The sequence below is a fragment of the Ideonella lacteola genome, from assembly GCF_038066555.1.
In the GTDB taxonomy this organism is placed as follows: Bacteria; Pseudomonadota; Gammaproteobacteria; order Burkholderiales; family Burkholderiaceae_C; genus Ideonella; species Ideonella lacteola.
On record NZ_JBBUTG010000001.1, the window covers coordinates 343286 to 399245 of the forward strand.

The 55960-nt window shown below is 67.7% G+C and carries 53 protein-coding genes (1 of these 53 only partly in view); 24 read left to right on the plus strand and 29 right to left on the minus strand.

The window, feature by feature from the left end; genetic code table 11:
• On the plus strand, positions 1–1590 hold the 3' portion of the coding sequence (locus AACH06_RS01385) for an ATP-binding protein (protein WP_341423796.1). Its footprint begins 876 nt before the window's first position; the window shows 1590 of its 2466 coding nt (coding positions 877–2466); its start codon lies off the left edge, out of view; the stop codon is at positions 1588–1590.
• Positions 1591–1639: 49 nt separating this feature from the next.
• Here the strand turns inward: AACH06_RS01385 and AACH06_RS01390 are convergent, their stop codons facing one another.
• From AACH06_RS01390 to AACH06_RS01430, 9 genes are all read right to left on the minus strand, one after another.
• Positions 1640–3949 carry a hybrid sensor histidine kinase/response regulator gene (locus AACH06_RS01390; protein WP_341423797.1) on the minus strand — a complete coding sequence of 770 codons (2310 nt, stop codon included), beginning with the start codon at positions 3947–3949 and terminating at the stop codon, positions 1640–1642.
• Positions 3950–4039: 90 nt separating this feature from the next.
• Entirely contained in the window at positions 4040–4462 is a 423-nt protein-coding gene (locus AACH06_RS01395) for a response regulator (protein ID WP_341423798.1), read from the minus strand.
• The gene (locus AACH06_RS01400; RefSeq protein WP_341423799.1) at positions 4459–4968 is read right to left on the minus strand and encodes a hemerythrin domain-containing protein; all 510 of its coding nucleotides are present in this window, start codon (positions 4966–4968) and stop codon (positions 4459–4461) included. Before AACH06_RS01400 ends, AACH06_RS01395 begins: the two co-directional genes overlap by 4 nt.
• A gap of 200 nt (positions 4969–5168) precedes the next feature.
• Positions 5169–5411: a hypothetical protein gene (locus AACH06_RS01405; protein ID WP_341423800.1), complete on the minus strand. Its 243-nt coding sequence runs from the start codon at positions 5409–5411 to the stop codon at positions 5169–5171.
• 168 nt (positions 5412–5579) lie between these two features.
• On the minus strand, positions 5580–5939 hold the full coding sequence (locus tag AACH06_RS01410) for a hypothetical protein (RefSeq protein WP_341423801.1): 360 nt from the start codon (positions 5937–5939) through the stop codon (positions 5580–5582).
• On the minus strand, positions 5932–6306 hold the full coding sequence (locus AACH06_RS01415) for a DUF6463 family protein (protein ID WP_341423802.1): 375 nt from the start codon (positions 6304–6306) through the stop codon (positions 5932–5934). The genes AACH06_RS01410 and AACH06_RS01415 overlap by 8 nt, the downstream gene beginning before the upstream one ends.
• Entirely contained in the window at positions 6297–7595 is a 1299-nt protein-coding gene (locus AACH06_RS01420) for an ABC1 kinase family protein (protein WP_341423803.1), read from the minus strand. Before AACH06_RS01420 ends, AACH06_RS01415 begins: the two co-directional genes overlap by 10 nt.
• Positions 7592–8320, minus strand: coding sequence for a TetR/AcrR family transcriptional regulator (locus AACH06_RS01425; protein ID WP_341423804.1), 729 nt, complete (start codon positions 8318–8320; stop codon positions 7592–7594). Before AACH06_RS01425 ends, AACH06_RS01420 begins: the two co-directional genes overlap by 4 nt.
• A gap of 12 nt (positions 8321–8332) precedes the next feature.
• Positions 8333–8767 carry a hypothetical protein gene (locus AACH06_RS01430; protein WP_341423805.1) on the minus strand — a complete coding sequence of 145 codons (435 nt, stop codon included), beginning with the start codon at positions 8765–8767 and terminating at the stop codon, positions 8333–8335.
• Between the two features lie 235 nt (positions 8768–9002).
• On the opposite strand from AACH06_RS01430, the gene AACH06_RS01435 reads away from it, so the two are divergent.
• The 16 genes from AACH06_RS01435 to AACH06_RS01510 all read left to right on the plus strand — a co-directional run bounded on the left by AACH06_RS01435 (position 9003) and on the right by AACH06_RS01510 (position 24419).
• The gene (locus AACH06_RS01435; protein WP_341423806.1) at positions 9003–10052 is read left to right on the plus strand and encodes a glycoside hydrolase family 5 protein; all 1050 of its coding nucleotides are present in this window, start codon (positions 9003–9005) and stop codon (positions 10050–10052) included.
• A gap of 261 nt (positions 10053–10313) precedes the next feature.
• Positions 10314–10535: a hypothetical protein gene (locus AACH06_RS01440; protein ID WP_341423807.1), complete on the plus strand. Its 222-nt coding sequence runs from the start codon at positions 10314–10316 to the stop codon at positions 10533–10535.
• A 127-nt stretch (positions 10536–10662) separates the two neighbouring features.
• Positions 10663–10872, plus strand: a complete 210-nt coding sequence (locus tag AACH06_RS01445) for a DUF6496 domain-containing protein (RefSeq protein ID WP_341423808.1) — start codon at positions 10663–10665, stop codon at positions 10870–10872.
• A gap of 15 nt (positions 10873–10887) precedes the next feature.
• Positions 10888–12357, plus strand: coding sequence for a PQQ-dependent sugar dehydrogenase (locus AACH06_RS01450; protein WP_341423809.1), 1470 nt, complete (start codon positions 10888–10890; stop codon positions 12355–12357).
• A 433-nt stretch (positions 12358–12790) separates the two neighbouring features.
• Entirely contained in the window at positions 12791–14356 is a 1566-nt protein-coding gene (gene rpoN / locus AACH06_RS01455; RefSeq protein WP_341423810.1) for an RNA polymerase factor sigma-54, read from the plus strand.
• Positions 14357–14442: 86 nt separating this feature from the next.
• Complete coding sequence (locus AACH06_RS01460; protein ID WP_341423811.1) at positions 14443–14634, plus strand: hypothetical protein; 192 nt, start codon at positions 14443–14445, stop codon at positions 14632–14634.
• A 12-nt stretch (positions 14635–14646) separates the two neighbouring features.
• A complete protein-coding gene (locus tag AACH06_RS01465) occupies positions 14647–15963 on the plus strand; it encodes a cation:proton antiporter (protein ID WP_341423812.1) in 1317 nt (438 codons plus the stop codon).
• Between the two features lie 260 nt (positions 15964–16223).
• Positions 16224–16781, plus strand: coding sequence for a DUF4142 domain-containing protein (locus tag AACH06_RS01470; RefSeq protein WP_341423813.1), 558 nt, complete (start codon positions 16224–16226; stop codon positions 16779–16781).
• Between the two features lie 395 nt (positions 16782–17176).
• Complete coding sequence (locus tag AACH06_RS01475; RefSeq protein WP_341423814.1) at positions 17177–18250, plus strand: fumarylacetoacetate hydrolase family protein; 1074 nt, start codon at positions 17177–17179, stop codon at positions 18248–18250.
• Entirely contained in the window at positions 18247–18921 is a 675-nt protein-coding gene (locus tag AACH06_RS01480) for a TetR/AcrR family transcriptional regulator (protein ID WP_341423815.1), read from the plus strand. The genes AACH06_RS01475 and AACH06_RS01480 overlap by 4 nt, the downstream gene beginning before the upstream one ends.
• A 42-nt stretch (positions 18922–18963) precedes the next feature.
• On the plus strand, positions 18964–19929 hold the full coding sequence (locus AACH06_RS01485) for an ABC transporter substrate-binding protein (protein ID WP_341423816.1): 966 nt from the start codon (positions 18964–18966) through the stop codon (positions 19927–19929).
• A gap of 4 nt (positions 19930–19933) precedes the next feature.
• Complete coding sequence (locus AACH06_RS01490) at positions 19934–20767, plus strand: ABC transporter ATP-binding protein (RefSeq protein ID WP_341423817.1); 834 nt, start codon at positions 19934–19936, stop codon at positions 20765–20767.
• Positions 20754–21536, plus strand: coding sequence for an ABC transporter permease (locus tag AACH06_RS01495; protein ID WP_341423818.1), 783 nt, complete (start codon positions 20754–20756; stop codon positions 21534–21536). The genes AACH06_RS01490 and AACH06_RS01495 overlap by 14 nt, the downstream gene beginning before the upstream one ends.
• Positions 21533–22306 (plus strand): ABC transporter permease, encoded by a 774-nt coding sequence (locus AACH06_RS01500; RefSeq protein WP_341423819.1) that lies wholly within the window; start codon positions 21533–21535, stop codon positions 22304–22306. Before AACH06_RS01495 ends, AACH06_RS01500 begins: the two co-directional genes overlap by 4 nt.
• 17 nt (positions 22307–22323) lie before the next feature.
• A complete protein-coding gene (locus AACH06_RS01505; protein WP_341423820.1) occupies positions 22324–23124 on the plus strand; it encodes a cyclase family protein in 801 nt (266 codons plus the stop codon).
• A gap of 173 nt (positions 23125–23297) precedes the next feature.
• Positions 23298–24419, plus strand: a complete 1122-nt coding sequence (locus tag AACH06_RS01510) for a porin (RefSeq protein WP_341423821.1) — start codon at positions 23298–23300, stop codon at positions 24417–24419.
• Between the two features lie 103 nt (positions 24420–24522).
• Here the strand turns inward: AACH06_RS01510 and AACH06_RS01515 are convergent, their stop codons facing one another.
• A complete protein-coding gene (locus AACH06_RS01515) occupies positions 24523–24975 on the minus strand; it encodes a ferritin-like domain-containing protein (RefSeq protein ID WP_341423822.1) in 453 nt (150 codons plus the stop codon).
• 135 nt (positions 24976–25110) lie between these two features.
• Between AACH06_RS01515 and AACH06_RS01520 the strand changes: the two genes are divergently transcribed.
• The 4 genes from AACH06_RS01520 to AACH06_RS01535 all read left to right on the plus strand — a co-directional run bounded on the left by AACH06_RS01520 (position 25111) and on the right by AACH06_RS01535 (position 29637).
• A complete protein-coding gene (locus tag AACH06_RS01520) occupies positions 25111–27060 on the plus strand; it encodes a thiamine pyrophosphate-requiring protein (protein ID WP_341424218.1) in 1950 nt (649 codons plus the stop codon).
• Between the two features lie 181 nt (positions 27061–27241).
• Entirely contained in the window at positions 27242–27832 is a 591-nt protein-coding gene (locus AACH06_RS01525; RefSeq protein ID WP_341423823.1) for a hypothetical protein, read from the plus strand.
• A gap of 134 nt (positions 27833–27966) precedes the next feature.
• Positions 27967–28794, plus strand: a complete 828-nt coding sequence (locus AACH06_RS01530; protein ID WP_341423824.1) for a hypothetical protein — start codon at positions 27967–27969, stop codon at positions 28792–28794.
• A gap of 207 nt (positions 28795–29001) precedes the next feature.
• Positions 29002–29637, plus strand: coding sequence for a L,D-transpeptidase (locus tag AACH06_RS01535; protein WP_341423825.1), 636 nt, complete (start codon positions 29002–29004; stop codon positions 29635–29637).
• 232 nt (positions 29638–29869) lie between these two features.
• Here AACH06_RS01535 and AACH06_RS01540 read toward each other — a convergent pair whose 3' ends face one another.
• Positions 29870–30877: a hypothetical protein gene (locus AACH06_RS01540; RefSeq protein WP_341423826.1), complete on the minus strand. Its 1008-nt coding sequence runs from the start codon at positions 30875–30877 to the stop codon at positions 29870–29872.
• Positions 30878–31173: 296 nt separating this feature from the next.
• Here AACH06_RS01540 and AACH06_RS01545 point away from each other — a divergent pair, with 296 nt between their 5' ends.
• A complete protein-coding gene (locus AACH06_RS01545) occupies positions 31174–32328 on the plus strand; it encodes an FG-GAP repeat domain-containing protein (protein WP_341423827.1) in 1155 nt (384 codons plus the stop codon).
• Here the strand turns inward: AACH06_RS01545 and AACH06_RS01550 are convergent.
• Positions 32315–34057 carry an ATP-dependent DNA ligase gene (locus AACH06_RS01550; RefSeq protein ID WP_341423828.1) on the minus strand — a complete coding sequence of 581 codons (1743 nt, stop codon included), beginning with the start codon at positions 34055–34057 and terminating at the stop codon, positions 32315–32317. The genes AACH06_RS01545 and AACH06_RS01550 overlap by 14 nt on opposite strands.
• Positions 34054–35106 (minus strand): ligase-associated DNA damage response exonuclease, encoded by a 1053-nt coding sequence (locus tag AACH06_RS01555; RefSeq protein ID WP_341423829.1) that lies wholly within the window; start codon positions 35104–35106, stop codon positions 34054–34056. The genes AACH06_RS01550 and AACH06_RS01555 overlap by 4 nt, the downstream gene beginning before the upstream one ends.
• Before the next feature lie 159 nt (positions 35107–35265).
• Between AACH06_RS01555 and AACH06_RS01560 the strand changes: the two genes are divergently transcribed.
• Entirely contained in the window at positions 35266–37374 is a 2109-nt protein-coding gene (locus AACH06_RS01560; RefSeq protein ID WP_341423830.1) for a phosphocholine-specific phospholipase C, read from the plus strand.
• 423 nt (positions 37375–37797) lie between these two features.
• Here the strand turns inward: AACH06_RS01560 and AACH06_RS01565 are convergent, their stop codons facing one another.
• Together AACH06_RS01565 and AACH06_RS01570 are read right to left on the minus strand one after the other, a co-directional pair.
• A complete protein-coding gene (locus AACH06_RS01565) occupies positions 37798–39399 on the minus strand; it encodes a GGDEF domain-containing protein (RefSeq protein ID WP_341423831.1) in 1602 nt (533 codons plus the stop codon).
• 60 nt (positions 39400–39459) lie between these two features.
• Positions 39460–40377, minus strand: coding sequence for an MBL fold metallo-hydrolase (locus AACH06_RS01570; protein ID WP_341423832.1), 918 nt, complete (start codon positions 40375–40377; stop codon positions 39460–39462).
• A 124-nt stretch (positions 40378–40501) separates the two neighbouring features.
• On the opposite strand from AACH06_RS01570, the gene AACH06_RS01575 reads away from it, so the two are divergent.
• On the plus strand, positions 40502–40966 hold the full coding sequence (locus AACH06_RS01575; protein WP_341423833.1) for a heavy metal-responsive transcriptional regulator: 465 nt from the start codon (positions 40502–40504) through the stop codon (positions 40964–40966).
• Between the two features lie 56 nt (positions 40967–41022).
• Here the strand turns inward: AACH06_RS01575 and AACH06_RS01580 are convergent, their stop codons facing one another.
• From AACH06_RS01580 to AACH06_RS01645, 14 genes are all read right to left on the minus strand, one after another.
• Entirely contained in the window at positions 41023–41253 is a 231-nt protein-coding gene (locus tag AACH06_RS01580; RefSeq protein WP_341423834.1) for a hypothetical protein, read from the minus strand.
• 93 nt (positions 41254–41346) lie between these two features.
• Positions 41347–41799 carry an MSHA biogenesis protein MshP gene (locus AACH06_RS01585; protein ID WP_341423835.1) on the minus strand — a complete coding sequence of 151 codons (453 nt, stop codon included), beginning with the start codon at positions 41797–41799 and terminating at the stop codon, positions 41347–41349.
• The gene (locus AACH06_RS01590; protein WP_341423836.1) at positions 41796–42674 is read right to left on the minus strand and encodes a prepilin-type N-terminal cleavage/methylation domain-containing protein; all 879 of its coding nucleotides are present in this window, start codon (positions 42672–42674) and stop codon (positions 41796–41798) included. The genes AACH06_RS01585 and AACH06_RS01590 overlap by 4 nt, the downstream gene beginning before the upstream one ends.
• Positions 42671–43177 (minus strand): type IV pilus modification PilV family protein, encoded by a 507-nt coding sequence (locus AACH06_RS01595; protein WP_341423837.1) that lies wholly within the window; start codon positions 43175–43177, stop codon positions 42671–42673. The genes AACH06_RS01590 and AACH06_RS01595 overlap by 4 nt, the downstream gene beginning before the upstream one ends.
• Entirely contained in the window at positions 43161–43670 is a 510-nt protein-coding gene (locus tag AACH06_RS01600) for a prepilin-type N-terminal cleavage/methylation domain-containing protein (protein ID WP_341423838.1), read from the minus strand. The genes AACH06_RS01595 and AACH06_RS01600 overlap by 17 nt, the downstream gene beginning before the upstream one ends.
• A gap of 37 nt (positions 43671–43707) precedes the next feature.
• On the minus strand, positions 43708–47121 hold the full coding sequence (locus AACH06_RS01605) for a DUF6701 domain-containing protein (protein WP_341423839.1): 3414 nt from the start codon (positions 47119–47121) through the stop codon (positions 43708–43710).
• 37 nt (positions 47122–47158) lie between these two features.
• Entirely contained in the window at positions 47159–47524 is a 366-nt protein-coding gene (locus AACH06_RS01610) for a pilin (RefSeq protein ID WP_341423840.1), read from the minus strand.
• Between the two features lie 57 nt (positions 47525–47581).
• Complete coding sequence (locus AACH06_RS01615; RefSeq protein ID WP_341423841.1) at positions 47582–48031, minus strand: hypothetical protein; 450 nt, start codon at positions 48029–48031, stop codon at positions 47582–47584.
• A 111-nt stretch (positions 48032–48142) separates the two neighbouring features.
• Positions 48143–49396 (minus strand): type II secretion system F family protein, encoded by a 1254-nt coding sequence (locus AACH06_RS01620; protein ID WP_341423842.1) that lies wholly within the window; start codon positions 49394–49396, stop codon positions 48143–48145.
• Between the two features lie 85 nt (positions 49397–49481).
• A complete protein-coding gene (locus AACH06_RS01625) occupies positions 49482–51191 on the minus strand; it encodes a GspE/PulE family protein (RefSeq protein WP_341423843.1) in 1710 nt (569 codons plus the stop codon).
• A 19-nt stretch (positions 51192–51210) separates the two neighbouring features.
• Complete coding sequence (mshL, locus tag AACH06_RS01630) at positions 51211–52899, minus strand: pilus (MSHA type) biogenesis protein MshL (RefSeq protein WP_341423844.1); 1689 nt, start codon at positions 52897–52899, stop codon at positions 51211–51213.
• Positions 52896–53540 carry a hypothetical protein gene (locus AACH06_RS01635; RefSeq protein WP_341423845.1) on the minus strand — a complete coding sequence of 215 codons (645 nt, stop codon included), beginning with the start codon at positions 53538–53540 and terminating at the stop codon, positions 52896–52898. Before AACH06_RS01635 ends, mshL begins: the two co-directional genes overlap by 4 nt.
• A gap of 2 nt (positions 53541–53542) precedes the next feature.
• A complete protein-coding gene (locus AACH06_RS01640) occupies positions 53543–54376 on the minus strand; it encodes a hypothetical protein (protein WP_341423846.1) in 834 nt (277 codons plus the stop codon).
• Positions 54376–55947, minus strand: coding sequence for a PilN domain-containing protein (locus AACH06_RS01645; protein WP_341423847.1), 1572 nt, complete (start codon positions 55945–55947; stop codon positions 54376–54378). The genes AACH06_RS01640 and AACH06_RS01645 overlap by 1 nt, the downstream gene beginning before the upstream one ends.
• Positions 55948–55960 lie beyond the last annotated feature (13 nt).

Sequence of the window (55960 nt, forward strand, 5' to 3'; positions counted from 1 at the left end):
GCCGAGCGCGAGGCGCGCCGGGCGAGCCGCGCGTTGGAGCGCATCGCCGCCGAGGTGCCAGGGGTGATCTATGAGTTTCGCGTGTATCCGGATGGCCGCGCGGCGATGCCGTACGCGAGCGACAACCTGGCGACGCTGTATGAGCTGAGGCCAGAAGAAGTGCGCAACGACGCCTCGGCGATTCTTCAGCGCCTGCATCCCGACGATGCGGTGCGCGTGAGTGAGACCGTGGCCCGCGCTGCCGCCAGCCTCACGCGCTGGCGCGCCACATACCGCGTCCGCCTGCCCACACGAGGCGAGCGGGTGCTGTTCGCACAGGCCATGCCCGAACAACAGCCCGACGGCAGCGTGGCCTTCTACGGGGTGATCAGCGATGTGACCGACGAGGTGCGCGAGCGCGAGCAACTCGATGCGATGCGCATCGAGCGAGACACAGCGGCTCGCTCGGCCGAGGCCAGGGCCGAGCTGATGTCGCGGGTCAGCCATGAGTTGAGGACGCCGCTCAACGCGATCGTCGGCTTCTCGCAATTGCTTCGGCTGCGCTTTCCTGACACTGTCACTGAGCCCGGCCGATCGGCCCGGCACATTCACCACGCCGGCGAGCACCTGCTCGCTTTGATCAACGACATGCTCGACATCTCGGCCATCGAGGCCGGGCGCATCGAGATGCATCCGACCACCATCTCGGTGCGCTCCGCCATCGACCGTGCGATCGACATGGTGTTGCCGCAGGCCGCCGAGCGCCACATCAAGTTGTGCGTCGACGTGGCGCCGCAGGTGGAAGGGGTGATGGCGGACGAACGGGCCACGCGGCAGGTGCTGCTGAACCTGTTGGCCAATGCCATCAAGTTCGGCCCTCTTGATTCGACGGTCACCGTGAAGGCCCGGCGCCACGGCGATGATCAGGTCGATTTGCAAGTCTGGGACGAGGGCGCGGGTGTGCCCGTGGCACAGCGCTCCCGCCTGTTCGAGCCGTTTGTGCGGGTGGCTGCCGAAGACCGTCCCGCCGGCAGCGGCCTGGGGCTCACCATCAGCCGCAAGCTGGCGCGCTTGATGGGTGGGGATGTCACGCTGGACGATTCCGTGTCGAGGACCTGCTTCGTGCTGAGCCTGCCGGCGGCAACCCTGAAACCGATGGAGGTGGCAGACACCGACTTCCAGGGGTTGGAAGCCTTGCCCTCCTTGCGCTCGACGCGTCGGCTGCTCTATATCGAGGATGACCCCGTCAACGCCCTGGTGATGGAGGGCTTCATGCGGCTCATCCCCGGTGTTCAGATGGAGGTCGCCACCACGTGTGCCCAAGGGTTGATCGCGGCGCAATCGCTGCCCGATCTGATATTCCTCGACATGCACCTGCCCGATGGGACGGGGTTCACCGTCCTCGAAGCCTTGAAGGCCGATGAGCGCACCCGTGGGATTCCCGTCGTTGCGGTCAGTGCGGATGCCATGCCTGAGCAGATTGACGCGGCAATGCGCTCGGGGTTTGAGGGCTACCTGACCAAACCGATCGACCATCGCTCGCTGAACGAGACGCTGCTGCGGCAGTTCGAACGAGGCCTGCAGCGCCTGTTGGGCCCTGCCGAGGCCTGAGACGTTCGATCCCCGGCGGCCCGGCGGGGTCGGGCGGGCCGAGGGACGCTCAGTTATCGCCGCGCCCGTGGTCTTGGGGTGGGCCGCCTTGGCTAGATGGGCCTTCTCTCAGCCAATGCCGGACCACCGCATCGAGCTTGTCGAGTGTGCAGGGCTTGGTGAGGAAGTCATCCATGCCCGCGGCCCGGGTTTCTTCCAGGTTGCTGGCCAAGGCATTGGCGGTCAGGGCCACGATGGGCAACCGGCCCGAGCCTGCTTCGCGTTCGATCGCACGCCAACGCCGGGTGGCGTCGAAGCCCGAGATGCCGGGCAGCATGCAATCCATCAAGACCAGGTCGTATCGCTGCCCCGATCCCAGGCGCTGCAGCGCTTCTTCCCCGTCGATCGCCACATCGCACGAGCAGCCCAGCCTTTCAAGCTGCGCTTCGACGACCATCGCATTGATGGCGTTGTCTTCCACCACCAGCACATGGAACTCGGGTTCTCTCGGGACCGTGGGGTGGACGGGCGGCAGCGGCATCGCGCCGCTGTGGGCGAATGTCCACCCTGATTGCTCGAAGTGATTCGCCTCCTCGGGCAGCGGGCCCCGGTGTTCCGGCAGGGGCAGGTCGAGCCAGAACCGGGTGCCGCCTTCTTTGGGGCTGTCGAAGTCGATGCGCCCGTCCATCATCGACACGAGCCGGCGAGAGATGGCCAAGCCGAGCCCGGTGCCACCAAAGCGCCGCGAGATCGAGCCATCGGCCTGGCCAAAGGGTTGGAACAGCCGGGCGCGCGCCTCCTCAGGAATGCCTACGCCCTGGTCGCTCACTTCGACACGCAGGCCGGTGCCACCATCGGCCCCCTCGGTGCCGAGCCACCGCAATTCGACGCGCACCGCGCCGCGGTCCGAGAACTTGATGGCGTTGCTGACCAGGTTGCCCAGGATCTGCTTGACGCGCTGGGCGTCGCCCAGCAGCGCGGCGGGGACGGCCGGCTCCACATGCATCGACAGGCCGAGGCCTTTGCTCTCGGCATACGGTGCGAACAGGTTCAGCACGTCGTGCACCAGGCGGCGCGGCGAAAACGGTGCCACATCGAGGTGAAGCTCACCGGCCTCGATGCGTGACAGGTCGAGGATGTCGTTGATGATCGCCAACAGGTTGCGGCCCGAGGTCAACAGCGTGCCCGCCAGCTCCTGCTGCCGCGGCGCTAGACCGGAGCGCGCGAGCAGCTCGGCGGTGCCGAGAATGCCGTTGAGCGGTGTCCTGACCTCATGGCTCACCGTGGCGAGGAAATCGGTCTTGGCGCGGCTGGCGGCCTCGGCGGCGGCACGAAGCCGTTCGGCTTCCTGCAGGTAGCGCTCTCGTCGTCGCAGAACCCGTACCAGCACGACGAAGGTGCCACTCAACAACAGGATGGCTGAGGTGGCGAATGCCGCCGTTCCGGTCGCCTGGCTTCGCCACGGGGCCAGGTACAGGTCGTCTTTGACGGCGACGGCCGCTGTCAGCGGATAGCCGTCGACCGGATGCCATGCCATGACCAATCGACTTCGGTTTCCTGCTTTGGCATCCCAAGGGTTGAATGCAGGCTCCGACGACGCGATGGTGTTTCGCTCGGAGGGCAGGGCCGAGTAGGCGCCGGCTTCACCGATGCGCTTTCCAAGGCCCTCGCCCAATGGCGCCCGAGCGATCAGAACGTGGTCTGACCGCAGCAAGGTCATGGCGGTGAGGTCGGAAGCGGGCTGTGTGCGATCGAGCCGGAGCATGCGATAGAAGTCGCCAAAGTAGCTGGGCGACAGACCGATCAGCACGGCCCCGAAGAAGTGGCCATGCGCGTCATCGAGGCGACGGCTGAGGTAGAAGGTGGGCGTGCCGTCGAGCCAGTTGGGCGAAGGGCGACTGAGGCTGGTTGTCGCCGCACCGTCCCGCAACGCCGCGAATGCTTCATGAGTGGCCAGCAGGGTGGGTGGCGGCGGGTAGGCGATCGAGGTGCTGACGACCTGCCCGTCGATCCCGAGCACCGTCACTTCATGGATGGCGCCAAAGCTGCCGTGTCGGGAGCGCAGCCACTGGTGGTCGGCCTCGCTGGCAAATTCGCGTGCCATCTCGCCCGCAGTATGGAAGTGTCGTCGTTCCACGGCCCGCTGTACCGCGTCAGCCACGTAGTCGGCCGAGTCGATGGCCTGGCGTGCATGCACCGCCAGCGCAAACGCCAGGTCTTGGGCGAGTGCTTCGGCCGAGAGCCGGGCTTGTGAACGCGTCTGCCACATCGGCACGCTCACCATCACCGTGAGCAGCCCGACCACCAGAACGCCTAGCGCACCTGTGGCCCGGCTGGCGGCGTTGGGGCCTTTGAAAAACAGGACTCGGCTGTAGGGCACGATGACACACCGATCATCGTCGGTGGATATGCCAGAAGCCCTGCCACAGCAAGCCACGTTCCTGGCGCACTGGCAGGTTGACGCAACGCGTCAAGACATGGCGGTGGGGGGCGGCAGCGCATGGAGCAGTTGGATCAGCTCGTCCCAACCCACGGGTTTGACCAACTGGGCATCGAAGTGACCGGGCCCGATCTGCACCGCGCCCTGGTCCAGGCCGGTGAGTGCCACGATGGACATTGACGCGCCGGTCACACGGGCCCGGAGTCGCCGACAGGCCTCGATGCCGTCCATGCGGGGCATGCCGATATCCAGCAGCACCACCTGGGGATTGAAGTTCTCCGCACACCGCAGCGCGTCCTGGCCGTCGTGCGCCATGGCCGTGTCGTGCCCCATCAATTCCAGCAGCATGGCCAGGCTTTGCGCGGCATCACGGTTGTCGTCCACCACGAGCACCTGCCGGGCCGCGGTGGCTGGCACCGAGGTCGTCGGTGAAAGTGTGGGGCGCGAGCTCATGTGGGGCTGAACGGGGCGATCAAGCGTTGCCGCAAGGCATGGAGTTGGACCCCGAGTGCCTGCACGTCGAGGCGACGCCTGGCCACGGGAAACAGCTCCGACTCCTCCTCGGTCAGGTGGTGACGAAAGTGTTCGGCGAGCACCTTCATTCGGGCATCGAGCATCGGGTCTGTCGCGCGTGTGCTGCGGATACGCGTGACCAACGCGCGCGTGGCGCGGTGCTCGACCACCGCTTCGCCCACCAGCGTCTGATCGCGCATTTGCCGCGCGACGGCGGGATAGAACAGTCGCTCCTCCAGATCCATGTGAACCAGCAGGCCATGACAGACCTGTGCCGCCAGGTATTCGCGTTCGGGCGCGGGAGCGTGGCTCTGCAGTAAGCGATGGTAGGTGTCGAACTGGTCGAGGAAGCGGCGGTGTTCGTGCCAAAGAAGGGCCACGGCGTCAGGGGCGTCCGTGGCCCGGCGTCGTGGATGGGCGGTTCGGGTGTCGGTGTCGGTCGTCATGCAAGCAAGGCTCTGCGGCCAGCGGCGATGTCCATGGCGTGACACCGTATCAACCTGGGGCTGTGGCTGGAAGGGGCGGGGCAGGAAGTTGCGGCCCATCCGCACGCCGTGGCGGCGTTCAGTCCTACACGGCGCGGCTGGCTACGCGGCAGTGCCCGATGGCCCGAAGACCGCTCGCGGGCAGCGTGCGCGCGGCCCGCTCAAGCGCGGCGGCGCCGGATCCGATCGATCGCTTCCTGGGTGTCAATGGCGATGCGAAGCTCGTCGCTCAGCCGTTCGATGTCGCGCAAGAGCAGCAGCATCAAGGCCGGACCGCACTGTTGCCGCAAGGTTTCATCCAACGCCGCGCAGCGCACCCGCAAGGCATCGGCCAAACAGGAGGGGAGCGACGGGCCGCGCCGGCGGACGATCAGCAGCCGCGGGTTGACCACACCAATCTCCATCGGGGCAGGCGCATCGCAACGTCCTTTCTTGCCAAAGTGAGCGTCTTGGCGTGGACGGCGGCAAGGCACGTGCCGAGGCAGGAGGCGGCGTGGACGGTCTTCGAAGGCGCGCGATGGGGCTCGGGTTGCGCCGCTGCGCGTGGCGCGCTGCTGGGCGATGCAGCGCCCTCAGGCCCCGAGCACCAGCCCGCCGATCAGCAGGAAGACCAGCCACGACAGGTGCCGCCCGCGTGTGAACCAGAACGGCATCAGGGCCGACAGGCTGGCACTCGCGCCGATGGCGGTCAGCAGTTGGTCGCGGCTGGGATCGCTGTGGGCAAGCACCAGCAGCAGATAGGCCATGGTGCCCCAGGGAACGGCGATGAGGTGCCAGACGAATCGCAGCGTGCCCAGGGTGAAGGCGGTGCCGCCCAGCAGCGGGGGCAACTGTGCCTCGCGGCGAGCCAGCCGACTCAGGATGTAGCGTTCCCCCAGGTAGGCGTGGGCCACGCCCATGAGCGCCAAGAGGGCGGCTGCCAGTTCAAGCATGGCGACGCAGCAGGCCGATGGCCGGCGGAAAGGTGAGCCAAAAGCCCGAGGCCGGCATGAGCGCGACACCGGCCAGCCCCAGCACCAGCAGGCCCCAGCCCAGCTGGCGCAGCACGGGGCCGGCGTCGGCCTGGCGCTCAAGCGGCGCGATCGCGCGCGCCAGCAGGGCGAGCGGCACGCCGAACATCAAGAACCACACCACCGCACCGCGCAGCGGATCGGCCCCCACCGTGTTGAACACGCCGCCCTGCCAGAGTTGGCGGAGCACCGGCCCGAACACCACCGCGCCGAACAGCGTGTGCAGCGCGGCAACGCCGAGCAGCCAGGGCGCAACCCACGCCCGGGGAGGTGAAGGGTTCACAGGCATGGGAGTTCTCCTTGGGTGTGGACGCGGGCGCGCCATTGGCGCAGCAGTTGGGTCACGCCGATGAAGCTGCGATCGAAGAAGGGCATTTCCGCCGGCATGTGGTTCAGGTGGCGCATCGCGGCTTGTTGTTGCGATGGCGTCATCCTGGGCGGGAGGGGATAGGCGCCGAAATCGCAGACGGCTTCCCGCCAGGGCGTCAGCTGCCAGTCGATCAAGGGGCCGATGGCCGGCCACAGTTCGCTGCGAAAGCGCGCCAGCTCGAGCTCGGGCCGAATCAACCCTTGCTGCGCGTAGAGGGCGTGCAGGGCGGTCGCGTCGTCGGCGCGGCGAGCCACCCAGCCGCCGTGCAGCGTGGTGACGAACCGTTCGCCCAGCGCCAGCGTTCGGCCGAAATCCAGCAGCCCCAACTGGCCGGCGGGCAGGCACAGGAAGTTGCCCGGGTGCGGATCGGCCTGGATGCGGCGCAGGCGCAGCATGTCGATGAAGCCGTCCCACAGCAATTGGCCGAGTGCATCGCGCTCTGCTTGGCTGGGGTCGCGCGCCAGCCAGGCCTCGGGATGCTGGCCGTCCAGGTATTCCAGCGTGATGACCCGCTCGCTGCTCCATTCGGGCCAATGGGCCGGCAAGCGAAGGCCGGGGCGGAGCAGGTGCTTTCGAAACCAGGCCAGCTCGTCCGCTTCACGGCGATAGTCCAACTCTTCGGTGAGCTTGGTCTCGACGTCGGACAGCACCGCTTCGAGCACCGTGTCTCCCGGCAGGTGCAGCCCCGCGCTGGGCGCGAGTTGCTGAAGCAGGCGACGCAGCAGCCGCATGTCGCTGGCCACCACCGCGGCCATTCCCGGGTACTGCAGCTTTACCGCCAGTCGCTCGCTGCCGTGGCTTCGCGCCTCATGCACTTGCCCAAAGCTGGCTGCGGCGAAGGCCTGCGGGTTGAACTGGGCGAACAGTTGCTCGGGGCCGGCACCGAACTCACGGCGCAGCAGCTGCAGCACCAGGGCGCGGTTCAGCGGCCTGGCCTGGTAGTGCGCCTGGGCCAGCTGCTGTCGCATCGGCTCGGGCAGCCAGCCGAGCTCCAGGCTCAGCAGTTGTGCGGCCTTCAGGGCGGTGCCCTTGAGCTGGTTCAGGCCTTGAAACAAGATCCGCCCCAACTCGGCTTGCTGTGCCGAGAGGTCGGGCGTGCCCAGGGCGCTGTGCGCCTTGTGCAGCAGGCGCTTGGCGCCCAGCCGGGCGGCGGTGGCGCCGCCGATGGCGCCGCGGGCCAGCTTGCCGGTGGGCGGGCAACCGCTCATGCCGGGCCCACCGCCGCGCGCACGCCGCGCAACAGGTCGATCAACGCGGGGCCGCGTCGCATCCAGCGCCCCATCTGGGCCCGCAGCAGAAAGCCGCCGAGCGCGAGCACACGGTTGAGCAGCCCGGCGTGCAGCACCATCACCAGCAACTCCAGGCTGAGATCGACCAGTTCGGTCGTCTCACCTTCGTGCGGTGATTCGTCCTGCAACCAGAAGGCGATCACGCCGAAGAGATAGTCGATCCACAAGCCGCCGAGCGCTGCCTTGAAGCTGCAGGGCGCGATCTGCGCGGCCGCTTCGGCTTCGTCGAGCAGCCGCTCCAGCTCGCGCTGCATCACCGCCTTGCCGGGCAGATCGGCCCCCAGCACGGTGAGGGGCGCGCGCGTGAGCAGATCGCGCGCCAGCGCGACGAACGGGCGATCGGGCCTCAGGCGTTCCAGCACCGCGTCCACCAGGCACTGCAGCTTCTCCTGCAGGCTGAACTGGCCCAGCTCCGGCGTGGCGCGCCACTGCACGAGGGCGTCGTCGATGACCAGTTCGAAATAGCCTGTGAGCAGCCGCTCTTTGCTGGCGAAGTAGTTGTAGACGGTGGCATCTCCCACGCCCGCCTCGCGGGCCACGTCTTTCAAGGTGGTGGCGTCGTAGCCGCGCTCGCTCATCAGGCGCACGGCGGTCTCGATCAGGCGCCGCCGCGTCTGGGCCTGTTGGGCCTTGCTGGTTCTCATGGCAACAGGCCTTCAGAGTTCCGACCACCTCGACACCGTGCCCCAGGCATGCAACCCGCCAATCAGCAGGCAGATGGCCGAGGACACGAGCCAGAAGAGGTTCGAGTTGTCGGGGAAGTGCGGCTTCAGCCACGGGAACGCAACGCCGCGTACCAGGTAGATGGCGGAGATGAGGGGCAGGGCCAGCTTCATCCCAGGCCAGGGCGAACGGGGCGTCCACCAGCCGGCGCCCGCCCACGCGTAGAGCGCCCATACGGCCAACACCGCGGCGATGCACAGGGTGATAGCGGTCGGTTGCCAGCGGCCTGCTTCGGCGGCGCGGGCGAGGCCCTCACCCGCGCCCATCCAGCGGTAGGCCGGGCCGCCGATGGCGACGCAGGCCAGGTGGGCGAGGGCGGCCAGTGCGCTGAGGCAGCCACCCAGCGCCAGGGGCGTGATGTGGGGCATGAACGTCTTTTAGTGAAATGACTATGGATTAAGTGCAGTCTAGACCGATTTTTAATTGACTTCAATGGGTTATTTGGCCTTCGCGGCCCGCCTGCCTCCGCGATCGCGTCGAGAAGCAGCGCCGCGGGAAAGCCATGAGCCCGCCCGGGCGGTCGCTTCAGATAATCACTAAACAACGCCGTTTAGTTGAATGTTTATTTGACAAGACTGAGCGGCGGTCAGACGACCTTCGCCGATGGCAGGAGCACAAGATGTGGACTGGTATGAAACGTTGGGCGGCCTGGTGCTCCCTGGTGGGCGCACTCGTGGGGGTGGCATCGCCCGCCACGTCGGCGGCGCAGGACAGCGGCCCGGCGGCGACCGTGCCGCGGCGTGGCGTGGCGTCAACATCGTGGGTTATGACCCGATCTGGCAATCGCCGGATCAGGCGCGTTTCCAGCCTCGGCACTTCGCCGCCATCCGCGCCGCAGGGTTCGACCACGTGCGGCTGAACCTGCACGCCTTTGCCCACATGGACGCCCAGCAGCGCCTGTCGGCCGCGTGGTTTTCCACGCTGGACCGGTTGGTGGGCGAGGCGGTGAAGGCCGGCTTGCAGGTCATCATCGACGAGCACGATTTCATCGCGTGCTCGAAGGAGGTGCCGGCCTGTCGCAGCCGTCTGATGGCGTTCTGGCAGCAGGTGGCGCAGCGCTACCGCGAACAGCCCGATGCGGTGCTGTTCGAGATCCTCAATGAGCCTAACGGACAAATGGATGCGGTGTGGAACGAGGTGCTGGCCGAGAACCTGCGCATCATCCGCGCCACCAACCCGACGCGGCGGGTGATCGTGGGCCCCAAATTCTGGAACAACCAGGATCACCTGGAGAGCCTGCAGTTGCCTGAGGACGATCGGCGCCTGATCGTGACCTTCCACTACTACGCGCCGATGGAGTTCACCCACCAGGGCGCGTCGTGGGCGCCTGAGTACCAGAAGCTCTCGGGCGTGACCTGGGGCACCCCGGCGGATCTGGACCGGCTGAAAGGTGATTTCGACCGCGTCAGGGCCTGGTCGGACCGCCACCGGCGCCCCGTGCTGCTGGGCGAGTTCGGTGCGCTCGAAACGGGCGCTACGCCCATGCGGGTGGCATGGACGAGTGCGGTCGCACGCGCCGCGGAGGCACGCGGCTTCGGTTGGTCGTACTGGCAGTTCGATTCGGATTTCATCGTCTGGGACATGCGCTCTGACACCTGGGTGCAGCCCATCCTGGGCGCGTTGATTCCGGAGCGTTCGCAGGCGTCGCGCTGACACGCCGGTCTCGCCTGGGCATGGCCCCAAGGGCATCGGGGTCGGAGCGATCGCAACACGGGATCGACGGGCGTGACGCGTGGCGATCGGGCAACAAGCGGGGCCTGCTTCTTCATGTTCTTGTCACCGATCTGTCATCGACCGTGGCACGATGGCGCCCGACATGCCCCCACGTCACCGGCTCATCCGGGCCGATCACGATGCTGGAGGTGCTTGGGCGGGTCGCTGCGGCGTCGCCAGCCCCGATCGAAAGGATGCGAGATGCCCCTACGTCCTGCCGAACGAGTCCCTGGGCCCGATGCCAGCAACCTGTGCGACAGCGGTGCCCGAGCCCCCCATCCCTGGGGCAGCCCGGATTCCGCCTTCGGGCCTGACCTGCAGCCTTGGCACATCGACCCCTGGCAGACCATGGACGCGGATTACCGCACGTGGCAGCAGGCTCGCTACCGCCAACTGGCAGATGAGTTCCACCGGCCCGACTGAAGGCTGACAGCGCCTGCGGGCGCACCGATCGCTGGCCGCAAGCATTGGTGCTCGCCTGCTTGAAGCGGGCATTGGGATTGCCGGTTTCGCCCAGAGCGGCCCACGGTGGCGCCGCGAAGGAGCAGCCATGGCGAAATACGGCGAGAAGGCCCACGAAAAAGTGGAGAAGGCGGTCCATGAATTCAAGCAGGGCGAGCTGAAGAGCGGAAGCACCGGCAAAAAGGTCACGAGCCGAAAGCAGGCGGTGGCGATCGGGCTGTCCGAGGCGCGCCGCGAGGGTGGCAAGGTGCCGCCCGAGAAGTCGACCCGGCGCGATTCGCGCGGCCACCAGCACTGACCGGTGGTGCGCGCGATGTGGTTTCGATGGATCTTCGAATGGGCCGCCCTGGCGCGCCAACGGGTGGCCATGCTGGCCGCAATGGGCCTCGCCCTGAGTGTGTCCGCCGCGGCGGCAGGTGGCCCGAGCGGCACGCCGCCCGCCGGCGCATCTGCCGATCCGGGCTACGGGCCCTCGCCCCGCCTGCCAGCGCCAGAAAAACACTTCATTCCGACGGTGCTGGTGGCACCGGCGCGGCCCTGGCCAGCCGGCACATCGCCCGTGGCGGCGAACGGCTTGGCCGTGAAGGCCTTTGCGACGGGCCTGGTGCACCCCCGGTGGTTGTTGGTGTTGCCGCAGGGCGATGTGCTGGTGGCCGAGACGAATGCGCCACCCAAGCCCGATGACAACCCGGGCATCAAAGGCATGGTGATGAAGGCGAAGATGAAGGAGGCCGGCGCAGGCACGCCCAGCCCCAACCGCATCACCTTGCTGCGCGACACCGACGGCGATGGGGTGGCCGACGTGCGCAGCGTGTTGTTGGAGAACCTCCAGTCGCCCTTCGGCATGGCACTTGTGCCCGTCGTCGCGGCGGATCAACCAGCCTCTGCATCGGCTTCGTCATCGACACCCGCTGCGGGTGACCCGGCAACTGGCGCCACGTACCAGCTTTACGTGGCCTGCACCGACGCGGTCTGGCGCTTTCCCTACCGCAGCAGTGATCTGCGCATCACCGCCCCGGGGGAGCGCCTCACCGATCTGCCCGCCGGCCCCATCAACCACCACTGGACGAAAGGCCTGATTGCCAGCCGCGATGGGCGCTTGCTCTATGCCACCGTGGGCTCGAACAGCAACGTCGCCGAGCGTGGCCTTGAGGCAGAGCAGGGCCGCGCCGCCATCTGGGAGATCGACGTGGCCAGTGGGCGCAAGCGGATCTTCGCCAGCGGCCTGCGCAATGCCAACGGGCTGGCGTGGGAGCCGGGCAGCGGTGTGCTCTGGACGGTGGTCAACGAACGCGATGAACTGGGCGACAACCTCGTGCCCGACTACCTCACCTCGGTTCGAGACAGCGCCTTCTACGGCTGGCCTTGGAGCTACTACGGCCGCCATGTCGATGACCGCGTGCAGCCGACTCGGACGGACATGGTGGAGCGCGCGGTGGTGCCAGACTACGCCTTGGGCTCTCACACGGCGTCGCTCGGGCTGACATTCTCGGACGGCACCACACTGCCGGCCCGTTTCGCCCATGGCGCGTTCATCGGGCAGCATGGCTCGTGGAACCGCGAGCCGCGCAGTGGCTACAAGGTCGTGTTCGTGCCGTTCGACGGCGCCTTGCCGGCACGAGGCGCGATGCCGGAAGATGTGTTGACGGGCTTCCTCAGCCCCCGCGGCGAGGCGTACGGCCGGCCCGTGGGCGTGGTGTTGGACCGCAGCGGCGCCTTGCTGGTGGCCGACGACGTGGGCAACACCATCTGGCGCGTGAGCAACGCCACCGTGGCCCGTTGATCCTGCGCTTCGCTGCCACGCGGCGAAGCGGAGTCAACCGCGTGGCGACGACGCGCGCTTTCGCCGCGTCTCATCCGGGCGCGGCTCCTCAGGGCGCTCTCGTCCTGGCGCGTCTCGCCAGCCCGCCCAGCCCCCGACCCGTCAGGTGATCGGTAAGTCTGACCAGTTCCCGGAAATTTCGCGCAAACGGGCGTGACGCCTGGCGTCGCCCCAGCCTCTTGACGCGGGGCGAAAACGAAACATTCGTCTTCAAGTGCAGCACTTGTCGTGCCCATTCTTCCCCGCTGTTCACGAGGGAAAAAGGGTGCTTGGGCCGGTGTGAGCGAGGCGGGACGAACACTGCAACCGTGTCGTGATGAAACGACGCGGTCAGCCGGCATGAAGCGTGCATGAATGAAGGCGTTTCCGAGCCACGCAGAACGAGTTCAAGCCCATGCTTTCGATCCAACGACACGCAGAACACCGACAACAGCAAACCTTGTCGCCGCGGCTCCAGCGGGCCGTCTGGCTGTTGCAACTGTCTTCGACCGACTTCGCCCACGAGGTGCAATCGGTGATGGGGCGCAACCCGTTTTTGGAGGGTGAAGAAGGCGAGGGGGGCGATCCCGATCCCGCCTCCAAGGAGCCGGGCCTCGACGCCTCACATGACGCAGGCGACATGCCCGCCACGGATCGCGGTGCCGACCTCACGGTATCTGCGGACGGGTTCGACGCCACCGCAGACGATTTCACCGACGGGGCGCCTGCGATGCCGGCGAGCGAATCGGCCGAACACGATGGCGCCGAGGCCTCGAGCATGGATGGAGCGGAGGCCTATCTCGATGCCGTCAGCAACGACGCGTGGTCTGGCGATGGGCTGACGCGGCTTCGCCGTGCTGAGGACGGTGAGATCAGCGCCCTCGATCTGATGGCGGCCGAACCGACGTTGACGGCCGAGTTGCACGCCCAGCTCGACCTGCTTTCGCTGCCCGAGCGCGATGCGGCGCTCGCCCGCGCGATTGTCGAATCGCTGGACGACGATGGCTACTTGCGCACCGAGCTGGAGGAGTTGATCGACCTGACCGATCTGTCGCCGCCCGCCACGCCGCAGGAGCTGAAGATCGCACTGTGCCGCGTGCAATCGCTCGAGCCGGCTGGCGTGGCAGCTCGCAACGTGGCCGAATGCCTGACGCTGCAGTTGCAGGGCATCGAGTGCGAGAAAACGAGGGCGCTGGCCCGCGCGATCGTCAACGATCACATGGAGTCGCTGGCTCGCCACGATGTGGCCAAGCTCGCCCGTGTGCTGCACGAGTCGCCCGAGCAGATCGAGGCGGTCTGCGAGCGCATTCGCCGGCTGGACCCTCGCCCGGGTTGGCGGTGCGGCCCGGCGCAGGTGCAGTACGTGGTGCCCGATGTGATCGTGCGCAAAGTGCGGGGGCGTTGGACGGTGCAGCTGAACGGTGCGGTGGTGCCGCGTGTGCGGATGAACCGCGTCTATGCAGAGCTGTTCCAGCGGCATCGCCGGGCCGAAGACCAGGCACTGGCCGATCACCTCAAAGAGGCCCGTTGGACCTTGCGCAATGTCGAGCAGCGCTTCGCGACCATCGTGCAGGTCGCCGAGGCGATCGTGGCTCGCCAGCACCGTTTTCTGGAGCATGGGCAGATGGCCATGCGGCCGATGGGCTTGCGGGAAATCGCCGATGAGCTGGGCTTGCATGAATCGACGGTCTCGCGCGTCACCAACAACAAATTCATGATGACGCCGCTCGGCGTCTTTGAGCTCAAGTATTTCTTCTCCCGTGCGCTCACCACCGAGAGTGGCAAGACCTGCTCTGGCACGGCGCTGCGCAGTCTCATCAAGGACATGATCGAGGCCGAGTCACCCGACGCCCCGCTGTCCGATGCGGACATCGCAAAGCAGTTGGCCCGCCAGGGCGTGCGGCTGGCGCGGCGCACCGTCACCAAGTATCGGCAACTGCTGCGTATCGATCCGATCGAGCGTCGACGCGGCCGTGCCTGACGAGCGGCCCGGCTCGCGGGCGCTGGCTGGGGCGGTGGCGCGGGGATGGGCACATGGGTTGCTCATTTGCCGCACAGGATCCCCTGATGCATGCTCAGAGCCCCGCCATCGCCGCACTGTTGGAGCAACTTCGGCAGCACGCCCTTGACGACCTGCGCCGCGATGTGCAGCGGCTTCGGGCTTGGCGTCCAGATGGGGACGCGTCTGGCGATCGCCGCGATTGGAACTTCGTGGCGGCTCAGGTGCTGACGGTGGGCGAGCGGCGCTCGCTGCCCTGAAGGCGCGCGACCTTGGCCACCAGCTGGTTCGTCATCGTCGGCCTGCTGCTGATCCTGATCGGCTTGACCGATACCTGGCGACGCGAGCTGCCCGTGTCGGCATCGGCGCTGTATCTGCTGGCGGGCTATCTGCTCGGCCCCAGCGTGCTCGGATTCCTGCAGATCGATCTGCAGCGCGACGCTGTGCTGCTGGAGCGGCTCACCGAGGCCGCCGTGCTGGTCTCGATCTTCGCGGTGGGCCTGCGGCTGCGCGTGCCGCTGAGCGATCGGCTCTGGCGCGTGCCCCTGGTGATGGCCACGGTGACGATGCTGCTGACCATGGCCCTCATCTTCGGGGCGGGCGTGGCGTTGGGACTGGCCGTCGGGCCGGCGTTGCTGGCGGCGGCTGCGCTGTCCCCCACCGACCCGGTGCTGGCCTCGGACGTGCAGGTGGAGCACGAGCACGACCGGGATCGCCTGCGCTTCAGCCTCACGGCCGAGGCGGGCTTGAACGATGGCACGGCGGGGCCGTTCGTGATGCTGGCGCTGGGCATCATGGGCACGCATGCGCTGGGCCCGTGGGGCGCCCTGTGGTGGCAGCGTGATCTGCTGTGGCCCACGTCGGCCGGTTTGCTGCTGGGCTGGGTGATGGGTTTTTCGTTCAGCCGGTTGGTGGTGTGGTTGCGGCGCGAGCGCGAGCAGGCGCTGGGCATGGAGAGCTTTCTGACGCTGGGGCTGATCGCGCTCACGTACGGATTGGCGTTGCTGCTGGAGGTGTACGGGTTTCTGGCGGTCTTTGCGGCAGGCTTGGCGATGCGCCAGTTCGAACGGGTGGACAACGCGGCAGCGGCCACGGTGGTCGACCCGGTGACGGACCTCGGGCCCGAGGCGGCCGCGCACCCGAATCGGGCCAGTGCCTACATGGCCCGGGTGGTGATGGACTTCACCCTCGATCTGGAGAAGCTGGCTGAACTGGTGGTGATGGTGGTGATCGGCGCGCTGCTGACGGCAGCAGCCTTCACGCCGCAGAGCCTGGGCATCGCGGCCGCCACGTGCTTCGTGGCCCGACCCCTGGCCGTCCTGGCCACGACGCAGGGCATGGCGTTGACGACTTCGCAGCGCCGGCTGGCGGCCTGGTTCGGCATCCGAGGGGTTGGGTCGATGTATTACCTGGCCTTGGCGCTCACCCACGGCCTGAGCGGCCCCGCATGGCGGCCTGTTGCCGATGCAGTGCTGGTCACCGTGGCGCTGTCGGTGCTGATGCATGGCACGTCGGCCACGCCGGTGATGCGTCTGTACCGCAGGGCGCGTCGCTCCCCGCTGCCCTCGCCGCCGCCATCCCACCGCTGAGGAGATCGGCACGGCACTTGCCGAAAGCTTGATCATGCCCATCCCCATCACACCCCTGCCTGAGTCGCCGCAGCATCCGCCGATGCCGCCCGAGCCATCTCGCCGGCACATCGAAGATCCTGATCCATGGCTGCCGCCGGTCCCTGTTCAGGACCCTCCGAATCAGCCCGTTCCCGCGCAGATCCACGCCCCGTTGGGTGCTTGGGCCCTTCAGCGGGCGACGCGCGTCGGCACGCTGTTCGCCTGAGGGTGGGTGCACCATGTTCATGATCGTGCGATCGTTGAAGGCCTTGCTCTGTCTGGCCGTGTGCTGCCTGAGCCTGAGTGTCGGGGTGCTGGCGCAGGCGACGGGGCCTGAGCCTGGCGCGCAGCCCTTGAGCAATGCCGATCAAGTGGCGATGCGCCAGGCGATCGGCGAGTTGCGCGTGTCGATGGAGCTGGCTCGCCTCGCGCAGCAGCGCGGCGGCAGCGAGCCGATACGGCGCCTGGGCGAACGGGCCTTGCAAGACGGCGGCCGCTTGGTCGCCGAGCTGGAGCGCATCGGCGCGGCGCGGGGATGGCGGATGCCGTCTGGCCTCTGGCGCGTGGGGCGCGCCGTGGTGGATGTCATCGGCGGCCTGAATGGCTCGGCCTTCGATGTCGCCTATAGCAAGGAGGCGGCCGCGGGCACGGCGCGCCTCGTTGCCACATTCAACCAGATGTCCTTGACCGCCACGGACGCAGAGCTGAAAGCCAGGGCGACCGAATCGTTGCCGGCGCTGCGCGAACAGCTGCAGGCGGCACGGGCCCTGGATCGCAACGTCACACTCGGCCCTTGAGGCCGGCAGAAAGTTCTCACCATGACTTTGCCTCCCTCCAGCGGCCTGCGCGCGCACGTGGTTCCGCCGCCCCCTGACACCGTGCCACCGCCGCCTCCACCCGAAATGCCTGCACAACCGGGTGACCTGCCCATGGAGGTGCCCCAGCCGGAACCGGCGCCACCTGCGGGCGGCGCCACTCCGCTGATCAGTTTGACGTTGCGCTGACAGTGCTGGGGCCGAGCGCCGCGGGGCGTTTCGGTGCCGAGTGACCCGAAAAAGATGCGCGGGGTGGGTACCCGGTCTGCGCTGCACGTCTGCCGGCGCGCTCACGATGACGCCAGATTCGGGTTTGTACCCGGCACGTTTTGTACGGTCGTACAACAAAATTTGTACGATCGTTCAAACGTGCTCACATGAAACTCGCCACCTATCAAGTCCACGGCTCCACGGAGATCGGCGCGCTGCTGCCGGACGGCCAGCGCCTGGCTCGCCTGCAGGCTGCGGCCCAAGTGTTCGAAGGCCGACAGTCGCCGTGGTTCACCGACATGCTGGCGTTCCTGCGCGGCGACGTAGCGGCCCGCAACGCCGCCCAGCGCCTGCTTGAAAAGTTCGATCGCGATCCGCGGCCCGAATGCGGCGTGGCGCTGGCCGACGTGTGCCTGCTGGCACCCGTACCGGTGCCCGAATCGATCCGCGAGTTCATGAACTTCGAGCAGCACGTGATCAACTGCGCCCGCAAGTTCGGCATGCCCCGCTGGCGCCAGCGCATCGACCGCTTCATCGAGCGGCACGTGGGGCGGCAGCACACACTTGCCTATCGCAGCAGCCTGCCGTGGTACGAGCGTCCGGTGTACTACAAGGGCAATCGCTTCTCGGTGGTCGGGCCGGAAGCGCAGGTGCAGATCCCGCACTACAGCCAGGTGTTCGACTACGAGCTGGAGTTCGGTATCTTCCTGTCGCGCGGCGGGCGCAACATCCCGCGAGACCAGGCCCACCAGCACATCGGCGGCTACGTCATCTTCAACGATTTCTCGGCGCGAGACATCCAGAGCCGCGAGATGGGGGGGCGGCTCGGGCCCGCGAAGGGCAAGGACTTCGACACCGGCAACGCGATGGGCCCCTGGCTCGTCACCCCGGATGAGGTGCCCGATCCCTATAACCTGCTGATGCAGGCGCGCATCAACGGCGAGCGCGTATCCGTCGGGCGCAGCAGCGACATGCGCTTCCGTTTCGACGACGTGCTGCACTATGTGTCGCAGGCCGAGACCTTGTACCCCGGTGAGTTCTTCGGATCAGGCACCTGCTCGGGCGCAGACGGCGTGGGTTGCGGTGTGGAGCACGGCCGCTTCCTGCGCGCCGGTGATGTGATCGAGCTGGAAGTCGAAGGCCTGGGCGTGCTGCGCAACCGCGTCGTGCCCGCGGCTGCTGATTCGCGGGCGGCACCGATCCTGCGCCCGCTGCAACCCGCTCAGGTGGGGGCCCGATGATGGCTGCCGCTCGACGTGGTGCGCGCGCCGCCAAGGACACGCTGGCCGAGGCCGCGCCCGACCGGCGCCAGGCCATCTTGCTGGCGGCGGAGAAGTTGTTTGGCCTGCGTGGCTACCACGCGGTGTCCATCCGCGACATCGCTGGCGAGGCCGGTGTGCCGCTCGCCCTGGTGGGCTACTACTTCGGTGCCAAGCATGAGCTCTACCACGCGATCTTCGAATCGTGGCAGGGCTCGATCGATGAGCGTGTGGCGGCATTGAAAGCCGCGGCCAGCGATCTCAAGGCACCCGACGCGCTGGAGCGCGTGCTCTGCGCCTGGGTGGTGCCGCTGGTGGAGCTGTCGCGTCACCCCACTGGGCAGTACTACGCGCTGATGGCCGCGCGCGACCTGATGTCGCCCACACCGGAATCCGAGCGTGCGCAGGAAGAGTTCTTCAACCCGATGGCGCATGCGTACATCGACACCCTGCAGCAAATTTTTCCGCGTGCCACGCGGGGCCAGGTGGCCTGGTGCTACCAGTTCATGCTGGGCGCGGTGCTGCACTACCTCACCGACGTGCGGGTCGAGACGCTGTCGCGTGGTGAGAACCGCGCCACCGACGATCACGGCCAGCAGGCGCTGCTGCGCTTCCTCGCCGCCGGGTTCCGCGGCGCCCTGAAGAGCGGCTGAGCAACTGGCCTGCAGACCATCACATCACCGACGGAGACAACCATGCCTTTGAACTTCTCGAACACCCGAAGGGCGGCCCTGTTGCAGGGCGCCGCTGCGGCAGGCGCGCTGTGCCTGCCCGCACTGTCCGCGCGTGCCGCCACCAAGGTGGCTTTCGGCTACTCGGCCGTCTCCGATTTCGCGACCGTGTTCATCGCCACCGATGAGGGCATGTTCGCCAAGCGTGGCCTGGAGGTCGAGCTCAAGTTCATTCCGATCACCTCGACCATCCCGGCGGCCATCCAGTCGGGCTCGCTGCAGATGGGAGGGCCTACCCCTACCGGCTACCTGCAGGCGGTGCAGGGCGGGCTCGATCACGTGGTGCTGGGTGGTGGGGGTGTGCTCTCGAAGACCTACACCGAGCTGGGCCTCGTGGCGCGAGCCGGCGCAGGCATCAAGACACCGCAGGACTGCGCGGGCAAGAAGATCGGTGTGCCGGGCATTGGCGCGTTGCTGCATGTCGCCTTTTCACAGTGGTTGAAGGTCAATGGCGTGTCGGCGCAGAGCGTGACCTTCATCGAATCGCCGTTCCCCCAACATGCTGACATGGTCAAGGGCGGCACGGTCGACGCGGTGGTGACGGGCGGGCCGTTCATGACCCGCATCATTGACAGCGGCGCCGGCTATGTGGCGTCTTACTTCACCACCTTCCTGCCAGAGGGCTATCCGACGGTCATCCATGTCGCCCGGCGCGACTGGGTGGCAGCGAATCCCGCCGCCGTGAAGGCCTTTCGCGAAGGTTTGCAGGAGGCGACCGCCTTTCTTCTGCAGAGCAAGAACGACGCCCGGGTGCGGGAGTTGTTGGGCAAGTACCTCAAGCTCGCGCCGCCCGCCGTGGCCAAGATGCAGATATCGCCGCCCGGGCCGGTGGTGACAGCCAAGCAGCTGCAGTGGTGGGGCACGCTGCTGCGCGACCAGGGCTTGGTGACCTCGAACATGAACTACGCCGACCTGGTCCTGAAGGCCTGATGCCATGTTGCAAGCCCTGGCTACGCCGCGGCCGGCCCCCGAGGCACAGGCCCGATCCAAGCCCGATGATGTCGTGCTGCAGTTCGACGCGCTGAGCGTTCATCTGGGCGGGCGCGACATCCTCACCCCCACCAGCCTGTCCATCCGCCGCGGCGAGTTCGTGTGTGTCATCGGCCCGAGCGGTTGCGGCAAGACCACGCTGCTGCGCGCCGCCGCGGGTTTCGTCAAGCCGAGCAGCGGCGTAGTACGCCGCCATGGCCGGCCGGTGACAGGCCCGTGCCGCGAGGTGGCCTTCGTGTTCCAGGACTATGGGCGCGCTTTGCTGCCCTGGCGAACGGTGGCCGGCAACATCAGCCTGGCGCTGGAGGCGGCTGGCGTCGAAAGATCGCAGCGTCCCGCCCGCATCGAGCAGGTCTTGAAGACGGTGAACCTGCTCGAACACGCCGAGAAGTTCCCGGGTCAGCTGTCCGGTGGCATGCAGCAGCGTGTGCAGATCGCTCGTTGCCTGGCGCAGGACCCCGAGGTCATCATGATGGACGAGCCCTTCGGCGCCCTTGACGCGATGACGCGCGAGCGGCTGCAAGACGAGCTGGCCCAACTCGTTCGCGAGCGCGGCCTCACGGTGATGTTCGTGACCCACGATCTCGAAGAGGCCATCTACCTGGGCGACACGGTGCTCGCGCTGCGGGCCCGGCCGGGCGCCGACCGGCCCAGCCTGGCCCGCTCGATCGAGGTGGCCATTCCGCGCCCTCGCCACCAGTTGGCCACCCGCGAGCACCACGAGTTCCTGCGGCTTCGCCGTGAGTTGTATGCCTACCTCGACCATGGCCAAGCCTGACCGCGCGCCGCTCACCCGGCGCTGGCTTCGCGCTGTGGCCTTGCCCGCCGTGCTGCTGCTGGCGCTGGAGGTCTACGCCCGTGGCTGGGGCCAGGGCAGCGACTCGCTCGCCCCGCCCACCGCAGCCGCGGTGGCCTTCGGCCGGTTGGTGGCCGACGGCTCGTTGTGGGAGGCCACCAGCTTTACCCTGCGGGCGGCGCTGACAGGCCTGGCCTTGGGCAGCGTGCTGGGCGTGGCAGCTGGTGTGCTGCTCGGCTCGTCGCGCCGCGCCGCGGCGTGGAGCCTGCTCTCCGTCGAGCTGCTGCGCCCCATGCCCTCGGTCGCCCTGATCCCACTGGCATTGCTGGTGTTCGGCTTCGGTTTGACCATGGAGTCCAGCGTGGTCGCGTTCGCCACCTTCTGGCCCATGCTGGTGATGACCCAGGCGGCGGTTCGCCAGATCGAACCGCGCTGGCTGGAGGTGGCAGCGGCCCTGGGCCTGTCGCGCTGGCATCGCCTGCAGAAGATCGTGCTGCCCTCGGTGCTGGCCCGCTGGTTCGTGGCGCTCCGACTGGGGCTGGCGATCGCCCTGGTGGTGGCGGTCACGGTGGAGATTGCTGCCAACCCCAGTGGCATGGGCTATGCGTTGATCCTGGCCCAGCAAAGCCTCGATCCGGCGCAGATGTTGGCCTGGTTGGCGTGGATCGGCGCGTTGGGTTATGCACTCAATGCGCTTGCGGGTGTGGCCGAGGTCCGCCTCGCGCGCCGATTCGGCGAGGTGGCGACATGAACCGCCCGCTTCGCGAGACCTTGGCGGATGCCGCCGGCTCGGTGGCGATGCTCGGGGCGCTGGTGTTGGTGTGGTGGTTGGCCAGCCACTTGGGCTGGATCAGCCGCGCCTTCCTTCCCTCACCTGAGGCCACGGTGCAGAGCATCGTGCAAGGCTGGTCCCAGGGAGCGCTGGCGGGCTACACCGGTGCGACCGTGGGGCGCATGCTGGTGGGTTGGCTGCTGGCCTCGCTGATGGGCATCTCGCTGGGCGTATGGATCGGCAGCTCGGCGCTGGCCCGTGCGTGGCTGCAGCCCACGCTGGAGTTCTTCCGCCCCTTGCCTGCGTCGGCCGTGATGCCACCGGCGATCGCTGTCTTCGGTCTGTCCACCGGCATGGTGTTGTTCGTCGTCGCCTTCGGCGCGATGTGGCCGGTGCTGCTGGCCACGGCACATGGTGTGGCGAGTGTCCACCGTGGCTTGCGCGAGGTCTCGTCGGCGATGCAGCTGTCGCGATGGCAGTACCTGTGGAAGATCGCCTTGCCTCACACTGTGCCTGACATCCTCTCGGGGCTGCGCTTGTCGCTCACCGTGTCGCTGATCGTCTCGGTGGTCGGTGAAATGATGGCTTCGCAGACCGGCCTGGGGCAGGCAGTGCTGCTGGCGGCGCGCTCTTTCCGTGCCCCTGATCTGTTCGCTGGCGTGCTTTTGCTCGGCGCCATTGGTGTGGTCAGCAACCTGGCGCTCGCGGCTTTCGAGCAGCGTGCGCTGCGCTGGCAACGGTCTCATTGAATCAATCTCAACCGCTTATGAAACGCCGCTTCGTCGACCTGTCCATCTACCTCGAGAACGACGTGGCCTCCGACCCGCCCGGGCTGGAGCCGAAGATCACCTACTTCACCCACGAACACACCTTCGAGCAGATCGCTCCGTTCTTTCCAGGGCTGCGACGTGAAGACCTGCCCGATGGCGAGGGCTGGGCGGTCGAACTGGTGCAGCTGTCCACCCACAACGGCACTCACCTCGATGCGCCTTGGCACTTCCACAGCACCATGGATGCGCGCAGCGGTGAGAAGCGCCCCGCGATCTCGATCGATGACGTGCCGCTCGAATGGTGCTTTCAGCCGGGCGTGAAGCTGGACTTTCGCGATCGCCCTGACGGCCACGTGATCGGAGCCGACGAAGTCGAAGCCGAACTGGCCCGCATCGGCCACCGGCTGAAGCCACTGGAGATCGTGGTGGTGAACACGCGTGCCGGCTCGCGATATGGGCAAAGCGACTACGTCTCAGCCGGTGTGGGCATGGGCTACGACGCGACGATGTACCTCCTCGAGCGCGGCGTTCGACTCACCGGCACCGATGCCTGGAGCTGGGACGCGCCCTTTGTCCACACGGCCCGCAAGTATGGGCAGACGCATGATGCCTCGCTGATCTGGGAAGGCCACAAGGCGGGCCGTGACATCGGCTACTGCCACCTTGAAAAGCTGCACAACCTCGAATCGCTGCCGGCTGATGGCTTCTACATCAGTTGCTTCCCGCACAAGGTGCGTGGCGCTTCTGCGGGGTGGACCCGCGCCGTCGCGATCTTCGACGATGCCTTGATGACTTGACCCACCGGCGGCAGCAGGTGGGTGGCTTGTTCAAGGGCCGCCTGGCTGATGCCGAACCGACGAGGGCGCCGCAGATGCGCCCCGTACACAACGACCCGCTCTCCTCCTGCGATGGTGGACCGGCCCCTGGGCCGGTTGCCAGAAGCTGTTTCATCCACCCGACAGGAGACAACATGAAGTTCCCCCTCACCGCGGCCGGCCTGGCCGCCTGCAGTTGCCTGGGCGCGGCCTGGGCGCAGACACCGCCGACCAGCCAGGTCAGCGTCTACGGCACCCTCGATGTGGCCGTGGCCCAGCGGCAATTGGCCGCGCAAGACGCAGTCCGCAACGTCGACAGCGGCCTGATGGAGACGTCCCACCTGGGCTTTCGAGGCAGCGAGGACCTCGGGGGTGGTCTGAAGGCCCAGTTCGACGTTAGCACCTTCCTCCGTCCCGACACCGGTGAATCGACACGAGGCATTCCGGGCGAGGCCTTCTGGAGCCGCTCGGCGTGGGTCGGCCTGTCGGGTGACTGGGGTCAGGTGCGTCTGGGCCGCATGTCGACGCTGAACTTCGTCAACATGATGCGCTTCAGCCCGTTCGGCCCGGCTGCCGGCTTGAACCCGGTGTTCCTGCACACCTACATCGGGTCGGCCGCCCAGCCGCTGACCACCATCGCCGGGGCGACCGACTCGGGCTGGAACAACACGCTTGCCTACACGTCGCCCAACTGGGCCGGCCTCACCGTGGCGGCGCAAGCCGCGCCGTCGGAAGGAGGCCCGGCTGGCCGTCGCTGGGGCGGCAGCGTGGTGTATGCGCCGGCGGGGCAACCGCTGGCGATGGCGGTGGTGTACGACCGAACCGAGCGGGCGAGCCTCACCTTCCCGTTGGCGTTTCCCACGCTCGGCGGCGCGGTACCGCCTTTGACCGGCCAGCAGTTTTCGATGTGGCAACTGGCGGCGTCATGGGACTTCGGAGTCGCCAAGGTGTTCGGCCAGTGGTTCGACGGTCAAATCGACGGTACGCGTCCCGGGCCGCCACCGCCAGACAAGACCTTGAAATTGCGCACTTGGCAGCTCGGCGCGACCGTGCCCTGGGGCTCAGGTGCGCTGCTGGCTTCGGTGGCGCAATCCAGGCGCGATCTGTCGGCCGGGGGGAGCAGTGATGCCCAGGACGCGACGCGCACCACCGTATCGATGGGCTATGACTACAGCTTGTCCAAGCGAACCGATCTCTATGCGGTCGGCATGAGCGATAGGGTCACCCGTTTGGACGGCGGGACCACCTGGGCGCTCGGTGCCCGCCACCGCTTTTGAGCTCGGTGCCGCACCCAAGCTTTGAGCCGAGTTTTCGCTGAGGAGAGCGATTGGGCACCCCGCGCGGGGTGCCCTCTTTTTTAGGACGACGAATCGTTGGCCGTCAAGTCATGGCGCGCGCGGTGTCGCGCAAGCTTCGGATTTGCGCGTGGTTGCGCTTGACGCCTTCGTACTGGCGCTCGACCAAGGCACGCTCCAGCGGCTGCAGCGGCTTTTCGAGCGCCGAGCGGTAACGCTCCAGCGCAGCGTCTTCGCCACGCTCGCATTCTTCCAGCATGGCCAGGTCGCTGTAGCCTGCGATCGTGCCCTTGACGGCCACCCAGCCGCGGTGCATGGCACCGGTGGCTGTGCCGCCGTCATCCGGCTTGCCGCCGTGCTGCTGGATCAGCGATTGAAGCTCTGCCGCGGCCTGCCGGCACTCTTGAGCGCGCGCCAGGAACACGCTGCGCAGGTTCTCGCTTTTCACATGCTCGGCCGAGCTTTGAAACCCGAACTCGCCGTCTTTGCAGGTCGAGACGAGGTGGTTCAGGGTATCGATCAGGTCTGAGTTGTCCATGATGGCCTTTCTGTCGTGGGGCTTGTGAAGCCCGGTGGCGGTGAGTGGATCCAGATGCCGCGCGGCATCTGCCTCGTCGACAGGGCAGAAGGCATGCCCGATGCGCAAGGGCACGTGGATTGCCGCCCATCTTGCATGTCCGACACCGTGTCCGATCACCTGGTGCAGCGCCTGCGCGAATGGGGCGTGCGATTCGTCTATGGCTATCCGGGCGATGGCATCAACGGCGTGATCGGCGCGCTGCAACGTGCCGAGCCCGAGGGGCCGACCTACGTGCAGACCCGTCACGAGGAACTGGCCGCGTTCATGGCCTGCGCCCACGCCAAGTTCACGGGCGAGGTGTCCGTCTGCTTGGCCACGTCGGGGCCTGGGGCGATCCATCTGCTCAATGGGTTGTACGACGCTCGTCTGGACCACCAGCCGGTGGTGGCCATCGTGGGTCAACAGGCGCGTTCATCGCTGGGCGGCGACTACCAGCAGGAGGTCGATCTGCCCGCCTTGTTCGGCGATGTGGCCGAGTACGTGCAGACGGTGATGGTGCCGGCCCAACTGCGGCATGTGGTCGATCGGGCGATGCGTATGGCGATCCGCCAGCGCACGGTGACCTGCATCGTGCTTCCGTCTGACGTGCAGCGGTTGCCGGCGGTGGAGCAGCCGCCGCACCGCCACGGCACGCTGCACAGCGGCATCGGGCGCGAGGCGCGTGCCGTCGTTCCCCCGCAGGCGGATCTGGAGGCCGCCGCCCGGGTGCTGAATGCGGGCCAACGCGTCGCGATCCTGGTGGGGGCGGGGGCGCTGGGCGCGACCGACGAAGTGATCGAGCTGGCCGAAAGGCTGGGGGCCGGCGTGGCCAAGGCACTGCTTGGCAAAGCGGCGGTGCCGGACGATCTTCCTTTCGTGACGGGGGCCATCGGTCTGCTGGGCACGGATGCCAGCTGGGACCTGATGGCCCACTGCGACACGCTGTTGATGGTCGGCAGTCACTTCCCCTACGCGGAGTTTCTGCCGCAAGAAGGTCAGGCCCGCGGCGTTCAGATCGATTGGGAGGGGTGTCGCCTGGGCCTGCGCTACCCGATGGAGGTCAACCTCGAAGGCGACAGCGCCACAACGCTGAGGGCCCTGCTGCCGATGTTGCGGCAGCAGCCCGATCGGCGCTGGCGCGAGCGTGTCGAGAGCCAGGTGGCCCGGTGGTGGGCCGTGGTGGAAGGCCGAGCGATGGTCGCCGCCCATCCGATCAACCCGCAGCGTGTGTTCTGGGAGTTGTCGCCGCGCTTGCCGGACGATGTGGTGATCACCTGCGATTCAGGCAGCGCGACGTTCTGGTATGCCCGCGACCTGAAGATGCGGCGCGGCATGATGGGCTCACTGTCGGGCGGCCTGGCCAGCATGGGGCCGGCCTTGCCTTATGCGCTGGCTTCGAAGCGCGCCCATCCGTCGCGCCCGGTGGTGGCTCTCGTCGGCGATGGCGCGATGCAGATGAACGGCATCAACGCCTTGATCTCGGTGGCGCACGACTGGCCACAGTGGCGTGATCCAAGGCTGGTGGTGCTGGTGCTGCGCAACGATGACTTGAACATGGTCACCTGGGAGCAGCGCGCCACCGAAGGGGACCCGCGCGCCTCGATTTCACAGTTCGTTCCGCCGTTCCCGTATGCAGACTACGCGCGCCTTCTGGGCCTCGCCGCACGGACGGTGAGAGACCCCGAAGCCCTGGCCTCGGCGTGGGAAGAGGCGTTCAACGCCGACCGCCCGATGTTGCTGGAGGTGGTGGTCGATGCGAACGTGCCGCTCGTTCCATCGCACCTCACCGGTCAGCAGGTGTGGGCGTACGGTGCGGCGCTGCTGCAGGGCGATCGCGATGCCCTGGCGACGGTGCTGGCCTCGGCGCGGCAGTGGTGGGGCGGATGGTGTGCCGCGGCAGCGGAATCCTCGGCCATGCGCAGCGGCGGTGAGGCGCAGGTCGAATCGGTGGCTGAGAGCTCGCCGTCCGTGGCGCCTTCGGCAGCCGAACCGCTTGGGTCCGCCGTTGGCGAAGAAGACCCCGGCGCTGCGCTGGACAGTTGGTCTCGCGACAGATCGCCATAACAGTTGGGGGGCCCGCGGGATGCCACCGACGCGGACTTTTCCTACACGCAGATGCTCCGGTGGCGGACCTGGCGAACGAGGCTGGAGGCCTAGAGTGAACACACCGGGAAGTCGCCGGCCTTTCAACCGCTACGGCTTCAGCCCATCCGCCCCGTGCGGGCCACTCTTGAAGGAGATTTCCATGTCGAACAAGACCCTTGCTACCGCTGTCACCACCGCCGCGCTTGTCGCATCGATCGGCTTTGCCTACGCGCAAAGCAGCGACGAAGGCGCCGTGCCCAACGCCAACATCAACGGCTCCGTCGACAACAATGTGCCGAAGCATTGGGCTCGCGACAGCGTGAGCAATGATCCGTACGAAGCCGCCGCTCCGACGGCCGCTGGCGCCATGGCGCCGATGGCCAGCGACACGACCAACTCGACCGCCAGTTCCACCACCTCCACCGCCGCTGGCAGCACCGCGTCGACCACCGCCGCATCAACGGATGCCAACAGCCCGTGGGCTGCAGATTCGACGAGCCCGTCCGGGGCAACCACGGGCGCAGCGGGCGCCACCGGCGCGACCGGCACGACTGCCTATACCGAGGGCGGCACCGTGACGAACCCCGCCGCCGCTGGATCGACCTCCACGATGCCCAACACCGGCACCGCGACGTCGACGTCTCCGGCCGAGACGCACGTGGACCTGAACTCGCCCAACGACCCGATCTACAACATGGGCAACCGCAGCAGCAGCACCGACGAGCGCGCACCGCGCCCTGACCGCAACTGATGTTCACGAAGACACGAGCCTGAAGGAGCCGGCGGCGTGGAATCTCCACGCCACCGGCCGCCGGCCCGACGGAAGCGGACGCCCGCGTGCCGCCTTCTCTGTCGGGCCGGCACTGTGTGAGGAGCGCAATCAAGATGATGATCAGCAAAGACATCACACAGGGCCTCAAGCAAGGCCTCCTGATGGGGACGGTTATCCTCGCGGCGCTCCTGGCATTGCAGCCGCATCTGTGGCCGGGAGGCACGGCTCCCACGTCGAGTGGCCCCAAGCCGGGGGTGGTGGAAGCGCCGGTCCAGGCGGGCCACGCGCCGGGTGCTGTGCTCGGGAGATCGGCGGTGCCCACGGTCCAGCGACGTCTGGACTGGAACGGCGTCAGCCCTTCGGGTGATGTGCGTCGCTTGGCGCAATGGGTGGTGGATTCGGCGGACAACGGCACACAGCATTTCGTCATCCTCGACAAGCGGCGCGCGCGGGTCTATGTTTTTGAGCCCGGCGGCCGCCTCGCCGGCGACAGCCCGGTACTGCTGGGTTTTGCAGCCGGTGACGACACCGTTCCGGGCATTGGTGACAAACCCATCTCCGAGGTGAAGCCTCAAGAGAGAACCACCCCTGCAGGGCGGTTCGAGGCGGCCCGGGGTCGCAACGCCAACCAGGAGGACGTGGTATGGGTCGACTACGAGGCGGCCGTGTCCATGCACCGCGTGCGGGCCACCAATCCGAAAGAAAGGCGTCTCGAACGCTTGGCCACGCCGACCTCGGCCGACAACCGCATCAGCTACGGGTGCATCAATCTGCCCGTGGCCTTCTTCGAGCAGGTGGTTTGGCCTCCGTTCCAGTCCCGGCCTGGCATCGTCTATGTGCTGCCGGAGGTGCGGCCTCTGACAGATGTATTTCCTGGTGTGCAGACGCCTTATCACGTCGTCTCTGCGCCGTCTCTGAGCCACCCTTCAGATCACCTCTGATCGACGGACGTTTCGCTGCTCGGTAAAGCATTCCTTTCACGGCGCTGAAATTGCCCAAATGGCCGCGTTCTGGCGGCTGTTGTCGCGTTCGCTTACCCTGCTTGCGTTTAGCATTCCCACCGCATTGAGATTTGCCGATCACGCGGCAGATCGATCTGGGGTTTCAAGGGAAGCATTGGCGCGATGGGTGTGGCGGGATTCAAAGGCATGCGTGCGGCGTGCCTGGCGGTGTGGTGCGGCCTGCTCGCAGGTGCGGCCCAGGCGAGTGGGGCAATCGCTGATTCGGCGCCCTGGCGCCGTGTCGATTTTCTTGAGGAACCGGCTTCGGCAGAGGTGCGGGCGGTGGCCGTCCACGCCTTTGAGCGCGGCGATGCCCATGGGCGACCTATCGCCATCGTCGACAAGCAGAACGCCCGCATCTTTGTTTTTGGTGCGGACGGGGTGCTGCGCGGCACGACTCCGGTGCTGCTGGGCTTGGCCCGGGGCAACGAGAGTGCACCGGGCATAGGCAAGAAGGCCGGCGGCTACATTGCACCGGCCGAACGAACCACCCCGGCGGGCCGATTCAACTCCGAGCCGGGCCACAACGCCAAGGGTGAAGCGATTGTGTGGGTCGACTACGACGCTGCGTTCGCCATCCATCGTCTGCGTCCTGCCCCTGCCGCTGAGCGTCGTCCGGCGCGTTTGGCCTCGCCTTCGCCGGATGACAACCGCATTTCGCAAGGCTGCGTCATCGTCAGCGGAGCCTTTTACGACGAGGTGATTGCGCCCGTCCTGGGCCGGCAACGCGGCGTGGTGTACGTGCTGCCCGATCGGATCGAAACGTTGGCGAGCAACGGATAGCGCCACTCACGGCGCGCACTCTGGCCGGGCAGGCGGCGCAACCTCCATCAGATGCCCGTGCAGCAGGCCAGCCCCCCGGCAGGCTTGCCACACGGGCGACCCGCGAAGACGGCGTCAAGCGACGCCGCCAACTCGGGTTTACCACTTCGCCCCGGCACCCGTGACGCCCCATCCATGGACGGAGACTCCGAGAGGCACAAGCCTCCATCCGGGGGGGCGTCTGTTCAGGCCATTACTTGCGCGACGATCCCGTGCCGGTGGATGCCGACGTGCCTGACGTGCCCGACGAGCCGCTGGAAGCCGATGTACTGCCGGACGTGGTCGAGCCGCCGGTCGAGTCCGAGATGCCGCTCAAGCCGGCGCCGGCTTCGCTGCCCGTTGAGCCGGACATGCCGCCCGAAGCCCCTTGGACGCTGCTGCCGCTGCCCATGCCGCGGTTGCGGCTGGACCGCCATTGGTCGAACTCGTCGGAGAATTTCTTGTAGCGGTCCTGGCGCCAGCTTCGATAGTCTTCGTCGAGGCCGCGCAACTGTTCCGTGCGCCACTGGTGGTAGTCGGGGTCGAACTGCTCTTGATGGCCGCGGCCGAATGAACCCTGGCCGCCATGGCTGCCCATGGAGCCGCTCCCTTGGCCTTCACCGAACGTGCCTTGGTCACCGATCCAGGGGCTTGAACGCCCGCCACTCTGCCACTCGGATCCGCCGCCCCATCCGCCGCCGGACATGCTCCCCTGGCCGTACTCGCCGGACCGACCTTGGCCGCCGAACTGACCGCCGTACTGGCCGCCCCGCTGACCGCCCTGTTGTCCGCCAAAAGAGCCTGAACGGGAGTACTGGTCCTGTTGGCCGCCGCCGCTGGATGTGCCAGGGCTCCATTCGCGGCCGGAGTCGCGTTCGTAGTCCTGCCCGAACCCTCGTCCACCGCCCATCTCGCGGCTGCCCTGCCACGGTTCCCGACCACCGTAGGTTCCGCTGGAACCTCCGAATTGGCTGCCGCCTTGCTGGCGTCCGCTTCCGCCGTATTGCTGCTGCTGTCCGCCGCCGTACTGGCCGCCGTAGCCGCCCCGATCGTCGCCCCAATCCTGGTTGCGACCGCCGCTGTAGTGGCCCTGGCCGCCGAAGTCGCCGCCGCTCATGCCTTGCTGACCTTGCTGCTGCTGGTCTCGGGGTGAAGAGCCGCTGAACCGATCGTCATCCTGGTAGCCACCGCGTTGGCGGTTCGAATAGTCACGTTGTTGCATCTGCCGTCCTTGGGTTAATGAGGCCCGTATCACGCAGGGCCCCGGGACTTCCATTCGGGCAATCGCCATTCCCAAAGACGCTATTGGCGACGCTTGTTACAAACAGCGATGGGTACGGCAGGCGATGATCAGACGCCTTGCGCAGGGCGCTGCGTCAAGGCGTCTTGGTGGCGGGCTGAGAAATCTGCGTGAGCAGCATCGAAAACCTGATGTGGGCGAGCCGCGAGGCACGACACAATTCGCCAAGTCATTGCTGATCAGCAATGCACGTGTCACCCTTCTGTAAGGTTAGCTTCATGCATATTTCGGTTCGTTGGGCGGCTACCGCTTTGCTGGCGTCGGCATCGATGGTCGCGCAGGCGCAGTACAGGGCTGAGTTCCTGGAAGACTCCAAAGCCTGGGGTTCGGTCGTTGCCGACTTCAACAATGACGGTCACGACGACATCTTCGTTTGCGGCCACCACTCGGAAGACCGGGTCTGGTACTGGACGTCAACGGGGTACAAGCCCTCGGAGCAGATCCTGGAGTGGGTCGATCGCCACGATTGCGATGCCGCCGACGTCGACCACAACGGCCGCCTCGACTTGTATTGCGCCGTGGGCGCCGAGAAGGGCACGGGCGATGGCCCGAAGGAGCTGTGGCTGCAGGGCGAAGACGGCATCTTCACGCTGGCCCAGAACCACGGCGCCGAAGACCCGTATGGCCGGGGCCGTCTGCCGATCTTCATGGATTTCAACCATGACGGTTTCGCCGACATCTACCTGGCCAACCTGTCCACCACGCGCGACGATGGGCAGGCGAACATCAACCACATGTTCATCAACCAGGGCGATGGTCACTTCGTCGAGAAGCCCACGTTGGCGACCGGCGACCGTGGCGCGCAGTGCGTGGCCAAGGGCGACATCAACCGCGATGGCTGGGACGACCTCGTGGTGTGCCACGAGAAGGTGCAGGGCCATGTGTATGTGAACAACCAGGAAGGTGACTTCGAGGAGGTGCTTCCGCCGGCGCTGCGTGGTGAATGGACATTCGCCAAGCTGCGCGACATGAACGGCGACGGGCGCGACGACCTGCTGCTGATCCGCGACAAGACGGTGTTCGAGATCTGGTTCAACACCGGCCGCGCACCGTATTTCGAGAAGCTCAGCTTCACCGATAAATTGCCCGGTATCGGCACCTCGTTCACCGTCGGCGAGTTCACCGGCGACAGCCGGCCGGACGTCTACGTCACCCTGAAAGATGCCTCGTGTGACACGACGCTGGTCGACAAGGCGCCTGATGTGATCTACAAGAGCAAGCCCCGCGGCATCGGCTGGCAGCGTTCGGTGCTGACGCAGCAGAACTACGCCGGTTGTGGCCACCTGGCCGACACGGTGGACGGCACCAAGGTGCTGCTCGAAAACGGCCAGATCGACGATCGCGGCCCGAACTACGTCCTCAGCTTCCGCTGATCGGCAGCTCTGGCGCCAGGGGCGCTGGTGAATCCACGTTCATCAGCGCCTGCAGCGAGGCCAGCGTGTCGGCCTCGTGCAGCGGCTTGTCCTGGCGGATGCGCAGCATCCGCGGAAACCTCACCGCGATGCCACTCTTGTGGCGGGTGCTGCGGTTGATGCCTTCGAAGCCGAGTTCGAACACCAGCGTCGGCTTGACGCTGCGCACCGGCCCGAACTTCTCCAGCGTGGTGGCGCGGATGATGCGGTCCACCTCGCGGAACTCTTCGTCCGTCAGGCCCGAATAGGCCTTGGCAAACGCCACCAGCTGCAGCGCCCCTGGCTGGGCCGGCTCGCGCCGCGATATCGCATCGACCACCGCCTGAGCCTCGGCGGCGTCCTGAGGTGGTCGGCTCCACACGGCGAAGGTGTAGTCGGTGTAGACGCTCGCGCGGCGGCCATGCCCTGCCTGGGCGTAGATCAGCACCGCATCCACCGTCAGCGGCGCGATCTTCCACTTCCACCACGTGCCTTCGGCCTTGGTGCGGCCACTGCCGTAGCGTGCTTCCACGTGCTTGAGCATGAAGCCCTCCACGCCACGCTGCCGCGATTCCTCTCGCAGGGCGGCCAAGGCTGGCCAACTGTCGCGTTGCTCGATCGGCGACACCCACAGGGTCGATCCCTTCACTTGGGCGGCCAGGGCTTCAAGCATGGCGCGACGCTGCCGCTGGGGCTGTTCACGCTGGTCGATGCCGCCCCACTCGAGAAGGTCGTAGGCGATCAGGCTCACCGGCGCATCGGCCAGGATCTTGCGATTCAGCGTCTTGCGGCCAATGCGCTGCTGCAGCAGGTTGAAGGGTGCCGGGCGCCCGTCTTTCCAGACGACGATCTCTCCGTCGACCACCGTACCGTCGGGCCACTGGCCGGCGAGCATGACGATCTCGGGGAAGCGGTCGGTCACCAGCTCTTCACCGCGCGACCAGATCCAGATCTGTCCGGCTCGCCGCACGACCTGGGCGCGGATGCCGTCGTACTTCCATTCGATCTGCCAATTCGAGGGCGGGCCCAACCGCGCGTCGAATTCGTGCAGCGCGCCTTCGAGCGGATGGGCGAGGAAGAACGGATAGGGTTGGCCTGAATCGGCTGCCGAACGCTCGGACTCGGGTGCGATCAAGCCCTGGTAGGCGCGTGCGTCGGGGCGCGCGGTCTTGTCGGTGTAGCCCATCATCCGCTGGGCGACGAGCTTGGCGTCGACACCGGCGTGGGCCGCCAGCGCCCGCTGCACCAGCAGCTTGCTCACCCCGACACGAAAGCCGCCACCGATCAGCTTGGTCAGCAAGAAGCGGCCGGTTGAATCCAGCTCGGCCCAATAACTGGCAATGCGCTGGGCCTGTTGCTCGGGCGGCATCTCGCGCAGCGGCAGCAGGCGCTGCTCGACCCACTCGGCCAGCCCCAGCTCGCGGGTGGCGACCGCCGCGGGCAGCACGTGGGCGATGGTTTCAGCGAGGTCGCCCACGGCTTGATAGCACTCGTCGAACAGCCACGCGGCAATGCCGGCCTGCTGCCGGGCCAGCTCCGCCAGCACCCCCGTGGGCACCACCTGGCGGGGTTTGCCACCCGCCAGAAAGTAGACGGCCCAGGCGGCGTCGGCCGGCGGCGCCTCGTCGAAGTAGCGGCGCAGCGCATCGACCTTGGCGTTGGTGGCGGTGCTGTCGTCGAGCGCGTTGAACAGCTCCGAGAAGCGCTTCATGCCGCGCTCTCCGTTTCGGCCGCCGGGGCCGGGTCGCCAGGTGCGTCCGCCGTGGCCAATCTCTCGTCGTCGTACTCAGTCTGGAAGGCGCCGGCCTGCAGGCCTTGCTCTTCCAGCCACCGCACCATGATCGCTTCATAGCCGTGGGTCACGATCACCCGCTCGGCGCCGGTGGCAGCGATGGCGCGTTGCAGGCCGGGCCAGTCGGCATGGTCACTGAGCACGAAGCCACGGTCCACCGCGCGTCGGCGCCGGGCACCTCGCAACTGCATCCAGCCGCTCGCGAAGGCATCGCTGTAGTCGCCGAAGCGTTTTGTCCAGGCCGAGCCCTGCACCGACGGCGGCGCCACGATCAGCGCGCGGCCGATGGCGGCCTTGTCCAGCTCGGTGGCGTGCAGGGTGGCCGGCAGCGCCACGCCGGCTGCGCGGTAGGCGTGGTTCAACGGTTCGACGGCGCCATGCACCACGATCGGCCCGATGCTGGCATCGACACCGGCCAGGATGCGCTGGGCCTTGCCGAAGCTGTAGCCCATCAGCAGGCTCGCCCGGCCCGCCTGGGCATTGCGGCGCCACCATTGGTTGATGTCATCGAACACTGCCCGCTGCGGCGCCCAACGGTAGATGGGCAGGCCGAAGGTCGACTCGGTGATGAAGCAGTGGCAGCGGATGGGGTCGAAGGGCTCGCAGGTGTTGTTGCTGTCGTCTTCGCCCGAGACAAAGTAGTCGCCCGAAGCGACCCACACCTGGCCGCCATGCTCGACGCGAACCTGCGCCGACCCCAACACATGGCCGGCCGGATGCAGGCTGAGCCGAACGCCGTGATGATTGATGATCTCGCCGTAGGCCAGCGTCTGCAGCGTGATGTCGCCCAGGCGAGAACGCAGCACGCCTTCAGATGGGTGAGCTGCGAGGTAGTGCTGATGCCCTTGGCGCGCATGGTCGCTGTGCGCGTGGGTGATCACCGCGCGCGCCACGGGGCGCCAGGGGTCGATGTAGAAGTTGCCCGCAGGGCAGTACAGGCCCTCGGGCCGCTGCACGATCAAGTCCATGCGCCGCAGCCTATCGCAGGCATCGAGCTTTGGCTGCCAAGGGGCTTACGTGCTGACACTGTGCTGTCAACGATTGGCCGTAGTGTTCTGCCTTTCGACAATCGTCCCGGCCGATCGGGCCAGGAAGACGATGCTTGATAAACCCAGAGGAGATATCACATGACCACACCTTCCCGCCGCTCCTTCCTGCAGATGATGGGCGCTGGTGCCGCCGCCGGCGCGATGCCGCCGAGCATCGCCCGGGCGCTGTCCATCCCGGCCGACCGACGCACCGGCACGATCAAAGACGTGGAGCACGTCGTGATCCTGATGCAGGAGAACCGTTCGTTCGACCACTACTTCGGCACGCTGCGCGGCGTGCGTGGCTTCAACGATCCGCGCGTCATCAAGCTGCCCTCGGGCAAGAGCGTGTGGTACCAGCCGCGAGGCAATGACGAGCTGCTGCCGTTCCGCCCACCTGTCGAGAACCTGGGCCTGACCTTCCTGCCCGATCCGCCGCACGGCTGGAACGACACCCACGCTGCCTGGAACAAGGGTCGCCATGACCAGTGGGTGCCGAACAAGGGCCTGAGCGCGATGACCTACCACCTGCGCAGCGACATCCCCTACCACTTCGCGCTGGCCGATGCGTTCACCGTCTGCGACGACTACCACTGCTCGCTGATGGGGCCGACCGATCCGAACCGCTATCACCTGTTCAGCGGCTGGGTCGGCAACGACGGCAAGGGCGGCGGCCCGGTGATCACCAACGCCGAAGCCGGCTACGACTGGAGCACCTACCCTGAGCGCCTGGAGCGCAACGGCGTGTCCTGGAAGGTCTACCAGGACGAAGGCGAGGGCCTCGATGCCGCCCACTCGTGGGGCTGGACGGGCGATCCTTACATCGGCAACTATGGCGACAACGCGCTGCTGTACTTCCACCAGTACCAACGCGCGAAGCCGGGCGAGCCGCTGGCCGACAAGGGCAAGACCGGCACGCGGGTGAAGAACCAGGCCCGCGACCCCAACCACCTGCTCGATCAGTTCCGCCAGGACGTGTCCGGCGGCAAGCTGCCGCAGGTGAGCTGGGTGGTGGCGCCTGAGGCCTTCAGCGAGCACCCGAACTTCCCGGCCGACTACGGTGCCTGGTACATCTCCGAAGTGCTGGACGCGCTCACCGCCAACCCGGCGGTCTGGAGCAAGACCGTGCTGCTGATCATGTACGACGAAGAAGGCGGCTTCTTCGACCACATGCCGCCGCCGGTGCCGCCGCAGACGACGGCGCAGGGGGCGTCCACCGTCTCGACCATCAACGAGATCTACCCGGGCGATTCGTCGTACAAGGCGGCCCCGTATGGCCTGGGCATGCGGGTGCCGCTGCTGGTCGTCTCGCCGTGGAGCAAGGGCGGCTTCGTCAACTCGCAGGTGTTCGACCACACGTCGGTCATCAAATTCCTCGAAGCACGCTTCGGCCAGGGCAAGCCCGATCTCACCGAGAGCAACATCACGCCATGGCGGCGTGCGGTGACCGGTGACCTGACCACGGCCTTCGACTTCGCCAACCCGGACACCGCCATCGTTTCGCTACCCAGCACCGATGCCTACTTCCCGCCCGACCTGAACCGCCACGACAGCTACCAGGTCGTGGCCCCGCAAGACGACCTGGTGCCCCAGCAGGAGCCGGGGCTGCGCCGTGCCCGTGCCCTGCCATACGAATTGCACGCCCGCGGCCGGGTGATCGAATCAGACGGCAGCTACCGCATCCGCTTCAGCAACACGGGCGATGCCACCGCGGTGTTCCAGGTGCATTCGTCGCGCGAGGCCGATCTGCCCCGTTGCTACACCGTCGAGCCGGGCAAGAAGCTGTCGGGCGACTGGGCGGTGAAGGCCCAAGGGGCGACCACCTATGACCTGTCGGTGCGCGGCCCCAATGGCTTCTTCCGCAGCTACAAGGGCAGCGTTGAAGGAAGCACCATCGCCAACGTCGATGTGCGCGACATCTACAGCGCCGATGCGCTCGTGATCAAGCTGGAGCTGCACAACGTGGCCAAGCGCAAGGCGGTGCTTCGTGCCCTCGATCGCTACAGCGGGCAGAGCCAATCCATCACGCTGGGCGCTGGTGCGACCGAGACGCTGCAGTGGGACCTGAACGCCACCTTCGGCTGGTACGACCTGGTGCTGACGGTCGATGGCGATGCCGGCTTCGAGGTGCAACTGGGCGGACACATCGAAAACGGCAAACCGAGTTCGAGCGACCCCGCGCTGGGCAGCCTGCGCCTGCGCGGCTGATCTGCGCCTCAGCGGCTCAGAACAGATCCCACAGATCCGCCGGCAAGGTCTCGAACACCTCGTTGACCTGCAGCCCTTCGCGCAGGTCGAGCGAGGACAGAACCATGTCGTGCGGATCTTCTGGCCGCAGGACGTGCGGCAAGACTTGTCGTGCAGAGGGATGTGAAGGCTCCGGCCTGAACTGCGCCGTGTTCATGAGGGGGGACATGGACATGGGGGGCTCCGCTGTTCGTTGGGCCTTCTGGACGGTGGCAGTGATCGCCACGCCGTCGGGCCTCGGGCGTCATTAGACGAAAGCCCCCAGGAGCGGAACGGTGGAAAAGCTGGGGTGCTCCCCGGCATTTGACCGTGGCCGCGGTGGGGCTGTGCAGCAATGCACAGGTGGCTGTCGTGCCCGGCCCGGTGGCGCCGAGGCGAAGGCGCTCAGCCGCCGTCGTTGCAGACGACAACGCGGTTGCGGCCGGCGCGTTTGGCGCGGTAGAGCGCCAGATCGGCGGAGTGCGACAACGCCGCCAGATCGTAGGGCGGGGCGGTGGTGAGCCCCACGCTGAGCGTGACGACCACGCCGGGCGCCACATGAGTCCAGTCATGCGATTCGACCCGTTCACGCAGGCGTTCGCTGACCTCCTGGGCCGCGTGGATGTCGGTGTCGGTGAACACGATCAGGAACTCTTCGCCGCCCAGCCTCACCAGCAGGTCGGTTGCCCGCGTATGGGCACGCAGCAGATCGGCGATGACGGTGAGCACACGGTCGCCCGCCGCATGGCCATGGCGATCGTTGACATGCTTGAAGTGGTCCAGGTCGACCAATGCGACGCTGAGCGGGTGACCACTGGCGGCGGCTGCCGCCAGCAGCGGCGGCAAACGGCGCTCCAGATGGCGGCGATTGCCCAGGCCGGTGAGCTCATCGCGCTGGGCGTCGGCCTCGAACTCGGCGGCGCGCAGCCGTTCGACCTGCGCCTCCAGCCGGGCCCGTTCGGCCTCCACGCGCGTCACGAACAGGCGTGACTGGGCCTGCAGCTGCGCCACCACCCGTCGCCGCTCCAGCGCCTCGAAGCCTTCGAGGTGGGCGAGCGCGCGCGCATGGACGCCCAGCGCGCGCCAACTGCGGTAGAGCGCATCGTGCACGCGGGTGAGGGTGTTCGATTGCTCGCTGCCATCGAGGTCTTGCCACAGGGCCGAGAGCTCTCGGCTCGCGCCGGCCGCGTCGCCCCGTGCCAGCAGCAGCTCGCCGCGCGCATAGCGAAGGCGCCAACCGTGCGAGGTGTTGCCCTGCTCGTTCACGCGGCCCAGCGCGCGGTCCAGCAACTGCTCGGCTTCGTCGCATTGGCCCAGGTGCACGAGCGACTCCGCCAGGTTGCCTTCGATGATGGCGCTGAGGATGCCGTTGTTCGGCAGTTGCGCCATCAGCGGCAGCGCCTCGCGTGCGTGCCCCACCGCCTTCTCCAGAACCGCGCGTGCCTCGGCCGGGGCCGCGCCGTCGCGCAACAGGTAGAAGGCCCCCAGGTACGAGGCACAGAGGTTGTTCAGGATCATGCTCTGCGCATAGGGGCTGTTTTCACCTTGCAGCAGCACGCGGGCTTCTTCCACCAACCGGTGCGCCTGCCAGGGGTCGCCCATGCGCTCGATGCAGACGCCGAGCGCCATCAACGACAGGGCCAGGGGCACGCGCTCGCCGGCCGCCTCGGCCACGCGGCACGATTCGTTGGCGCTGGCCAAGGCGAGGTCGAAGCGGCCCAGCTCGCTGGCCGCGATCGTCACCCAGCGCAGCACCTCGACCTGGCGGACGATCGCGCCGATGCGGTGCAGCAGCGGGGAACTGGCCTCGCCGCTTTCCAGCACGGCAGGCCAGCGCCCCAGGCGAAACTGCGCCATGCACAGCAGGTAGCCGGCTTCCGCGCGGCCATGGTCATCGGCCTGGGCGGCGGCACGAAAGGCCGCACCGGCCAACAGCGAGGCCTGGTGCATGTTGCCGGCCTCGAGTGCCGCACGTGCGGCCTGCAGAGGCCCGATGTCAGAGGTCATGAACTCCAGTACGGCAACCGTCGACGCGACTTGATCGTCGCTGCGGAACATTTTTGATGACTATTCCACCCAGGCCGGAAAAAGACCAAGGGCAGCATGGACATTGGCGTCATGCGCCGGCACCACGATGAGCTGCGGGTCGCGCGCCATCGCAGCCCGGATGCGCTCGATGGCCACTTGCGTCTGATCGACGTCCTGGTCGACGAGCTGCCGGGCCAGCCAGTGCTTGGCCGCACCGTGCTTCAGTGCCCCCGCGTTCCACACCACGTCGCCGACGAAGAAGTATCGCCGGCCTGATTCCACGGTGAGAAACAGCCCCACCGAACCCGCGGTGTGGCCGGGCATGGGCACCAGCACCGCGCGGCCATCGCCATACAGATCGTGGCTGACCTCGAAACCCTCGTGGGCCGGGCCATCGAAGCGGATGTCCTTCCAGCGCGTCACGCCCGAGACCTGCGAGGGCCAGGCGCCGCCCACCCGCTGAGACGGCTGGTTCACCAGATCGTGCTCGCTTGGCGCCAGCCACACCTCGGCGTCGGGAAAGTCTGGCGCGCCGCTGAGATGGTCCCAATGGGCATGGCTGATGATGATTCGGCGGATGGGCCCGATGCCCGCGTTGTCGAGTTGCGCTTTCACCGGCTGCACCGGGGCGTCGTAGCGGAAGAAGAGCTGGCTCCAGCCTGGCATGTCGGCCTGGTATTGCGCGCCAACTTGAGCGCCGAGGCCCGTGTCGAACAAAAAGGAATCCTCGCCGTGCTGGATCAGAAAAGCCGAGAAGGCGGTTTCGGCGGCGGCGAAGCGACCACCGGAAAAAAGCAGCCATTCCTGTGTCTGCAGCGAGGCGGTTTTCACCACCGCAAAGCGCACGCGCGTGTCGGAGGGGGCAGGTGGCGGCGTTTCGCCTTGGGCGTTGGCGGCCCAGCCACCGGCGGCGAGGGTGGCCGCCAAGGCGAGGGCAGCGATCAGTGTTTTGAGCATGTTGGAAGAAGGCAGTACTCGGGATGCATGAGCCATCGAAGGCTAAAGCCTGGAGTAAGCTCCAAGGTCAAGCCCGCGGTGACGCGGGAACCCACGCGCTTTGCACCACCCCCCAACTTCCGCGATGAACATCGGCGCTTTGGCCCGGCTGACGGGCGTCTCGGCGGACACCCTGCGCTACTACGAACGCGAGCAGCTGCTCGCGCCCGCCGGCCGCGCGCCCAACGGCTACCGTGTCTACAGCGAGGTGGATGCGCAGCGCGTCCGCTTCGTTCGCAGCGCACAGGCCCTCGGCTTTTCGCTCGCCGAGATCCGCAACATCCTGCCCCGCCTCGATGGCGGCCAGGTGCAGCGGGCCGACATCGAGTTGCACCTGAACCGCAAGCTCGACGAGATCGATGGTCACATCGCGCAGCTCAAGGCCTTGCGCCGCGAAGTGGTGGGCACGCTCGCCGCGCTGACCTGCGAGCCGCAGCGCCCCGTGTCGGTGGCAGGTGCCACCGACCGCCAACGTGCGACGGGGCCGAGAGCCTCGACGTCGTTGTCGACTTCGGCTCGGGCGGCTCGACGTGGGCGTGCCACCGGCTGACAGCAGCCGGCGCCAGAGCAGGGCATCGCGCGAATGGCCTCACGCGGGTCACATCATCAGCCCGACTTGGGCGGGTCGCTGATCGGCGCGGAGGTACCGGGCGGCGGCGGGTCTTCGATCGGCGGCTCGCCGGCGGGCGGGCGCGGCGCGGGTGGCGAGGCCGGCGGGTCGGGGGGCAGATCGTGCGCCTTGAGCGTGGCCTGTGGGGCCCAGCCGCTCCCAGGGCCTGGCATCTCGTGAGCCAGCTGGCGCTGCAGCGCCAGCAGCGTGTCGTGTCGGGTGTTCATGGGGTTTCCTGCCTCCGCCGCATGCCGCGGGTCCGTTGCACGGGCCTCGGCGCTGCGGCAAATACCGCGCCTGGGCTGGCGGTTGCGGTGGGCTCAAGAGCTGGCGTGGATCTGCATCCGCCGCTCGACGTAGGTCGGCCCGGTCACGCGGGTGGCGTCGGGGCAGCTGGAGGTGCTGTTGCAGGCGACGGCATCGATCGTGTAGACGCGCACGGTGGCGGGTGTGCCCGGCGCTGATTCACCTTCGTTGTAGAGCGACGAGCTGCAGCTGACCGTGACGCGCATGCCCAGGTCGCTGCTCAGGTCCAGCGTCTGCGTCGCACCTGCGCAGGTCGTCCAGCTGCCCTTGAAGGCCTGGTACAGCCCCCATTCGATGCCGGCCCGCGCGGCCTGCGCCGCCCTGGCCGCGCCCAGCTCTTGCGCGCCGCCCATCTGCTGCGACATCGTCAGGCGCACCACCGCGGCGGCGAGCGCCGCCAGCAGCACCAACACCATGATGGCGGCGATGGCGCCCAGGCCGGATTGGCGATGACGCAGCGTCGTCATGGCACGTTCGCCACGTGGGCGCCGACGACGAGGCTCGCGCTCTCGCTGTTGCGGGTGATTTCGACCTGCATCGAGACGAAGCCGCTCTGCTGGGTGGCGCCTTGCGCGGGGTCGTAGATGAAGCGGCACGATTTCACCGAGCTGGCCAGCACTTCGCCGCTCGCGGCGCTGGGGCAGGCGGTGGGGTAGGCGCTGTTGAAGCCGTAGCGCGACAGGCGCGCCAGCACGCCCTTGCCATTGCCTGATGAATCAAGCGTGCCGTCGGCGCCTTCGCAAACGTAGAACACGGCCTGCTGGCTGTTCGAGACCACGACCATGCGGTGCCCATCGTAGCCGGCGGGGAACTGTGTCGATGCCACGGTGAGGCGGTGCTTGCCGAAGGCGGCGTTGGGCGGCGCGGCCACCGCGCTGATGGCGGCGCGGTTCGTGCCGCTGTAGATGTCGCCCGGGTTCTGGTTGTCGATCACCACGTGATCGCCCACGCTCGGTGTCGCGGAGAACGACGTCAGCACATCGAATTGGGTCGTCGCGGCGCTGGTATCCAACGGCAGAGAGGCATTCGGCGCGGTGCCGTCGTTCACCGTATCGGGGCCGCGCCGCAGCCGCGCGCCAGTGAGTGTGGGGACGAGCTCGATGCACTGCGACCCCGGGCTGCGGATCGAGTTCGGCACGGCCAGCCGCACCTCGTCGCGCATGCGGCGCAGGGCGCTGGAGGCCTGGTGCGAGAGCTCGGAACGGTTGCGCAGCGCGATCCAGCTGTCGAACGCCGGCCGCAGGAACACGGCGAGCGTGGCCGCCAGGACGCTGCCGATCACGATCACCATGATCAGCTCGATGAGGGTGAAGCCGCGCGGGCGGCGTGGCAGGCGGCTCATGAGGCGAAATCGGTGCGCCAGCCGATCAGCGTGAGGCTGCTCGACCCGCGAGACACGGTGACGGTGATGCGCTTGGCGGCAGCGACGCCACTGAGCGTGCCGGTGGCCACGCTGACACTGATCGAATAGCCCGACAGCGCGCTGACCGCCACGCCATCGACCGTGCAGATCTGGCCGCTGGTGGCGTAGCCGTTGTAGTCGGACACATCGTTGTAGGTGCCGCGCGAGCAGCCCGACGGTGCGGTGTTGCTGGCGGTGGCGTACGGCTTGAGCTGGATCTCTTCGATCATCTCTTCGGCGATCGCGAGCATCTGCTGGTGGATGATGGGGTCGCCACTGCGGCCAATGGCCACCGAGAAGGCCACCGCGACGCCGGCCAGGCCGACGCCGAGGATGACGATGGCGAGGATCATCTCGACGAGCGTGAAGCCGGCGTTCGTGCCGCGGCCAGGGCGGCGTTCCGGGCGGCGTCGGGCTCGGCGTTGATCAGCGCACCAGGCCACTTTCGCCTCCCACGCTGACAGTGCCCACGCCGGTGATGCTCAGCGTGCGGCTGCTGGCGGTGTTGCCCGCGCCGTCACTGGTCACCCGTCCGTCGGGTTGGAAATACATCGTTCCGCTGGGCGACACGCTGAAGGTGGCCGAGCCCGGGTTGCTGGTGTAGGTGGTGCTGCCGTCCGGACCGGTGAGTGCGCTGTCGCAGTTGGTGGCGCCGCGGTTCGTGGCGATGCGCAGCGTGACGCTGCTGGTGCCCACGTCCGCGCACACAAGGCGGCGGTGCGACAGGGCGGTCTGACCGGCGTAACGCAAGGCCGCCACCACCTCGTCGCGCGCGGTGTCGTTGCGCAGGCTCAATGCGGTGTCGAACTTGGGCAGGGCGACGACCGCCAGCACGCCCACGAGGATCAGGATGGCGATCAGCTCGATCAGCGTGAAGCCGGCCTGCCCGTGGCGGCCGCGGCTGCGGTTGGCGCGATGCAGGTCATCGCCACTCAAGGCGCGTCGCCTGGCTGGCACCCTGTTCAGCGTTGCCTTAGAAGATCTCGCGCACATGGACCGTCTTGCGGGTTTCCGGGGTGTAGACACCGAAGGCCGCGCGCGCCGAGGGGTCGCGGTCATAGGTGGCGGCACAACTGCCCTGGCGCGAACGTAGCCAAGCGAGGCCGGCCCCCGTGCTGGCGGGGTGGCTGGCCAGGCAAGACTGGTCGGCCGCGCTGCTGCCGAGGTTCAGTGCCAGGTCCACCGTGCCTGTCGAGCCGCCCGAGGGGGCGGCCAGCGTGAGGGTGCCGACGCCGCCCGAGATGGTGACGGCCGAGGCGGTGGTCGTCCAGGTGGCCGCGCTGCCCTTGTGGTCGCGGGTGTTGGAGAAGGCCACGGCAGATGCCGGGATGGTGCCGGTGCAAGCGGTGTCGGCGCTGTTCAGCACCCAGGCCAGGCCGCTCCAGTACTCCACCCGCACCGAGAGCGCCAGGCTGCTCTTTTCGCTGCCGTAGCCGTTGGCCAGTTGCAGGCGGCCACTTCGCAGGCTGGTGTTGCCCTCGACGGCACCGTTCGAGGTGACGCCATCGGCATCGGTGGCGCGCACCGTCATCGCGGTGGCCGAGTAGTCCTGCTTGCTGGTGAAGGTGTAGGCCGGTGTCACCGTGGCGATGCCCGCGGTGAACCGGCTGGCGGCCACGTTGGCCGCGCTGTCGAAGCTGCCCTTGCCGAAGCCGGCGTCCGTCAGCGTGGTGGCCTGGGCGAAGGTGGGGCTGGTGGCGGCGCTGCCGTCGTAGTTCACCGTGGTGCCGCCGCTGGCGTTCTCGGCCGTGATGCGGGTGGTGAAGGGCTGGCCGGAATAGGTGAACGGGCCACTGGCGCAGCTGGGCGTCACGGTGGTGTCGAAGTGATGCGGCGTGAACCGGCCCACGGCTCCGCCCGTGCCGGTGGTGCCACTGGCCGACAAACCGCTTGCGAGGTAGTTGCTTAGCGTGGCGGTGAGGTCGCCTCGGCCGACCTCGGTCCAACTCAGGTTGCTGGCGTTCGCCACGCCATTCGTGTAGCTGCCAAAGGTGCCGCTGAACACACCGTCGCTCGCGCCGGTGCCGGTGGGTTGTCGCCGGGTGAAGCCGAGCGTGGGCGCAGCGGGCGTGGTTTCCTTGCCGAAGTTCGGCGTGGCGTTGCCGCTGCTGTTACGCGCGGTCAGCGTGGCCGAGAAGGCGTTGCCGGCCTTGATGGGCCCGGCGGGCAGGTTGCTGAAGGCGAACGAGGCCGGAGCGGCGATGAAGCTGTCGCTGCCCGTCATCACCAGGTTGGCATCGCTGCCGCTGCCGGCGTAGCGCGCGGCGACACTCATCTGGCCCACGTCGGCGTATTGCACGGTGGTGCTCGCCGTGCCGGTGGCATCGAAGGCCAGCGTCACCGCCTGGCCCGTGCCGTCGCAGGCCGCGCTGGTGCTTTTGCTGGCGTTGAGCGCGCGCCCGCCCACGCGCACGGGCAGCGTGCCGGTGGTGGGGTTGGTGTAGCCGCAGGTGAAGGTGATGGACTTGCTGACGCTCGCGAACGCGGGGGTGCAGCTCAGTGCGTTGTCCGATTTGCGCACCGCCTTCACGCTCACGGTCTGCGACGCTTCGGCAGCATGGTCGGGCACATCGAAGAACAGGCCCGCATCCGCGGCGGTGAAGGTGCACGACGGGCTGCCGAAGTTGCAGGTGGTCGAGTTGCTGGGCGTGACGCTGAGGCCGGTGACGCCGAACACCACCGAGCCCGGCGTCGTCACCTGCACGTTCGTGGTGGTGGTGCTGCTGCCCGAGGCGATGTTGAACGTGGCGCCAGAGGGCCACACCACGCTGGGCGTTCCGGTGGCGGTGAGCGTGCCGCTGAGCCCGCCGGTGTAGGTGGTGGTGCAGGCGGCATCCTGGCAGGCTGCCACCGTCAAGGTGCTGGGCGTGCAGGTCAGGCCGCTGCCGCTGGCATGGCGGATCTCCACATGGTGCAGCGGTGGCAGGCAGCTGTGGCTGACGGTCATGTCGGCCGCGACCTCCAGCGTGCTGATCTCGTAGTTGTAGATGCTCACCTCATCCAGCCGGCCGTTCGCTGATGAAGACGTGGCGTTGGTGGGGATGTCGGCGGTGCGGTTGTCACCGAGGAACAGTGTGAGCAGGCTGTTGTCGATCACGCCGTTGGTGGTGGTGCTGGTCGCCCCCACCTGCACACCATTGACGAAGATGCGTGCGTTGCTCTGGCCGGTGCCGCTCTTCAGGCGCCAGGTGACGGCGATGTGCGTCCAGGTGCCGGCGGCGATGGTGCGCGCGCTGGAGGTCACGTCGACCAGCGCGCCCGCGGTGTCAGACACGACGAAGCGCAGCGCACCGTTGCTCTTGCGGGCGAGAAAGAACGGTCGCGTCGCAGAGCCGCTGGCGTCGAACAGCATCGCCTCGGGCGACGACACCCAGGCGGCGTTGCTGCGGTACCAGAAGCTGATGCCGCCGTCTTCGCCCAGGGCAGTGTCGACGTCGACGGTGGTGTCCACCGCTGAAATCGAGGTGTCGGTGTTCGCGGGAATGTCGATGGCGCGGCAGACGTAGCCGCCGGCGTGGCTGGCGGCGGAGCCCACACGCACACCGCTGTAGCCGTTGCCGGTGGAGTCGGTGACCTCGCCGACGCGGCCGGTGTACGAGTACTCGTCCATCCGGTACTCGGCCAGCCGCGTGGGCGAGCCGCTCGGGATGAACCAGCGAATGGCCGTGCCGTTGGCGTTGTAGCCGCTGTTGAACGAGTAGAGCGTGTAGTCGGTGTCCGAGACCTGCACGCCAATGGTGGCCGAGGCGCCGGTGGCGTTGTCGTTGCCGTACTGGTACTTGAACTCGCCGTTCTCGTACAGGATGATCTGGAAGGTGTACGGCGTGGTCGTGGAGTACTGGTACACGCCGTTCCACGAGACGACGAGGTAGCGGTTGGGTGAGCTGCCCTTTTGCTGCCAGGTGACGCCGCCCGAGCCCACGTGGCTCGGGTCGAGGTCGTCCCAGTAGCCCATGATCGTGCGGGCGGTCGGCGCAGCCGTGCAGCCCGTGTACCCCCCTGCGGTGCCCGCCGGCAGGTTGGTGTTGGTGTACGTGCGCATGAAGCCCGTGTCGGCGCCAAACTGCAGGGCGCCATTGGCGAGCACGCGAACAGACGAGTAGGTGGTGCCGGCGAACTTGAAGGTGAAGCCGCCGGTGAAGGTGATGGTCGCCTGGTCGTCGTCACCTGGGTACTGGGTGCACAGCCGATCCCACGCGATCGTGTTGAGGGTCGACTCCCACGAGTAGGTGTCGCTCTTGAAGGTGTAGGTCGCGGCTGCGGCGGGCAGCGGCAGGCCCAGCAGGCACCACCAGGCCAGCAGAAGGCACCACAACGAAAACGCGGCCCGCGTTGACCGCGGGGCCGCGTCTTTCCGGGTGGTGAAGCTGGCGAGGTGGCTCAGCATGGGCCCTCATGATGCCGCGCGGGGCGGCACCGTGGCGTCACAGGATGCCGATACCGGTGAAGGTGGCGGTGTAGCTGCCCTTGGTGATCGTGCAGGTCACCGAGGCGTCGGCTGCGATCGCGGCGGCGGTGATGGTGTAGCCGGTCGGCAGGCCACCTTGCAGCAGGCTCGACGCGTCGGTGCAGTTCGTGACGGCCTGGCCCTTGGAGGTGTTCACCTTGCGGGCGCCGTAGTTCACATTCATCGCCGAGGTGGCAGCGCCGGCCACGCCTTTGATGGCGGCGGTTTCGGCGTCTGACGACACGTCGACGAATTTCGGCATGGCCACGGCGGCCAGGATGCCCAGGATGACGATGACGACGATCAGCTCGATCATCGTGAAGCCGGCTTGCATACGTTTCATGGCAAATCTCCTAGAAAGAGAGAGGAACGGAGGAGGAACGGTTGTCGGGAATCAGGTTCATGGACAGGACGCATCAGTCAGCTCGATGCGGGGGGCCGCACCCGGCGATGCCGCCTGGGCGTAGATGAACTCGCATGTGCCGGCAACCTGGGTGGGCCGCAGCCGAGCCCGCAAGGCAGGCTGGCCGTCGAACCGCGCGGGTCGCCAGTCGATATCGGCGGCTTCTCCCCAGGAATTGACGGCTGCCGCGATTCCATCGAGGCTGGCCGCCGGCCAACCGTGAACTCCGACCACCTTCGTGCCCTGTATCAGCAGTTCGCCGCAGTCGGTGCTGCCCGGGGGCAGTGCCGCACGCTGGGCCTCGCAGCGCAGGTGAAATAGGTGGGCGGTGGACTGGGTCGTGGCCATCAGGCTCTTGAGCAGCACCTGCCTGGCCGCCACGCGCGATGAGGCGAGCCTCGGCAGCGCGAGCGCCACCAGAACGGCCACCACGATCAGCGCCACCATCGCCTCGAAGCGCGAGAAACCGGCCGCCGGCACAGGCCCGGCCCGGTGGCAGCCTGGACGGCATCTGCGCGTGCATCGGATGGGCGGTGGCATGAGGGTCCATCACCGTGGTCACGAGTGCGCGGCGGAGGCGGCGCGGCCCAGATCCCACATGGGCAGGAACACGCCCAGTGCCAACACAAGCACCAGCACGCCGAGGAAAACGATGAGGATCGGCTCGACCTGCTGGTTCAGCGTCTTCAGCTCGTACTGCACCTCGTTGCTGTACAGGTCGGCCACTTCTTCCATCAGCTCGTCGATCGCGCCGGTTTCTTCACCGACGCTGATCATCTGCAGCACCACCGGGGTGAAGACGCCCGCCGCCGCGGCCGAGCGGGTGACGGATTCACCTCGCTCGACGCTGTCGCGCATCCCATCGATGCGCTTGGCGATGTAGACGTTGTCCACGGTTTGCGCCACCGCGGCGAGCGCTCGCTCGATCGGCACGCCGCTCTTCAGGCTCATCGCGAAGCCCCGGGCGAAGCGGGCCAGCATCGCCTTGCGCACGATCTTGCCGGCCACCGGGATGTTGAGCACGAACTCGGCCCAGCGCAGCTCGCCCTCGGGTGTCTTGCGCCAGGCATTCCATCCCAGCGCCAGGCCGACGGCCATCAGCGCGATGAGCCAGCCGAAATCGATGGTGAAGCGCGATGTGGCCAGCAGGATTCGGGTGGGCAGGGGCAGCTCGGCGTGAAAGCTCTCGAACACGCCGGCAAAGGCCGGGATGACCAGCACGTTGATGACCCCGATCGCGATGACCATCGCCGACATCACGAACATCGGGTAGCGCAGCGCCGACTTGACCTGCTGACGCATGAACATCTCGAACTCGAGGTGCTTGAAGAGCCGATCGAACACCTCGTCCAGGCGCCCTGTCATCTCACCCACGCGCACCATCGCCACGAAAAAGCCGTTGAACAGGTGCGACTGCTGGGCGAACGACATCGACAGTTCGATGCCCGATTCGAGGCTGCGGCGCACCTCGGCCAGGCAGGCCTTCATGCCGGGATGGGTGGCCGATTCCTGCAGGCCGAGCAGTGCTCGCAGGATGGGCACACCCGATCGCATCAAGGTGTGCAACTGCCGGCAAAAGAGCATCAGCTCCACCGTGCCGACAGGCCCTTGCAGCATCTCTCTCAGGCGCTGCGGCCACGGCTTGGATGGGGCTTCTTCCGTGGGCGTGCTGACCTGCGCCTCGGCCTCGATGCGCAGCGGCGTGACGCCCCTTGCGAACAGCATGTCGGCCACCGCGTTGGCGTTGGGGCCCTCGAGCGTGCCGTGGACAGGCCCGGTGGCGCTGCGGCCGGTGTAGGCGTAGCGGATCATCGACCAGCCTCAGCGAGGGTGAGGCCGGCGCCGCGACGTGAAGCCGTTGGCGCGAGGAAAGCGAGGTGCGCGTGCACGGTGCGTTTCATCCGTCGAGCTGGGTGGCCACGCGCATCGCCTCTTCGATGGTCGTGCGGCCCTCGGTGGCCAGGCGCACCGCGTCGTGGCGCAGGGTCAGGCGGCCCATCTGCTTGCGCGCGGCCCGCGCGAAATCGGTGGGCTCGCCGTGGTTCATCGTCTCGACCAGCTCTTGAGTCATCTCGATGAACTCGTAGACGCCCGTGCGGCCCGAGTAGCCGGTGTCGTTGCACACCGGGCAACCGCGGCCATGGCGGAAGCGGTGGCGAGCCACTTCGTCTCCCAGTTCCAGCCTCAGCCATTCGAGCTGGTGGGGGTTCGGTGTCACGTCTTCGGCGCATTGCGGGCAGATCACCCGAACCAGCCGTTGCGCCAGCACCAGGGCCAGCGACATGGCCACCATGTAGCGCGGGATGCCCATGTCGATCAGCCTCAGCGGTGTCGACGGGGCATCGTTGGTGTGCAGCGTGGACAGCACGAGGTGGCCGGTGAGCGCGGCACGCATGCCGATCTCGGCGGTGGTCTGGTCGCGCATTTCGCCCACCAGGATCACGTCCGGGTCTTGCCGCAGGGTGGCCCGCAGGACACGGGCGAAGCTCAGCTCGATCTTCTCCATCACCTGCACCTGGTTCACGCCGGGCAGGCGGTATTCGACCGGGTCTTCCACCGTGATGATCTTGCGCTCGCTGTCGTTCAGCTCGTTGAGCGCGGCGTAGAGGGTGGTCGTCTTGCCCGAGCCGGTGGGCCCGGTGACGAGCACCATGCCGCTCGGGCGGGCGATGGCACGACGCAGCGCACGGTCGACGGCAGGCGGCAGGTTGACCTTGTCCAGCGAGAGCAGACCACCGCTCTGGCTGAGCAGGCGCATCACCACCGATTCGCCGTACTGGGTGGGCATGGTCGAGATCCGCACATCCACCGCGCCGTTGCGCAGCTTCACGTGGAAGCGGCCGTCTTGCGGCAGACGCTTCTCGGAGATGTCCAGGCCCGACATCAGCTTCAACCGCAGGGCCACCGCGGTGGCGATCTTCGGGTCGGCCTCGGTCTGGATGTGCAGCACGCCGTCGATGCGAAATCGGATGCGCAACGTGCGTTCCTGCGGCTCGATGTGCACGTCCGAGGCGCGCACGCGCAGCGCCTCTTCGAACACCGAGTGCAGCAGCCGCACGACAGGCGCGTCTTCGGTGCTGGCGGTGGACAGGCCGAGCAGGTCGCCGAATTCTTCGGTGACGTTGGCCAGGTCGGCCTGCAGCGCCTGGGCGTGGCCAGCGATCTCTTCGGTGCTGTGGTAGCTGCGGTCGAGGGCGGCCAGCAGCTGGCTTTCGGCGGCCACGGCCAGATCGATCTCGCGCTTGAGCAGGCGGTTCAGTTCGTCCCAGGCGGCCACGTCGGTCGGGTCGGCCATGGCCACGCGAAGGCCGCTGGCGGTTTCTTCCAACGGCAGCGCGCGCATCCGCCGGGCCTGGCCTTCGGGCAGCAGGCGTGCAATCTCGGGGCGAATGACGCGGCTCGTCAGATCGACGAAGGGGGCGCGCAGCTGCCGTGCCACGGCCTTGGCGATCTGCACCTCGGTGACGAAGCCCGAGTCGATGAAGATGCGACCGAGCTTGCGGCCGGATTGCTTCTGCTCGACCAGTGCCTTGTCGAGCTGCTCGGATGAGATGAGCTGCTCCTGTATCAGCAGGTCGCCGAGGCGGATGCGTTCAGGGCGGGCCATCGGAAAGCGTCCTGCGTCGTCAGTGGGTGAGGGTGCTGTCCAGCTTCAGGCTGGAGCCGGGCATCGCGAGGCGGCCGGCGGCGTGGGCGTCCAGCTGGGCCAGCGGGGTGCTGGTCACGGCCGGTGCTGCCTGCGCCGTGGGAGCCTCGGGCCAGTTCGCACCGTCGCCCTGGATCACCGTGGGCTTGATGAGGATGACCAGTTCGCGCTTCGTGCTGACATCGCTGGTCTGCCGGAACAGACCGCCCACGACCGGCGCTTCGGACAGGCCCGGCACGCCGCTGCGCGAATTGGCGCTCTGGTGGATCATCAGACCGCCGATGGCCACGATCTGGCCATCGCCGATGCGCACGATGCTGTCGGTCTCGTTCACCGTCGAGGCGGCCAGAGGCAGCCGGAAGTTGCCGAGCGAGCCCAGGTCGATCGCCTTGGTTTTCTCGGCCACGTTGCTGATGGCGGGGTGCACGTGCAGGATGACCGCGCCGGTGTCGTCGATCTGCGGGGTCACATCCAGCACGATGCCGGAGAAGAACGGCGTCAGCGTCAACGTGGGCGAAGAGACGGCCGAATTGCCGGCCGTGGTGGTGGTGGTCTGCAGCCCGGTGACGAACATCTCGTCGCTGCCCACCTTGAGCACGGCCTTCTGGTTGTTCAGCGTGGCCACGCGCGGGCTGGACAGCACCGACACATCGCCTTGCGTCTGCAGGAAGTTGATCAGCGCGGCGAAGTTGGGCGACTGCAAGGCCAGGCCGTAGAAGCCGCGTCCGGTGGCGCTGGTGCTGATGTTGCTGGCGGGCGTGCTGCCCACGTCGCCGGAGGTGAGCGCGCCGGTGGTGCCGAGCGTGATGCCGGCGCCGACCACGCCGAACGAGCCGGCCAGCTTGTCACCCAGCACGCGACCGAAGCCGCCCCAGTTGATGCCGGCTTGAGCGTCTTTCGACAGCTGCACCTCGATGATCTTGGCTTCCAGCATCACCTGGCGTTCGACCGAGAGCTGGATGGCGCTGAGGTACTTTTCGACCTGCTGAAGCTCGCTGGGGGTGGCCTTGACGACGATCACGCCGGCAGCGGGGTTCATCACCACCCCACGACCATTGGTGCTGCCGATGAGTGCATTCAGCGATGCCTGAACTTCAGCCCAGAAATCGGCGTCGCTGGTGGTGCGCACCTGGGCGCTGTTGTCCACCCGGCCGTTGCCTTGCGGCCCCGAGTTGTTCTGCGAGGAGCTGGAGCTGTTGCTCCCGGTGCTGCCATTGGTGCCGGTGCTGCCGGTGACGGCCATCGACGCCGAGCCGGTGTTGACCCGCAGGTCCGAAGCGCCTTGACGGCGGCCAGGCAGGTAGTTGATCTTGAACAGGCGCGACTGCACGGTGTTGGGCAGCACCAGCACCCGCGTGCCGTTGACCTTGAAGTCGTAGCCGTAGAGGTCGCGCAGCGACTCCAGCGCCTCGACCACCGTCACGTTCTTCAGCGTCACGGTGATGTTGCCGGCCACCTCGGGGGTCACCAGCATGCTGTACGGCGTGCCGCTGCCGATCTGCATGAAGACCTGCGCGGCCGGGGCGTTGTTGACCGAGAGGTCGAAGCGGCCCGGGTCCGCCGCCCACGCGCTGGTGCCCAGGACCAGGCTGGCGGCCAGGGCCGGCAGGCGACGCCACAGCCGGTTGACAGGGCCGTGGCCCGCGATCGGGGAAGAGGTGCAGTTCATGGGCGTTGTCCTTCGCGTCCGCCGCGACCAAGGGTGCCGGCCGTTGTTGCAGCGCCGGAGGTCAGAACGGCCGCTCGTGGCCGCGATTCGGTGCCGTCGGCCCGGGTGGGCGCGGCAGCAGGTGTTCGTTGGGACGAAGCCGTGGTCGGCATCGCCGGGCCGCCGTCGCGCTTGGCAATGGCTGCGGAAATCAGCAGCAGGCGTTGCGTGTGGCCCTGGCCGTCGCGCAGCGTGAGGCCTTCGGCGTCGATGGTGATCACTCGCGCGGCGCCGATGGCGTCGCCGGCCTGCACGAAGCGGCCATCCACCAGCGCGCTGGCCTGGCCGTTGGTGCCGACCTGCAGCGACTGCAGCTGCGGGGCCGCGGCGGGCGGGGCCGAGGCAGCACCAGCGGCGTGGGCCGAGCGCGGTGCCGAGCCGGCTTCAGCGGCGGCGGCGGGGGGCCGGGTGGGGTCGGCCCAGGCCGTCGCTGTGGCGGAGGCGGCTTGCGCTTGGGCCGGCCCGGGCGTGACGGCCAGGCCGAGCATGAGTGCCAGCCACAGACCCGGCAGCGCGACTGAGAGGCAGGTGGGCAGGCTCCGGCCGAGGGGCCGGGTGCAGGCACCGGGCGGCAGGGGGCGTCTGGCGAACCAGCGTGTCATCGTCACAGCTCCAGCCAGGCCTGGTCGAGGCTCAGCGTGTAGACCGTGAGGCTGAGCTGCACGGTGGGGTGTTTCTCGACCTTCAGCTTGATGCCGCCCCACAGCAGGCGCGGGCCCGGCAGGCCTTCGAGTGCGGAGAGGTAGCCCATCAGATCGGCGTACTGGCCCTCGACCGTGATCTCCACCCCATGGCGGTACAGCGGTGCGCCATCGGCAGGGGCGGGCACGACCGCCGGTAGTACCCCGGGATTCACAGCGGGATTCACGGCGGCCGCTGAGGGCGCCGGTGCCGCCAGCGTGGTCGCCAGGGCCGGCGCGGCCGACGCTGCGGCAGTGGGCAACAAGGCGACGGCCGGGCGGGGCGTGGTCGCGGCAGGCAGGGGCAGCCGAGCGTCCTGCGGCGGCAGGGTCTTCAGACCGATGACCTTCACCGCGCCGCCCTTGGGCAGCATTTGTTCCAGCAGGGCCACCATGCGGTCGGGCCCGATCAGCCCGGCTTGGGTGTCGAGCAGGGCCTTGGCGCCTTGCTGGGTGCGTTGGCGCCATTGGGCGATGTCGGCGTCCAGCTCGCGGCGCTGGGATTCGCCCACCACGCGGCGGCGCTCGGATTCTTCGGCCAGCACCTGCTGGTCGGCCTTCGCCGCGGCCAGCGCCGTCGAGGCGGTGTTGAAGTGCTTGAAGGCCGGTGCGAGCCAGAAGCGGTCACCCGCGAGCAGCAGCAGCGCCACGGCGGCCAGCAGCATCATGAGGCGCTCTCGCTTAGGCCGTGCGTCGAAACGGCGGGCCTGGGCGCGCAGCTTGCGGTTCAGCTCGAACAGGTGATCCTGCCAGTTCATCACTTCGCTCCCGGGGGCGTGGCGGCCCCCACGCCGGCGAGGGTGAAGGCCGTGAGACCGTCGTCCTGCGCGAGCTGCAGACGGGCGAACTGGCGGCCCTTGAAGCTGCCTTCCTGATTCAGCCGCTGCAGGTAGCCAGGCAGCGCTGCGGGGTCGGTCATGCGGCCTTCGATCTCGATCGCGCCGCTTTGCGGGGCCACGCTGAAGCCGGTGATCCAGACCGAGGCCTGGCTCTGGCGCGACAGCGCCATGAAGTAGGGCGTGTAGCCGGTGCTGCCGCGCTGCAGGTGATCGTCGATCTGGGCGCGAAGCCGGCGTTGATCGGCCTCCAGGTTCTGCAGGCGGGTGCGTTCGGCGGCCAGGCGCTGGATGGCCTCGGCGCCGCCAGGGTCGCGGGCTTCCAACTGCGCCCGTTGCATGGGCAGCACCTGTGCGATCGCGTCGGCGCGGTGTTGGCGGTGCTGGGCCCAGGTGTCCAGCCCCTGGCCCAGGGCCCAGCAGCCGGCCAGCGCGCCCGCCAGCGACCACAGGGCCTGGCTGGCCCGCCAGGGCTGAGGTGCGGGGCGCAGCGACGGGGGGTCGAGGTTCAGATCGGGCTGGCGCGAGGGCTCGGTGCTCGGCGCCTCGATCGGGCTCTCGGCGGCGGCTTTGGGCTCGGCCACGGGCCGCAGCGCCGCACCGATCGCCACCCAGTGGTCGCTCAGGTCGACGTCGGCCGGCAGACGAGAGAGGTCGAGCTTTTCCTGGATGCGCGCCACCAGCACCGGCACGTAGAGCAGCTCGCGCACGAAATCGGCAAAGGGCTCGGCACCGGGGCCGGGCAGCACGTCCAGCCGTTCCAGGCTCACCTGGGTGAAGACGCGGTCGAAACTGTCGAGCGTGCGCTGCAGTTCGAGCCCCGCGCGCTCCATCGCTTGTTGGCGTGTCTCGTCGTTGGCATCGGCCAACTGGGCGCGTGGCACTTCGATCTGTCGCGACAGCAGCAGCGCGCCCGCCACCGTGATGACCAGCAGCGCGTGGGTGTCGCCCAGGTGCAGCAGGGCATGGCCGCGGTGTGGCGAGGCCAGCAGCGCACCCAGGTTGCGCAGGGCTGTTTCGGCCACATCGATGGCGTGCCACGACCAGCCGGTGTCGTCGCCATCGCTTCGCAGGGCATCACGGGCGGGGCCGGGGGCCGCCACCGCGATGACGGTGCGCTGGTTGCGTGGGCCGGCCTGGGCCGGCATGGGCAGCAGGTCGATGGCGGCGCCATCCACCGGGAATTCGATCTGGTCTTTCAGGCGCCAGCGCAGGGCATCGCGCCACTCGTGGCGCGGCATGTCGGGCGCTTCGGCCTGCACCAGCTGGTATTGGCTGCGCTCCAGAAGCGCCACACTGGCCCAGCGGCCCCACGGCACCGAGCGCCGGGCACGCCGCAGCACCAGGGCGGATGAGCGGCCGGCCTCGCTGTGCAGCCACCGCACGACCGGGCGCTCGCCCGGTTCAACCAGGGCGAAGCGAACATGCGCGGCCTGCGGAACGCAAGCGATCCAGCCGGCTACGGCGGGGCGACGGAGGTGGAGGGTGGGCACAGTCGAAGACAGT

Excerpts from the sequence above, each read along its gene's own strand:
- AACH06_RS01395 (WP_341423798.1), bottom strand. The coding sequence starts at position 4,462 with ATGAGCTCGCGCCCCACACTTTCACCGACGACCTCGGTGCCAGCCACC.
- AACH06_RS01400 (WP_341423799.1), bottom strand. The coding sequence starts at position 4,968 with ATGACGACCGACACCGACACCCGAACCGCCCATCCACGACGCCGGGCC.
- AACH06_RS01405 (WP_341423800.1), bottom strand. The coding sequence starts at position 5,411 with ATGGAGATTGGTGTGGTCAACCCGCGGCTGCTGATCGTCCGCCGGCGC.
- AACH06_RS01410 (WP_341423801.1), bottom strand. The coding sequence starts at position 5,939 with ATGCTTGAACTGGCAGCCGCCCTCTTGGCGCTCATGGGCGTGGCCCAC.
- AACH06_RS01415 (WP_341423802.1), bottom strand. The coding sequence starts at position 6,306 with ATGCCTGTGAACCCTTCACCTCCCCGGGCGTGGGTTGCGCCCTGGCTG.
- AACH06_RS01420 (WP_341423803.1), bottom strand. The coding sequence starts at position 7,595 with ATGAGCGGTTGCCCGCCCACCGGCAAGCTGGCCCGCGGCGCCATCGGC.
- AACH06_RS01425 (WP_341423804.1), bottom strand. The coding sequence starts at position 8,320 with ATGAGAACCAGCAAGGCCCAACAGGCCCAGACGCGGCGGCGCCTGATC.
- AACH06_RS01430 (WP_341423805.1), bottom strand. The coding sequence starts at position 8,767 with ATGCCCCACATCACGCCCCTGGCGCTGGGTGGCTGCCTCAGCGCACTG.
- AACH06_RS01435 (WP_341423806.1), top strand. The coding sequence starts at position 9,003 with ATGGCAGGAGCACAAGATGTGGACTGGTATGAAACGTTGGGCGGCCTG.
- AACH06_RS01440 (WP_341423807.1), top strand. The coding sequence starts at position 10,314 with ATGCCCCTACGTCCTGCCGAACGAGTCCCTGGGCCCGATGCCAGCAAC.
- AACH06_RS01445 (WP_341423808.1), top strand. The coding sequence starts at position 10,663 with ATGGCGAAATACGGCGAGAAGGCCCACGAAAAAGTGGAGAAGGCGGTC.
- AACH06_RS01450 (WP_341423809.1), top strand. The coding sequence starts at position 10,888 with ATGTGGTTTCGATGGATCTTCGAATGGGCCGCCCTGGCGCGCCAACGG.
- rpoN (WP_341423810.1), top strand. The coding sequence starts at position 12,791 with ATGCTTTCGATCCAACGACACGCAGAACACCGACAACAGCAAACCTTG.
- AACH06_RS01460 (WP_341423811.1), top strand. The coding sequence starts at position 14,443 with ATGCATGCTCAGAGCCCCGCCATCGCCGCACTGTTGGAGCAACTTCGG.
- AACH06_RS01470 (WP_341423813.1), top strand. The coding sequence starts at position 16,224 with ATGTTCATGATCGTGCGATCGTTGAAGGCCTTGCTCTGTCTGGCCGTG.
- AACH06_RS01475 (WP_341423814.1), top strand. The coding sequence starts at position 17,177 with ATGAAACTCGCCACCTATCAAGTCCACGGCTCCACGGAGATCGGCGCG.
- AACH06_RS01480 (WP_341423815.1), top strand. The coding sequence starts at position 18,247 with ATGATGGCTGCCGCTCGACGTGGTGCGCGCGCCGCCAAGGACACGCTG.
- AACH06_RS01485 (WP_341423816.1), top strand. The coding sequence starts at position 18,964 with ATGCCTTTGAACTTCTCGAACACCCGAAGGGCGGCCCTGTTGCAGGGC.
- AACH06_RS01490 (WP_341423817.1), top strand. The coding sequence starts at position 19,934 with ATGTTGCAAGCCCTGGCTACGCCGCGGCCGGCCCCCGAGGCACAGGCC.
- AACH06_RS01495 (WP_341423818.1), top strand. The coding sequence starts at position 20,754 with ATGGCCAAGCCTGACCGCGCGCCGCTCACCCGGCGCTGGCTTCGCGCT.
- AACH06_RS01500 (WP_341423819.1), top strand. The coding sequence starts at position 21,533 with ATGAACCGCCCGCTTCGCGAGACCTTGGCGGATGCCGCCGGCTCGGTG.
- AACH06_RS01505 (WP_341423820.1), top strand. The coding sequence starts at position 22,324 with ATGAAACGCCGCTTCGTCGACCTGTCCATCTACCTCGAGAACGACGTG.
- AACH06_RS01510 (WP_341423821.1), top strand. The coding sequence starts at position 23,298 with ATGAAGTTCCCCCTCACCGCGGCCGGCCTGGCCGCCTGCAGTTGCCTG.
- AACH06_RS01515 (WP_341423822.1), bottom strand. The coding sequence starts at position 24,975 with ATGGACAACTCAGACCTGATCGATACCCTGAACCACCTCGTCTCGACC.
- AACH06_RS01520 (WP_341424218.1), top strand. The coding sequence starts at position 25,111 with ATGTCCGACACCGTGTCCGATCACCTGGTGCAGCGCCTGCGCGAATGG.
- AACH06_RS01525 (WP_341423823.1), top strand. The coding sequence starts at position 27,242 with ATGTCGAACAAGACCCTTGCTACCGCTGTCACCACCGCCGCGCTTGTC.
- AACH06_RS01530 (WP_341423824.1), top strand. The coding sequence starts at position 27,967 with ATGATGATCAGCAAAGACATCACACAGGGCCTCAAGCAAGGCCTCCTG.
- AACH06_RS01535 (WP_341423825.1), top strand. The coding sequence starts at position 29,002 with ATGCGTGCGGCGTGCCTGGCGGTGTGGTGCGGCCTGCTCGCAGGTGCG.
- AACH06_RS01540 (WP_341423826.1), bottom strand. The coding sequence starts at position 30,877 with ATGCAACAACGTGACTATTCGAACCGCCAACGCGGTGGCTACCAGGAT.
- AACH06_RS01545 (WP_341423827.1), top strand. The coding sequence starts at position 31,174 with ATGCATATTTCGGTTCGTTGGGCGGCTACCGCTTTGCTGGCGTCGGCA.
- AACH06_RS01550 (WP_341423828.1), bottom strand. The coding sequence starts at position 34,057 with ATGAAGCGCTTCTCGGAGCTGTTCAACGCGCTCGACGACAGCACCGCC.
- AACH06_RS01555 (WP_341423829.1), bottom strand. The coding sequence starts at position 35,106 with ATGGACTTGATCGTGCAGCGGCCCGAGGGCCTGTACTGCCCTGCGGGC.
- AACH06_RS01560 (WP_341423830.1), top strand. The coding sequence starts at position 35,266 with ATGACCACACCTTCCCGCCGCTCCTTCCTGCAGATGATGGGCGCTGGT.
- AACH06_RS01565 (WP_341423831.1), bottom strand. The coding sequence starts at position 39,399 with ATGACCTCTGACATCGGGCCTCTGCAGGCCGCACGTGCGGCACTCGAG.
- AACH06_RS01570 (WP_341423832.1), bottom strand. The coding sequence starts at position 40,377 with ATGCTCAAAACACTGATCGCTGCCCTCGCCTTGGCGGCCACCCTCGCC.
- AACH06_RS01575 (WP_341423833.1), top strand. The coding sequence starts at position 40,502 with ATGAACATCGGCGCTTTGGCCCGGCTGACGGGCGTCTCGGCGGACACC.
- AACH06_RS01580 (WP_341423834.1), bottom strand. The coding sequence starts at position 41,253 with ATGAACACCCGACACGACACGCTGCTGGCGCTGCAGCGCCAGCTGGCT.
- AACH06_RS01585 (WP_341423835.1), bottom strand. The coding sequence starts at position 41,799 with ATGACGACGCTGCGTCATCGCCAATCCGGCCTGGGCGCCATCGCCGCC.
- AACH06_RS01590 (WP_341423836.1), bottom strand. The coding sequence starts at position 42,674 with ATGAGCCGCCTGCCACGCCGCCCGCGCGGCTTCACCCTCATCGAGCTG.
- AACH06_RS01605 (WP_341423839.1), bottom strand. The coding sequence starts at position 47,121 with ATGCTGAGCCACCTCGCCAGCTTCACCACCCGGAAAGACGCGGCCCCG.
- AACH06_RS01610 (WP_341423840.1), bottom strand. The coding sequence starts at position 47,524 with ATGAAACGTATGCAAGCCGGCTTCACGATGATCGAGCTGATCGTCGTC.
- AACH06_RS01615 (WP_341423841.1), bottom strand. The coding sequence starts at position 48,031 with ATGGTGGCGCTGATCGTGGTGGCCGTTCTGGTGGCGCTCGCGCTGCCG.
- AACH06_RS01620 (WP_341423842.1), bottom strand. The coding sequence starts at position 49,396 with ATGATCCGCTACGCCTACACCGGCCGCAGCGCCACCGGGCCTGTCCAC.
- AACH06_RS01625 (WP_341423843.1), bottom strand. The coding sequence starts at position 51,191 with ATGGCCCGCCCTGAACGCATCCGCCTCGGCGACCTGCTGATACAGGAG.
- mshL (WP_341423844.1), bottom strand. The coding sequence starts at position 52,899 with ATGAACTGCACCTCTTCCCCGATCGCGGGCCACGGCCCTGTCAACCGG.
- AACH06_RS01635 (WP_341423845.1), bottom strand. The coding sequence starts at position 53,540 with ATGACACGCTGGTTCGCCAGACGCCCCCTGCCGCCCGGTGCCTGCACC.
- AACH06_RS01640 (WP_341423846.1), bottom strand. The coding sequence starts at position 54,376 with ATGAACTGGCAGGATCACCTGTTCGAGCTGAACCGCAAGCTGCGCGCC.